The sequence below is a fragment of the Acinetobacter brisouisimilis genome, from assembly GCF_000368265.1.
Classification (GTDB): Bacteria; Pseudomonadota; Gammaproteobacteria; order Pseudomonadales; family Moraxellaceae; genus Acinetobacter.
Window position 1 is genome coordinate 56,841 of the sequence record NZ_KB851219.1, and the last position, 57,671, is coordinate 114,511.

Annotated in this window: 61 protein-coding genes (1 of these 61 only partly in view); 37 read left to right on the plus strand and 24 right to left on the minus strand. The window is 42.1% G+C overall.

Annotated elements, in window-relative coordinates:
• The 4 genes from F975_RS03940 to F975_RS03955 form a co-directional block, all read left to right on the plus strand.
• The coding region (locus F975_RS03940; RefSeq protein ID WP_004750584.1) for a multicopper oxidase domain-containing protein at positions 1–831 on the plus strand (831 nt) is incomplete at its 5' end.
• Complete coding sequence (locus tag F975_RS03945; RefSeq protein ID WP_004750586.1) at positions 818–1,594, plus strand: copper resistance protein B; 777 nt, start codon at positions 818–820, stop codon at positions 1,592–1,594. The genes F975_RS03940 and F975_RS03945, both read left to right, overlap by 14 nt.
• Positions 1,595–1,694: 100 nt before the next feature.
• Positions 1,695–2,012 (plus strand): DMT family transporter, encoded by a 318-nt coding sequence (locus F975_RS03950; protein WP_004750589.1) that lies wholly within the window; start codon positions 1,695–1,697, stop codon positions 2,010–2,012.
• 70 nt (positions 2,013–2,082) lie between these two features.
• Complete coding sequence (locus F975_RS03955; RefSeq protein ID WP_004750591.1) at positions 2,083–2,712, plus strand: nuclease-related domain-containing protein; 630 nt, start codon at positions 2,083–2,085, stop codon at positions 2,710–2,712.
• 30 nt (positions 2,713–2,742) lie between these two features.
• On the opposite strand, the gene F975_RS03960 is transcribed toward F975_RS03955, so the two are convergent.
• Complete coding sequence (locus F975_RS03960; protein ID WP_004750594.1) at positions 2,743–3,510, minus strand: hydroxymethylpyrimidine/phosphomethylpyrimidine kinase; 768 nt, start codon at positions 3,508–3,510, stop codon at positions 2,743–2,745.
• Between the two features lie 94 nt (positions 3,511–3,604).
• Here F975_RS03960 and F975_RS03965 point away from each other — a divergent pair, with 94 nt between their 5' ends.
• Both F975_RS03965 and F975_RS03970 read left to right on the plus strand, forming a co-directional pair.
• Positions 3,605–4,252, plus strand: a complete 648-nt coding sequence (locus F975_RS03965; RefSeq protein WP_004750596.1) for an HAD-IA family hydrolase — start codon at positions 3,605–3,607, stop codon at positions 4,250–4,252.
• A gap of 94 nt (positions 4,253–4,346) precedes the next feature.
• Positions 4,347–4,691: a hypothetical protein gene (locus F975_RS03970; RefSeq protein ID WP_004750598.1), complete on the plus strand. Its 345-nt coding sequence runs from the start codon at positions 4,347–4,349 to the stop codon at positions 4,689–4,691.
• Positions 4,692–4,754: 63 nt separating this feature from the next.
• Here the strand turns inward: F975_RS03970 and F975_RS03975 are convergent, their stop codons facing one another.
• Complete coding sequence (locus tag F975_RS03975) at positions 4,755–5,927, minus strand: benzoate/H(+) symporter BenE family transporter (RefSeq protein ID WP_004750600.1); 1,173 nt, start codon at positions 5,925–5,927, stop codon at positions 4,755–4,757.
• A gap of 177 nt (positions 5,928–6,104) precedes the next feature.
• Here F975_RS03975 and F975_RS03980 point away from each other — a divergent pair, with 177 nt between their 5' ends.
• Entirely contained in the window at positions 6,105–6,578 is a 474-nt protein-coding gene (locus tag F975_RS03980) for an Lrp/AsnC family transcriptional regulator (protein ID WP_004750602.1), read from the plus strand.
• A gap of 23 nt (positions 6,579–6,601) precedes the next feature.
• Here the strand turns inward: F975_RS03980 and hemJ are convergent, their stop codons facing one another.
• Positions 6,602–7,054, minus strand: coding sequence for a protoporphyrinogen oxidase HemJ (gene hemJ / locus F975_RS03985; protein WP_004750604.1), 453 nt, complete (start codon positions 7,052–7,054; stop codon positions 6,602–6,604).
• Between the two features lie 11 nt (positions 7,055–7,065).
• Positions 7,066–8,298: a beta-ketoacyl synthase N-terminal-like domain-containing protein gene (locus tag F975_RS03990; protein WP_004750605.1), complete on the minus strand. Its 1,233-nt coding sequence runs from the start codon at positions 8,296–8,298 to the stop codon at positions 7,066–7,068.
• Positions 8,299–8,591: 293 nt separating this feature from the next.
• Here F975_RS03990 and F975_RS03995 point away from each other — a divergent pair, with 293 nt between their 5' ends.
• The 6 genes from F975_RS03995 to rimI all read left to right on the plus strand — a co-directional run bounded on the left by F975_RS03995 (position 8,592) and on the right by rimI (position 15,150).
• The gene (locus F975_RS03995; RefSeq protein ID WP_004750607.1) at positions 8,592–9,839 is read left to right on the plus strand and encodes an EcsC family protein; all 1,248 of its coding nucleotides are present in this window, start codon (positions 8,592–8,594) and stop codon (positions 9,837–9,839) included.
• Between the two features lie 136 nt (positions 9,840–9,975).
• A complete protein-coding gene (rpsL, locus tag F975_RS04000; RefSeq protein ID WP_000246374.1) occupies positions 9,976–10,350 on the plus strand; it encodes a 30S ribosomal protein S12 in 375 nt (124 codons plus the stop codon).
• Between the two features lie 161 nt (positions 10,351–10,511).
• On the plus strand, positions 10,512–10,982 hold the full coding sequence (rpsG, locus tag F975_RS04005; RefSeq protein ID WP_004750610.1) for a 30S ribosomal protein S7: 471 nt from the start codon (positions 10,512–10,514) through the stop codon (positions 10,980–10,982).
• 183 nt (positions 10,983–11,165) lie between these two features.
• Positions 11,166–13,304, plus strand: coding sequence for an elongation factor G (fusA, locus tag F975_RS04010; RefSeq protein WP_004750612.1), 2,139 nt, complete (start codon positions 11,166–11,168; stop codon positions 13,302–13,304).
• A gap of 94 nt (positions 13,305–13,398) precedes the next feature.
• Entirely contained in the window at positions 13,399–14,589 is a 1,191-nt protein-coding gene (tuf, locus tag F975_RS04015; protein ID WP_004749888.1) for an elongation factor Tu, read from the plus strand.
• Positions 14,590–14,688: 99 nt separating this feature from the next.
• Positions 14,689–15,150 (plus strand): ribosomal protein S18-alanine N-acetyltransferase, encoded by a 462-nt coding sequence (rimI, locus tag F975_RS04020; RefSeq protein WP_004750614.1) that lies wholly within the window; start codon positions 14,689–14,691, stop codon positions 15,148–15,150.
• On the opposite strand, the gene F975_RS04025 is transcribed toward rimI, so the two are convergent.
• From F975_RS04025 to trxB, 3 genes are all read right to left on the minus strand, one after another.
• Complete coding sequence (locus F975_RS04025; RefSeq protein ID WP_004750615.1) at positions 15,143–15,955, minus strand: arginyltransferase; 813 nt, start codon at positions 15,953–15,955, stop codon at positions 15,143–15,145. The two genes, rimI and F975_RS04025, sit on opposite strands and share 8 nt — an antisense overlap.
• Before the next feature lie 24 nt (positions 15,956–15,979).
• The gene (aat, locus tag F975_RS04030) at positions 15,980–16,720 is read right to left on the minus strand and encodes a leucyl/phenylalanyl-tRNA--protein transferase (RefSeq protein ID WP_034425722.1); all 741 of its coding nucleotides are present in this window, start codon (positions 16,718–16,720) and stop codon (positions 15,980–15,982) included.
• An 86-nt stretch (positions 16,721–16,806) separates the two neighbouring features.
• Entirely contained in the window at positions 16,807–17,757 is a 951-nt protein-coding gene (trxB, locus tag F975_RS04035; protein WP_004750618.1) for a thioredoxin-disulfide reductase, read from the minus strand.
• Positions 17,758–18,004: 247 nt separating this feature from the next.
• Here trxB and F975_RS04040 point away from each other — a divergent pair, with 247 nt between their 5' ends.
• On the plus strand, positions 18,005–20,908 hold the full coding sequence (locus tag F975_RS04040) for a DNA translocase FtsK (protein WP_004750621.1): 2,904 nt from the start codon (positions 18,005–18,007) through the stop codon (positions 20,906–20,908).
• Positions 20,909–20,947: 39 nt separating this feature from the next.
• On the opposite strand, the gene ppk2 is transcribed toward F975_RS04040, so the two are convergent.
• Positions 20,948–21,886 carry a polyphosphate kinase 2 gene (gene ppk2 / locus F975_RS04045; RefSeq protein WP_004750623.1) on the minus strand — a complete coding sequence of 313 codons (939 nt, stop codon included), beginning with the start codon at positions 21,884–21,886 and terminating at the stop codon, positions 20,948–20,950.
• Between the two features lie 149 nt (positions 21,887–22,035).
• Between ppk2 and F975_RS04050 the strand changes: the two genes are divergently transcribed.
• The gene (locus F975_RS04050; RefSeq protein ID WP_004750626.1) at positions 22,036–22,659 is read left to right on the plus strand and encodes a LysE family transporter; all 624 of its coding nucleotides are present in this window, start codon (positions 22,036–22,038) and stop codon (positions 22,657–22,659) included.
• A 3-nt stretch (positions 22,660–22,662) separates the two neighbouring features.
• On the opposite strand, the gene F975_RS04055 is transcribed toward F975_RS04050, so the two are convergent.
• Entirely contained in the window at positions 22,663–24,090 is a 1,428-nt protein-coding gene (locus F975_RS04055; RefSeq protein WP_004750628.1) for an aminotransferase-like domain-containing protein, read from the minus strand.
• Positions 24,091–24,185: 95 nt separating this feature from the next.
• Here F975_RS04055 and F975_RS04060 point away from each other — a divergent pair, with 95 nt between their 5' ends.
• A complete protein-coding gene (locus F975_RS04060) occupies positions 24,186–24,503 on the plus strand; it encodes a hypothetical protein (RefSeq protein ID WP_004750631.1) in 318 nt (105 codons plus the stop codon).
• Between the two features lie 29 nt (positions 24,504–24,532).
• Here the strand turns inward: F975_RS04060 and F975_RS04065 are convergent, their stop codons facing one another.
• The 6 genes from F975_RS04065 to yihG form a co-directional block, all read right to left on the minus strand.
• Positions 24,533–24,820 (minus strand): PA4642 family protein, encoded by a 288-nt coding sequence (locus F975_RS04065; RefSeq protein ID WP_004750632.1) that lies wholly within the window; start codon positions 24,818–24,820, stop codon positions 24,533–24,535.
• Positions 24,821–24,942: 122 nt separating this feature from the next.
• Positions 24,943–25,215, minus strand: a complete 273-nt coding sequence (minE, locus tag F975_RS04070; RefSeq protein ID WP_004750634.1) for a cell division topological specificity factor MinE — start codon at positions 25,213–25,215, stop codon at positions 24,943–24,945.
• A 2-nt stretch (positions 25,216–25,217) separates the two neighbouring features.
• Positions 25,218–26,030: a septum site-determining protein MinD gene (minD, locus tag F975_RS04075; protein WP_004750636.1), complete on the minus strand. Its 813-nt coding sequence runs from the start codon at positions 26,028–26,030 to the stop codon at positions 25,218–25,220.
• A 72-nt stretch (positions 26,031–26,102) separates the two neighbouring features.
• Entirely contained in the window at positions 26,103–26,816 is a 714-nt protein-coding gene (minC, locus tag F975_RS04080; RefSeq protein WP_004750639.1) for a septum site-determining protein MinC, read from the minus strand.
• Between the two features lie 151 nt (positions 26,817–26,967).
• Positions 26,968–28,008 carry a hypothetical protein gene (locus F975_RS04085; RefSeq protein WP_004750641.1) on the minus strand — a complete coding sequence of 347 codons (1,041 nt, stop codon included), beginning with the start codon at positions 28,006–28,008 and terminating at the stop codon, positions 26,968–26,970.
• Positions 28,009–28,024: 16 nt separating this feature from the next.
• On the minus strand, positions 28,025–28,942 hold the full coding sequence (gene yihG / locus F975_RS04090) for a 1-acylglycerol-3-phosphate O-acyltransferase, YihG family (RefSeq protein ID WP_004750643.1): 918 nt from the start codon (positions 28,940–28,942) through the stop codon (positions 28,025–28,027).
• Between the two features lie 238 nt (positions 28,943–29,180).
• Here yihG and F975_RS04095 point away from each other — a divergent pair, with 238 nt between their 5' ends.
• On the plus strand, positions 29,181–29,858 hold the full coding sequence (locus F975_RS04095; protein WP_004750645.1) for a YiaD family glycine zipper/OmpA-like lipoprotein: 678 nt from the start codon (positions 29,181–29,183) through the stop codon (positions 29,856–29,858).
• A gap of 59 nt (positions 29,859–29,917) precedes the next feature.
• On the opposite strand, the gene F975_RS04100 is transcribed toward F975_RS04095, so the two are convergent.
• The gene (locus tag F975_RS04100) at positions 29,918–30,271 is read right to left on the minus strand and encodes a hypothetical protein (protein ID WP_004750646.1); all 354 of its coding nucleotides are present in this window, start codon (positions 30,269–30,271) and stop codon (positions 29,918–29,920) included.
• 661 nt (positions 30,272–30,932) lie between these two features.
• Between F975_RS04100 and ndhC the strand changes: the two genes are divergently transcribed.
• The 15 genes from ndhC (at position 30,933) to F975_RS04175 (ending at position 47,193) form a co-directional block, all read left to right on the plus strand.
• A complete protein-coding gene (gene ndhC, locus F975_RS04105; RefSeq protein ID WP_004750648.1) occupies positions 30,933–31,469 on the plus strand; it encodes an NADH-quinone oxidoreductase subunit A in 537 nt (178 codons plus the stop codon).
• Positions 31,470–31,475: 6 nt separating this feature from the next.
• Positions 31,476–32,153, plus strand: a complete 678-nt coding sequence (locus F975_RS04110) for a NuoB/complex I 20 kDa subunit family protein (RefSeq protein ID WP_004750650.1) — start codon at positions 31,476–31,478, stop codon at positions 32,151–32,153.
• 87 nt (positions 32,154–32,240) lie between these two features.
• Positions 32,241–34,031: an NADH-quinone oxidoreductase subunit C/D gene (gene nuoC / locus F975_RS04115; protein WP_004750652.1), complete on the plus strand. Its 1,791-nt coding sequence runs from the start codon at positions 32,241–32,243 to the stop codon at positions 34,029–34,031.
• Between the two features lie 13 nt (positions 34,032–34,044).
• Positions 34,045–34,554: an NADH-quinone oxidoreductase subunit NuoE gene (gene nuoE, locus F975_RS04120; RefSeq protein ID WP_004750654.1), complete on the plus strand. Its 510-nt coding sequence runs from the start codon at positions 34,045–34,047 to the stop codon at positions 34,552–34,554.
• Entirely contained in the window at positions 34,551–35,882 is a 1,332-nt protein-coding gene (gene nuoF / locus F975_RS04125; RefSeq protein ID WP_004750657.1) for an NADH-quinone oxidoreductase subunit NuoF, read from the plus strand. The genes nuoE and nuoF overlap by 4 nt, the downstream gene beginning before the upstream one ends.
• A gap of 11 nt (positions 35,883–35,893) precedes the next feature.
• Positions 35,894–38,578: an NADH-quinone oxidoreductase subunit NuoG gene (nuoG, locus tag F975_RS04130; RefSeq protein ID WP_004750658.1), complete on the plus strand. Its 2,685-nt coding sequence runs from the start codon at positions 35,894–35,896 to the stop codon at positions 38,576–38,578.
• 2 nt (positions 38,579–38,580) lie between these two features.
• On the plus strand, positions 38,581–39,597 hold the full coding sequence (nuoH, locus tag F975_RS04135) for an NADH-quinone oxidoreductase subunit NuoH (protein ID WP_004750660.1): 1,017 nt from the start codon (positions 38,581–38,583) through the stop codon (positions 39,595–39,597).
• 18 nt (positions 39,598–39,615) lie between these two features.
• Positions 39,616–40,158: an NADH-quinone oxidoreductase subunit NuoI gene (gene nuoI, locus F975_RS04140; RefSeq protein ID WP_004750662.1), complete on the plus strand. Its 543-nt coding sequence runs from the start codon at positions 39,616–39,618 to the stop codon at positions 40,156–40,158.
• On the plus strand, positions 40,158–40,673 hold the full coding sequence (gene nuoJ, locus F975_RS04145; protein WP_171063155.1) for an NADH-quinone oxidoreductase subunit J: 516 nt from the start codon (positions 40,158–40,160) through the stop codon (positions 40,671–40,673). The genes nuoI and nuoJ overlap by 1 nt, the downstream gene beginning before the upstream one ends.
• The gene (gene nuoK, locus F975_RS04150; protein ID WP_004750668.1) at positions 40,673–40,981 is read left to right on the plus strand and encodes an NADH-quinone oxidoreductase subunit NuoK; all 309 of its coding nucleotides are present in this window, start codon (positions 40,673–40,675) and stop codon (positions 40,979–40,981) included. The genes nuoJ and nuoK overlap by 1 nt, the downstream gene beginning before the upstream one ends.
• Entirely contained in the window at positions 40,978–42,873 is a 1,896-nt protein-coding gene (nuoL, locus tag F975_RS04155; protein ID WP_004750670.1) for an NADH-quinone oxidoreductase subunit L, read from the plus strand. Before nuoK ends, nuoL begins: the two co-directional genes overlap by 4 nt.
• A gap of 1 nt (position 42,874) precedes the next feature.
• Positions 42,875–44,476 carry an NADH-quinone oxidoreductase subunit M gene (gene nuoM / locus F975_RS04160; protein ID WP_004750671.1) on the plus strand — a complete coding sequence of 534 codons (1,602 nt, stop codon included), beginning with the start codon at positions 42,875–42,877 and terminating at the stop codon, positions 44,474–44,476.
• 3 nt (positions 44,477–44,479) lie between these two features.
• Positions 44,480–45,976 (plus strand): NADH-quinone oxidoreductase subunit NuoN, encoded by a 1,497-nt coding sequence (gene nuoN / locus F975_RS04165; protein WP_004750673.1) that lies wholly within the window; start codon positions 44,480–44,482, stop codon positions 45,974–45,976.
• Positions 45,977–46,076: 100 nt separating this feature from the next.
• Positions 46,077–46,712: a uracil phosphoribosyltransferase gene (gene upp, locus F975_RS04170; RefSeq protein WP_004750674.1), complete on the plus strand. Its 636-nt coding sequence runs from the start codon at positions 46,077–46,079 to the stop codon at positions 46,710–46,712.
• Between the two features lie 64 nt (positions 46,713–46,776).
• Positions 46,777–47,193, plus strand: coding sequence for an excalibur calcium-binding domain-containing protein (locus tag F975_RS04175; RefSeq protein WP_004750677.1), 417 nt, complete (start codon positions 46,777–46,779; stop codon positions 47,191–47,193).
• A gap of 8 nt (positions 47,194–47,201) precedes the next feature.
• Here F975_RS04175 and gigC read toward each other — a convergent pair whose 3' ends face one another.
• On the minus strand, positions 47,202–48,086 hold the full coding sequence (gene gigC / locus F975_RS04180; RefSeq protein WP_004750679.1) for a LysR family transcriptional regulator GigC: 885 nt from the start codon (positions 48,084–48,086) through the stop codon (positions 47,202–47,204).
• Positions 48,087–48,169: 83 nt separating this feature from the next.
• On the opposite strand from gigC, the gene F975_RS04185 reads away from it, so the two are divergent.
• Positions 48,170–48,931, plus strand: a complete 762-nt coding sequence (locus F975_RS04185) for a ferredoxin--NADP reductase (RefSeq protein ID WP_004750681.1) — start codon at positions 48,170–48,172, stop codon at positions 48,929–48,931.
• Positions 48,932–48,959: 28 nt separating this feature from the next.
• Here F975_RS04185 and F975_RS04190 read toward each other — a convergent pair whose 3' ends face one another.
• Positions 48,960–49,382, minus strand: a complete 423-nt coding sequence (locus tag F975_RS04190) for a hypothetical protein (RefSeq protein WP_004750683.1) — start codon at positions 49,380–49,382, stop codon at positions 48,960–48,962.
• A gap of 163 nt (positions 49,383–49,545) precedes the next feature.
• Here F975_RS04190 and F975_RS04195 point away from each other — a divergent pair, with 163 nt between their 5' ends.
• Entirely contained in the window at positions 49,546–49,737 is a 192-nt protein-coding gene (locus F975_RS04195) for a hypothetical protein (protein ID WP_004750684.1), read from the plus strand.
• Positions 49,738–49,775: 38 nt separating this feature from the next.
• Here the strand turns inward: F975_RS04195 and F975_RS04200 are convergent, their stop codons facing one another.
• From F975_RS04200 to F975_RS04220, 5 genes are read right to left on the minus strand one after another with little or no spacing between them, the layout of a single operon-like run.
• Complete coding sequence (locus tag F975_RS04200; RefSeq protein ID WP_004750686.1) at positions 49,776–50,975, minus strand: BaiN/RdsA family NAD(P)/FAD-dependent oxidoreductase; 1,200 nt, start codon at positions 50,973–50,975, stop codon at positions 49,776–49,778.
• 29 nt (positions 50,976–51,004) lie between these two features.
• On the minus strand, positions 51,005–51,904 hold the full coding sequence (locus F975_RS04205) for a 1-aminocyclopropane-1-carboxylate deaminase/D-cysteine desulfhydrase (RefSeq protein WP_004750687.1): 900 nt from the start codon (positions 51,902–51,904) through the stop codon (positions 51,005–51,007).
• The gene (locus F975_RS04210; RefSeq protein ID WP_004750689.1) at positions 51,904–53,058 is read right to left on the minus strand and encodes an HlyD family secretion protein; all 1,155 of its coding nucleotides are present in this window, start codon (positions 53,056–53,058) and stop codon (positions 51,904–51,906) included. Before F975_RS04210 ends, F975_RS04205 begins: the two co-directional genes overlap by 1 nt.
• 15 nt (positions 53,059–53,073) lie before the next feature.
• Positions 53,074–54,717 (minus strand): MFS transporter, encoded by a 1,644-nt coding sequence (locus F975_RS04215; protein WP_004750690.1) that lies wholly within the window; start codon positions 54,715–54,717, stop codon positions 53,074–53,076.
• On the minus strand, positions 54,710–55,279 hold the full coding sequence (locus F975_RS04220) for a TetR/AcrR family transcriptional regulator (RefSeq protein ID WP_034425728.1): 570 nt from the start codon (positions 55,277–55,279) through the stop codon (positions 54,710–54,712). The genes F975_RS04215 and F975_RS04220 overlap by 8 nt, the downstream gene beginning before the upstream one ends.
• Before the next feature lie 184 nt (positions 55,280–55,463).
• On the opposite strand from F975_RS04220, the gene F975_RS04225 reads away from it, so the two are divergent.
• The 3 genes from F975_RS04225 (at position 55,464) to F975_RS15805 (ending at position 57,377) form a co-directional block, all read left to right on the plus strand.
• Positions 55,464–56,228, plus strand: a complete 765-nt coding sequence (locus F975_RS04225; RefSeq protein WP_004750694.1) for a class I SAM-dependent methyltransferase — start codon at positions 55,464–55,466, stop codon at positions 56,226–56,228.
• An 89-nt stretch (positions 56,229–56,317) separates the two neighbouring features.
• On the plus strand, positions 56,318–56,899 hold the full coding sequence (locus F975_RS04230) for a LysE family translocator (RefSeq protein WP_155757300.1): 582 nt from the start codon (positions 56,318–56,320) through the stop codon (positions 56,897–56,899).
• A 313-nt stretch (positions 56,900–57,212) separates the two neighbouring features.
• The gene (locus F975_RS15805) at positions 57,213–57,377 is read left to right on the plus strand and encodes an NF038215 family lipoprotein (RefSeq protein WP_004750698.1); all 165 of its coding nucleotides are present in this window, start codon (positions 57,213–57,215) and stop codon (positions 57,375–57,377) included.
• A gap of 58 nt (positions 57,378–57,435) precedes the next feature.
• On the opposite strand, the gene F975_RS04235 is transcribed toward F975_RS15805, so the two are convergent.
• A protein-coding gene (locus F975_RS04235) for an MBL fold metallo-hydrolase (protein ID WP_004750700.1) crosses the window boundary here: on the minus strand, positions 57,436–57,671 show its final stretch. 739 nt of this gene lie beyond the right edge of the window; 236 of the gene's 975 nt are visible here — the last part of the coding sequence; its start codon lies off the right edge, out of view — the gene reads right to left on this strand; its stop codon occupies positions 57,436–57,438.

Below are 57,671 nucleotides of genomic sequence, written 5' to 3' on the forward strand. Positions count from 1 at the left end.
TATCAGAAAATGATGCAGCAAATGAATCATTCTTCAATGCCATCAGAAAACAAAATGTCAGACATGCAAGACATGGATATGTCGAAAATGCAGGGCATGACGCCTGAACAGCATCAGAAAATGATGCAGCAGATGAATCATGCTTCAATGTCTTCAGAGCACAAAATGTCAGATATGCAAGACATGGATATGTCCAAAATACAGGGCATGACTACTGAGCAACACCAACAAATGTCGAAGTCTGACGATCATATGGTTCAAGGTCAGATCGCTCAGCAAATGCCAGTTCCATCCGAAAAAACTGTGGTAGAAGGTTGGGCAAATGCTTCAACTTCTGCGGGTTTAAAAGCCTTAAGTTATGCCGATCTGCGTCCACTGTTCCCGCAAACCGATACCCGACCTGCCCAGCAAGAAATCGTGCTGCACTTGGGAGGCAATATGGAGCGTTATATCTGGACCATGAATGGCAAGAAATTTAATCAGGCAACCCCGATACAGGTGCAATATGGCGAACGCGTCAGACTTACATTTGTCAATGACAGCATGATGGCACACCCAATGCATTTGCATGGCATGTTCGTCCAGCTTGAAAATGGTCAGTCACTTGCCAATTTACCGAACAAACATACAATCATTGTGCCACCTGGACAAAAAATCAGCGTGCTTCTGACCGCCGATGAATTGGGCGAGTGGGCAATTCATTGCCATTTGCTGTACCACATGAGTGCAGGCATGATGAACAAATTGGTTGTGGCAAAAGTGAAACCACAAGACAGACAAATGCTTATGCCAACACCCGCTCAAGGAGGAAATACGCATGCACATCACTAAGTTTTTACCTTCGGTGCTATTAATGGCAGGTTTTGCGGGGCAACCGCTTTGGGCGGCTACAGACATGGATATGATAGCGACGTCTGACCATTCAAGCATGCAAATGCAGCATGAACATGGCAGTCAAATCTACGCCGCAAATTCTTTGGAAAACAAATGGGTCGTTGACCGACATGGTGCAGGTAGCTGGCAATCTGAACTGGAAAGCTGGATCGGTTCAGATGACAACAAACTCTTTATTAAAGCTGATGGCAAGCAAGCTGAATCTGAACAACTCGATGCCAACGTGATGGCCTTGTATAGCCGCAGCATCAGCACCTTTTGGGATGCTCAGGCGGGGCTGCGCTATCGTCAAAACAATAATTTGGTTGCAGATAAACATGCTGTGGATGCTGTGGTTGGTATTCATGGTTTGGCGCCGTATTTTTTTGAAACCCAGGCTTATTTATATGTCGGAGAGCATCAGCATGTCTCAATGTCACTGGAAGCCAGGCGCGACCTGTTCTGGACGCAAAAGCTGATTAGTGAGCCGTTTGTGAAAGCGACCGTGCTGTTGAGAGATGACTCGAAAGCAGCACAAAAAACAGGTTTGAGTCATGCAGAAGTGGGTGTACAAACTCGCTATGAAATTAATAAAACCGTTATGCCATTTTTTGAAGTGGTGTATGAATCTGATCTCGGACAAAAAGCAACAGCATGGCAGCAGCTCACCCCAAATGAGTATGGTGTTGTTTATGCACTCGGGGTATTGTTGAAATTTTAAATCTTTTCGGGATGCTTCTCGCATCCCGTTTTTGGGAGGAACGACCTCCCCCAGACTGGGAAAAATGTCAGGACGACCTGACCGTGCTTTGGGATACAACATGGCGTGGCTAGTATTGGTTTTAGCAGGTTTATTTGAGGTGGTTTGGGCATTCGCCATGAAGAAATCGGACGGTTTTACGCTCTTGGTTCCGAGTACAATCACAATTGTATTCATGTTGCTCAGTTTTGCCTTGCTGTCATGGGCAATGAAAAGCTTACCTTTGGGTACAGCTTATACGGTCTGGACAGGCATTGGGGCAGTGGGTTCTTTTATTGTGGGGATTGTTATTTTACAAGAACCTGTCAATGCGATGAAGATGCTAGCGGCTGTGATGATTGTTGCGGGACTGGTCCTAATGAAAATTGCATCGCCATAAAATTTTATGAGATAAAATTTCTTAAATATAAATATCTGTAATACAATGCGTTTTTTTGTTTGCCGTTGTAATGTTGCTTCTGATTTTATTTTTGATTATTGCCATACTACTGGCTGTCTTTGTATTCAATCCATCTGCCAAAACTAAGGGAAAAAGGGGAGAAAAACGCGTTATTGCTCATGCAGAAAAACATCTTGATGAGAAAAATTATACCATTTTAAATAATTATACTTTTAAAATTAATGAACAGCTGACCACCCAGATTGACCATATTGTCGTGAGTCGTTTTGGGGTATTTGTGATTGAAACTAAAAACTATCAGGGCTGGATTTTTGGCAATGAACATCAGAAGATGTGGACACAAAAACTGTATCAAAAAAGCTATCAATTTCAAAATCCATTACATCAAAACTATCGTCATATCAAAACATTGCAACATCTATTGAGTGATGTAATTGAGCCTGAAGATTTGCATTCAGTAGTGGTTTTTGTGGGAGAAAGCACCTTTAAAACTGTCATGCCAAACAATGTTTTACAAGGTCAGGCATGGATTAACTATGTCAAAAGCTTTCATGAAGAAGTGATGAGTTCCGTCAAAATGAAGCGCATTTGTCAGACATTAGAGAAACAGGCATTGGTGAAATCCCGAAAAACCGATGCTGAACATGTGCGTAACCTGAAAAAATATCACGCGAAATAACCTGACCGATGCAAGGTCAGGCGAATCTTCTTAGAAGCGTTTTGGAATTTTTTGTCCATTTGGCGTTGGGCTTTCAGCTTGCTGTAACACATGAAATAGCCATGTTTCAGCATGATTCACTGCTTGCTGAATATTATCGCCTTGAGCCAAACGTCCTGCAATAAAACTGGCAAGTGAACAGCCCGAACCATGATATTCACCTTCAAGGCGCGCACAAGTGGTTTCCGAAACCAGTTCACCCTCAATATATAAAGCATTACGGATATGCTCAGGCGTATCTTCATGCCCACCTTTGACCAAAACCGCTTTCGCACCCATGTTGAACAATTGGGTCGTAGCTTGTTCAATATCTTCCAGACCTGTTAAAGCGCGTAGTTCCACAGTGTTGGGGGTAATGATGGTTGCCAGTGGAATCAGCTTTACGAATGCTTTGACCAGTGTTGCCTGATCACCCAGTGAACCGCCACTGTTTGCAACCAAAACTGGGTCAAGCACATACAGATAATCTGGATGTTGTTGTAAAAATTCAGCTAACGCTGCAATGTTATCGGTTGTGCCTAACATGCCAGATTTTACACAGCGAATAGGCAAATCTCCCACGACAGCATTGGCTTGTGCGAGTAAAAGTTCTTTTGATGTTGCTTCAAAACCAAACACTTGCTGAGAGTTTTGAATTGTCAACGCAGTACATGCAATTGCTGCATGTGCACCACTTTGACCAATTGCTTCAATATCTGCCTGTAAACCAGCTCCACCAGAAGGGTCAAGACCCGAAAAACATAAAACTGTAGGGCGCACAGTACGATATCCTTCTTATCTAAATTTACGCTAGTATAGGCAAGTTTTATTTAACTTCCGAGTCTTTGATTAGACGAATTGATTAGGTTTCGTTGTGACAGTTGAAAATATTTTATTAGATCTTGATGGGACATTGACCGACCCTAAAATTGGCATTCATACCTGCATTCGTTATGCGATGGAAAAAATGGGGCAACCTCTGGCACCAGAGATCGATCTGGACTGGACTATTGGGCCGCCATTGAAAGCTTCATTTTTTAAGCTGCTCGATACCACTCAGGATGATCTTGCCGAGCATGCACTGGATTACTATCGTGAGCGTTTTTCCAGTATTGGTCTGTATGAAAATGAGCTATATCCACAGGTTCATGACACTTTGGCAGAACTGGTCGAACGTGGTTATAATCTGTATTTGGCAACGGCTAAACCAGAAGTATTTGCTGTGCGTATTTTACAGCATTTTGAATTGATTGATTATTTTACCAAGCCCTATGGTAGTGAGTTGACTGGCGAACGAACCAATAAAGGGGATCTGATTCAATACATTTTGCAGCAGGAACAGTTGCCGCCTGAAAGCTGCATGATGGTGGGTGACCGAGAATACGATATTTTGGGCGCACGCCGAAATGGGATTGATACCATTGCGGTCGAATATGGTTACGGTACGATGCAGGAATTGACTCAGGCAGCACCCAAACTGAAAATTCAGCAGTTTGCAGAGCTTTTGAATTACTTTAATTAATTCATCGAATTTGTTGGGTTTTTGCTAAAACAGATCAAGTCATTGAAAAAATCTGGTTATGCTTACTTAAATCAATAAAAATATTTGGGTTTGTATGCGTTTTTCAGGTTTATTGGCGGTTGGTCTTGCTATGCTGAGCTTGGTGGGTTGTAGTACTTTGCAAGTTGAGCAACAACAAGTATCAGGTAAAGTCCAGATTGCCAAATCTTTATTTGGGCATCAGTGTGGTGATACAGGTATGAGTGTTGATCAGTTGAAAACACAACTGGAAGAGCAAAAAATTCAGGTCTATGCTCAAACTGTGGCTTCAGATGGTCGACTCTATCCGCAAGTCTGTGGTGCACCCGATGGGCGAATTGCAATTTTTACGATTGATCAGAAACAACAAGAACAAGCATTTAATTTAGGTTTTTCGCTATATCAACCTGTTAACAGCTAATCAATTCAAATGAGTACAGCAGAAAAAAGCCAGTGTTTACACTGGCTTTTTATTTTTTGTCAGTTAATGTGCTTTACGATGATTTAAAATAATCGCAACTACAATACCCAGTAACAGTCCCCAAAAAGCCGAGCCAATTCCGAAGAACTGCACCCCTGAGGTACTCATCAGAAAGGTTAAGAGCGCAGGTTCACGGTCTTGCGGCTCTTTAAAAGCTATCACAATGTTATGGCTAATCGTACCCAATAAGGCAATTCCTGCCAGTGTGACAATAAAAATCTTCGGAAATGCCATGAGTAAGCCAGTCAGTGTGGTCGCAAATAGCCCCATCAATATATAGAACAGCCCACAGCTCATTCCTGCAATATAGCGCCGTTTCGGGTCTGGATGGACTTGATCATCCAGACTCACTGCAGCACTAATCGCTGCCAGACAGACTGAGAAAGCTCCAAAGGGTGCAAGTAAAGTTTGCGATACGCCAATCCAGCCGACGAGTGAGTTGGTATGTGGTTGATAACCATAACTCTTGATCATGCCAATTCCAGGTAAAAACTGGGAAGACATATTGATGATAAACAGCGGAAGTGCCAAACCCAAAATGGTTGAAGCTGAAAATTCAGGACTGATCCAAACAGGTTTAGCCAATGACCAAGACAAGTGAGGAAATTGAAATGGCATAAACACTGGGCAGAGCATCATCGCGGCGACCACAGTCAACACGATGCAGTAACGTGGCCAAAGACGTTTGGCAACTAAATAAATTGCCAGTAAAGTCAGAATAAATGCCCAGCTTTGTTCTAGGCTTGCAAACAGTTGAATCCCAAATTTTAAGAGAATCCCTGCTAACATGGCACAGCTCAGGCTCATCGGAATTTTAGACAGCAAACGCTGAAAAACTCCTGAGAAACCCACAAATGCAGTTAGTACACCACAGACAACAAATGCTCCAATCGCTGCAGCTAGGCTGTAATGGCTACCTGTAGCAATAATTAAGGCAATCCCTGGCGTTGACCATGCGGTCGCAACAGGGTAACGGTATTTCCATGATAAGACTAAGCCTGAAACCCCGATGGATAGACCCAATGCCCATAGCCACGAAGAAATTTGTTCTGGGGTTGCTCCTAGCGTTTGAGCACCTTGAATCACCAGAACTGCAGAAACACTAATCCCGATAAGAAACGTAATAAATCCCGCAAATACGGCAGGAACAGAAAAATCTTGAATCAATTTTTGCATAATGAAATCTAGCGACGATTTTAGACGTAAATGTGTCTTAAAGACGTAGCATCAATTTAGCAATTTTTAAAAAGAAGGTGCTTTTTAATTTTTACTCTAAAAATACATAAGATTTTCTATTTTAAATTATTTAGAATAAATTCTTCTCAAAAGAATAAATTTAAGTAAAGAATATTTATGTTAGAAAATCATGATGAATTAAGCGCAATTGATTTGAAAATTATGCGCGCTTTACAACAAGATGGACGTTTAAGTAATGCAGAGTTGGCAAAGCTGATTGGTATCAGCCCATCTTCCTGCTGGAATCATACTCAGCGGCTATTCAAGATCGGGGCAATTTTAGATGTACGCGCGCGGGTTAATCCCAACATGGTACAGCGTGAAACGGTGGTGTTGGTGGGTGTTGTGCTGGATCGTTCAACTCCTGAGAGTTTTTCTGAGTTTGAGTGTGCAGCCAAGCAGTTAAATAACGTCTTGGAATGTTATTTGGTGGCAGGGGAAGTGGACTATTTTCTGAAAATTCGGGTCAAGGATCTAGCAGCATTTAACCGCTTTCACAGTGAAAAAATTATTGCTTTGCCTGGAGTGCGGCAGGTAAGAACATTTTTTGTTTTAAATGAAGTGACCAGTGATGGATTATTATCATTTTAAATTAAAGCAGAAAAAAGCCCCAGTTAAAACTGAGGCTTTACGACCACTAAAATCACCACGGCCAGTAAGATGACCGTTGGCATTTCATTAAAGAAACGCCAAAACTTGTGTGATTTATAGTGGGCATTTTCAATCAATTTTTTGCGGTAATAACCACACACAAAATGGTAAATGACCAGCAATCCAACCAATGCAACTTTGAGATAAAACCAGTGTGCCAGATGATAATGTTGCGTTGCATCGCCCCAAGCCACTAAAAAGTGAGCAGTGATTAGCGTTGCTATCATCGCAGGCCACATAATGCCGCGGTAGAGTTTACGTTCCATGACCTGAAAGCGCTGATGACTAATCGCATCATCACTCATGGCATGGTAAACATAAAGACGTGGTAGGTAGAACAAAGCAGCGAACCAACAAACCACGGCAATAATGTGTAATGCTTTTACCCATAGAAAAGCATCAGAAGGTGCATTCATTTACGATCTCGTTAGGCATTAGCCCATTTCTTGAAGATCAGGCAGGCATTTACACCGCCAAATCCAAAACTGTTACTCATGACAGTATTCAGTTTTGCATCACGTTTTTCAAGTACAAGATCAAAACCTTTTGCGCCTTCATCAAGTTCAGTCACGTTGATGTTTGGTGCAATAAAGTCATTTTGCATCATCAAAACAGAGTAGATTGATTCGTGTACACCCGCGGCACCCAAGCTGTGACCAGTCATTGATTTGGTTGAGCTAAATGCTGGGACATTGCCTTCACCAAAAGCACGTTCCATCGCTTTCAATTCAGTGATGTCGCCTGCTGGAGTCGAAGTACCGTGAGTGTTGATGTAGTCAAGTTTTTCTACGCCGTGTTGTTTAGCTTCATCAAGTGCCATGAGGATACAACGTGTTGCACCTTCACCTGATGGAGCAACCATGTCAGCACCATCACTGTTCGCTGCATAAGCCACGATTTCAGCAATAATGTTGGCACCACGTGCTTGAGCATGTTCAAGTGACTCAAGTACCAAGAAACCGCCACCACCAGCAATGACGAAACCGTCACGGTCTGCTGAGTATGGACGAGATGCTGTTTCTGGAGTGTCATTGTATTTAGAACAAAGTGCACCCATTGCATCAAACAGTAAGCTTTGAGACCAGTGATCTTCTTCACCACCACCTGCAAGAATTAGATCTTGTTTGCCAAGCTGGATCAGATTATATGCATAACCGATGGCATCTGCTGAAGTTGCGCATGCGCTGGCAATTGAGTGAGACACACCTTGTAATTTGAATGCAACACCGACGTTTGCGGTAATCGTGTTGGTCATGTTACGTGGAACGAAGAAAGGACCAACTTTACGTGCGCCTTTAGTGTGAAGCAGTTCAGTCATTTCAACAACAGAAGCTGTTGAACCACCACCACTACCACCAACGATACCGTAACGTGGATTGCCTGCAAGATCTTCAGCTGTTAAGCCTGCGTGTTTCACTGCATCAACCGCAGAGTTGTATGCATACATCGCACATACACCCATAAAGCGTTTTAATTTACGGTCGATGTTGTCGAAATTTTGTTCAGCAGCAGCACTGACGTGGCTTTTAAAGTTAAGATCAGCGTAAGTTTGATTGAAACGAGTACCTGAAACGCCGTTTTTTAATGATTCAGTGACTTGTTCTAGAGTATTACCAATGCATGAGTTGATGCCCATACCAGTGATTACAACACGTCTCATCTATAAGATCCCTTAATATGGTGATGATATTGAGAGCTAGCGCAGACCACATTTATGGACAAAAGCCTGAAATGTAAGCGTTAATGCCTGCACCACTCATGTTTATAATGCTTCTCATCATAACAGAAAGCTTTTTTAAATCTTATGGCAAATCCTATGAGTATTTAGAAATAGAACAGATTATATGCAGAACAGAGTTTACTTAACTAAAAGATACACAAACGAGTTGAGATAAAGTGCTCCTGCTTCTAGTATTTATTAAATATTTAAAGAAAAACAACGAGGAGATGTGAATGCCAAAAGAGGTTAATCAGCATCCACAAAGCAAATTTAATCAGGTTTTTGGAGTGGCTAAAAAGCTCAGCACATCGGGTTTAAAAGTTTTAAATCAGATGAATAGTCAACAACTACAGCGCTCACAAAATCCCTCAAAAGTTGTCAATGAAGCCACGCCAAAACCTGCACTATTGGGTTTTGGTGTTCAAGACCCACAACAGTTAATCCGTGTTTATTTCCCCAATATTTCCAAACAACTTTTTGGCAAGCATTATGATCGAGTCAGTCAGGTCGCTGAATTTCTTTCGCCGATGAGTATGGATGAGATTTCAGAATATTGTTTCCAGAAATTACATATATTTTCAGACAAACTGAGCGCTACACAAAGTATTTTGCAGCAAACGGGGGCAGAATCTCTACATGAGTTGTCGCAAGATATTTCACGTTCAGGTCGGATTAGTCAGGCATTGACTGAACAAAATAAATGGATTGCAGGAGTGCAAGGTGCAATTTCAGGTGCAACGGGGCTGCTTGGGCTTGGAGTAGATATTCCTGCATCGCTGGTACTGGCGCTACGCACGATTTATCAGACAGGGCGGGCACATGGTTTTGAATTAACTGAGCAAGATCATGATGTTGTGCAATATATTTTTCAGCAAATCAATTTGCAGCAGATGCTAGAAAAGCAAAGTGTATTGCTTGGGCTGCGAACATTAGATGGTTTATTGGCAGAAAATGATTTAACTGCTGTACAACATTTGCTCGGTTCAAATAATGATGATGAATGGCTTAAAGAATTATTATTAGATGAAAATCATGAATTTAAATGGCAATGGATGAATACTTTACCTAAAGTCAGCGCCTTACATCACATTACACCCTTGATTGCGGCAAGTGTCAGTGCAATGTATAGCTGGCAATTTATTGAAGATATCGGTCAAAAGGCACAGCACATTTTTTCAGTTTCCCGAGATTATTTACTGCGACATCCTGAGCAAAAAATATCAACACTAGCAGCTTATCATGCTGCGGTTGAGCAATTCAATCAGGCCAAAGAATCTGCACATCAGCTTGAATTTAAAAGTGTTAATTCTGAAGGGACTGAGCTTGCCAAACCTAAACCTCAACGTCGCCCACGTCGTACTCAGTCTCAAACAGTAACAGAAAAACAACCTGAAAAAACGGTTGTAGCAGTGTCCGAATCTAAGCCTAAAAGCAAGCTATCCCGCTCTAAAATAGCCGCAAATCCAGATGATCCTTCATAGTCAGGTCATAAATGCACGGCATACTGTTGTAGTATGCGATGAATATTGACCAATATGGCGTTTTTGCTTACAATTGTTTGCCCTCAAAAAGCGGTACTTTCTTTTTGAGGTTTTTTATTTACGGGAGACTTGCCAGATGGCAACAACAAATCAGTTGATCCGCAAGGGTCGTACTACTTTGGTTGAAAAATCCAAAGTTCCTGCGTTGAAGGCTTGTCCACAACGCCGTGGTGTTTGTACACGTGTTTACACAACTACACCTAAAAAACCTAACTCAGCAATGCGTAAAGTTTGCCGTGTTCGCTTAACTTCTGGTTTTGAAGTTTCTAGCTACATCGGTGGTGAAGGCCATAACCTACAAGAGCACAGTGTTGTTCTTATCCGTGGTGGTCGTGTTAAAGACTTACCAGGTGTACGTTACCATACCGTTCGTGGTTCTTTAGACTGTGCTGGCGTGAAAGATCGTAACCAGTCACGTTCTAAATACGGTGCTAAACGTCCTAAGAAATAATCTTAGTCGTTAAGACCAAAAAAATCCTTTAGCGTTTCGCTTGTTTGAATTCTTCATAGATTTGTAATTCAAGCGACGTATAGTAAGGCCAGCGAAGCGTGCATGACACTTGCACACACTGCTGGATCACCCTGAAGTGTCATATTATTAGGTGTATTAAAATGCCAAGACGTCGCGTAGTCGCTGCTCGTGAAATCCTTCCGGATCCGAAATTCAGTAGCCAAACAATCGCTAAATTCATGAACCACGTTATGCAAGATGGTAAAAAATCAGTTGCAGAAGGTATCGTTTACGGTGCTTTAGAACGTGTTCAAGAAAAAAATAAAGTAGACCCAGTTGAATTCTTTGAAGCTACGCTTGAAAAAGTTCGTCCTATGGTCGAAGTAAAAGCACGCCGTGTGGGTGGTGCTACTTATCAAGTACCTATGGAAGTGCGCCCATCCCGTCGTACTGCCTTGGCTATGCGTTGGTTAGTAGATGCTGCTGCTAAGCGTTCTGAAAAAACTATGGCTTTACGTCTTGCTGGCGAGTTGCTTGATGCAGCTGAAGGCAAAGGTGCTGCGATCAAAAAACGTGAAGACGTGCACCGTATGGCTGAAGCTAACAAAGCCTTCTCTCATTACCGTTTCTAAGCGGTTAAGACAGTCCCTTATCAGGAGAATACTCATGCGTACCGCAGCTCGATTTAACGTGGCTCTCTACCAAAGTGGAGCTTTCGCGGGTATTTAAGTTGCCCAACAGTTTGAGTATTCGTACGCATCAATTTTTATTGGTGCGTCCTGTTTTAAAGATCACATTTAGGAATGTCAGACATCATGGCTCGTCAAACTCCGATTTCTCGTTACCGTAACATCGGTATTTCTGCGCACATTGACGCAGGTAAAACAACTACTACAGAACGTATTTTGTACTACACAGGTGTTTCTCACAAAATTGGTGAGGTACATGATGGTGCAGCTACAATGGACTGGATGGAACAAGAGCAAGAACGTGGTATTACCATTACTTCTGCTGCAACAACTTGTTTCTGGTCTGGTATGGCTAACCAATTCCAACAACACCGTATCAACGTAATTGACACCCCGGGACACGTAGACTTCACAATCGAAGTTGAACGTTCTATGCGTGTTCTTGACGGTGCGTGCATGGTTTACTGTGCGGTAGGTGGTGTACAGCCTCAGTCTGAAACTGTATGGCGTCAAGCAAACAAATACCAAGTACCTCGTTTGGCATTCGTGAACAAGATGGACCGTACTGGTGCAAACTTCTTCCGTGTTGTTGAGCAAATGAAAACTCGCCTTGGCGCGAACCCTGTGCCTATCGTTGTGCCAATCGGTGCAGAAGATACTTTCGCAGGTGTTGTTGACCTGATCGAAATGAAAGCGATCATTTGGGATGAAGCATCTCAAGGTATGAAGTTTGAATACGGCGAGATTCCTGCTGATCTAGTTGAGATTGCTGAAGAATGGCGTGTCAACATGGTTGAAGCAGCGGCTGAAGCTTCTGAAGAGTTGATGGACAAATACCTAGAAGAAGGTGATCTTTCTAAAGAAGACATCATCGCAGGTTTACGTGCACGTACATTGGCTTCTGAAATCCAAGTTATGCTTTGTGGTTCTGCATTCAAAAACAAAGGTGTTCAACGTATGTTGGATGCTGTAATTGAATTCTTGCCATCTCCAACAGAAGTTAAAGCAATCGAAGGTATCCTTGACGATAAAGCTGAAACTAAAGCAACTCGTGAAGCGTCTGACGAAGCTCCGTTCTCTGCACTTGCGTTCAAAATCATGAACGACAAATTCGTAGGTAACTTGACATTCGTACGTGTTTATTCTGGTGTTCTTAAACAAGGCGACCCAGTATATAACCCAGTTAAATCTAAACGTGAACGTATCGGTCGTATCGTGCAAATGCACGCAAACGAACGTCAAGATCTTGACGAAATCCGTGCGGGCGATATCGCTGCGTGTGTAGGTCTTAAAGACGTAACAACTGGTGATACACTGTGTGATGAGAAAAATGTCATTACACTTGAGCGTATGGAATTCCCAGAGCCAGTAATTTCATTGGCTGTTGAACCAAAAACTAAAGCTGACCAAGAAAAAATGTCAATTGCTTTAGGCCGTTTGGCGAAAGAAGATCCATCGTTCCGCGTTCGTACTGACGAAGAATCTGGTCAAACCATTATTGCTGGTATGGGTGAGCTTCACCTTGACATCATCGTTGACCGTATGAAACGTGAATTCGGTGTTGAAGCGAACATTGGTAAACCAATGGTTGCTTACCGTGAAACGATTAAGAAGTCTGTTGAGCAAGAAGGTAAATTTGTTCGTCAAACAGGTGGTAAAGGTAAATTCGGTCATGTATATGTTCGTTTAGAGCCTATGGATGTTGAAGAAGCAGGTAAAGATTACCAATTCGCTGAAGAAGTTGTTGGTGGTACGGTACCTAAAGAATTCTTTGGCGCGGTCGACAAAGGTATTCAAGAACGTATGAAGAATGGTGTCTTGGCTGGTTACCCTGTTGTGGGTATCAAAGCGACATTATTTGACGGTTCTTACCATGATGTCGACTCCGACGAATTATCGTTCAAAATGGCAGGTTCTTATGCCTTCCGTGATGGTTTCATGAAAGCAGATCCAATCTTGCTTGAACCTATCATGAAAGTTGAAGTAGAAACTCCAGAAGACTATATGGGCGATATCATGGGTGACTTAAACCGTCGTCGTGGTATGGTTCAAGGTATGGACGATTTACCTGGTGGTACTAAAGCAATTCGTGCTGAAGTTCCATTGGCTGAGATGTTCGGTTACGCAACTCAAATGCGTTCTATGTCTCAAGGTCGTGCGACTTACTCTATGGAATTTGCTAAATATGCTGAAACTCCACGTAACGTGGCTGAAGGCATTATTTCTAAATTCCAATCTGGCGGTAAAAAAGGTGACGACGAGTAATCTTTCGATTACTATAAGCCCAAACTAATTCTTAGTTAAAAACCAAGTGCTCATGCAGTGACCCTGCATGAGTAGTTTAAAAAGGAAGATCATCATGGCTAAAGCCAAGTTTGAACGTAATAAGCCACACGTAAACGTGGGCACAATTGGTCACGTTGACCATGGTAAAACAACTCTTACTGCTGCAATCGCAACGATCTGTGCGAAAACTTACGGCGGCGAAGCGAAAGATTACTCACAAATCGACTCAGCTCCAGAAGAAAAAGCACGTGGTATTACAATTAATACTTCACACGTAGAATACGATTCTCCAATTCGTCACTACGCGCACGTTGACTGCCCAGGACACGCCGATTATGTTAAAAACATGATTACTGGTGCTGCTCAGATGGATGGTGCGATCCTTGTATGTGCTGCGACTGATGGTCCAATGCCACAAACTCGTGAACACATCCTTCTTTCTCGCCAAGTAGGTGTACCTTACATCATCGTATTCTTGAACAAATGCGACCTTGTAGACGACGAAGAATTACTTGAGTTGGTAGAAATGGAAGTTCGTGAACTTCTTTCTGCCTATAACTTCCCTGGTGATGACACTCCTGTAATCCGTGGTTCTGCTCTTGCAGCACTTAACGGTGAAGCTGGTCCTTATGGCGAGCAATCAGTTCTTGACTTAGTTGCAGCACTTGACTCTTACATTCCAGAACCAGAACGTGCAATCGACAAAGCATTCTTGATGCCAATCGAAGACGTATTCTCAATTTCTGGTCGTGGTACTGTAGTAACAGGCCGTGTTGAGTCTGGTATTGTTAAAGTAGGCGAAGAAGTTGAAATCGTTGGTATTAAAGATACAGTTAAAACAACTGTAACTGGCGTAGAAATGTTCCGTAAACTTCTAGACGAAGGTCGTGCGGGCGAGAACTGTGGTGTTCTTCTACGTGGTACTAAACGTGAAGACGTACAACGTGGTCAAGTACTTGCTAAACCAGGTACAATCAAGCCACACACTAAATTCGACGCAGAAGTATACGTACTTTCTAAAGACGAAGGTGGTCGTCACACTCCATTCCTAAATGGTTACCGTCCACAGTTCTACTTCCGTACAACTGACGTAACTGGTGCAATCCAGTTGAAAGAAGGCGTTGAAATGGTTATGCCTGGTGACAACGTGGAAATGTCAGTAGAATTGATCCACCCAATCGCAATGGACGCTGGCTTACGCTTCGCGATCCGTGAAGGTGGTCGTACTGTAGGTGCTGGTGTTGTTGCGAAAGTAACTGCATAATATCTGAAAAGTAAAAAAACGCTCCTTCGGAGCGTTTTTTTATGCCTGTAGGTTTTATGAGTCGCGTATAATTTAAAAAAATAGATGAGTTTTTCTAGAATGATGCGTTTAATGCAGCCTGCTGATATTGCACAGGTTTATAAAATTGAAGTGGCTGTGCAAAGTCATCCATGGTCAGAAAAGCAGTTTCATGAAGCACTGGAAAACTATCAAGTTACAGTAATTGAGCAGCAAGGCAAGGTTGTCGGTTTTTGTATCTTACAACCAGTGCTGGATGAGGCTAATTTGTTGTTGATGGCAATTGATCCGAAGATGCAAGGGCGGGGGTTAGGGTTTGAGTTATTAAGTTATTCAATTGAGCAATTAAGCAATAACCCTATACAAATTTTTCTTGAAGTGCGTGAAAGTAATGTTGCAGCAATCAAACTGTATGAAAAATCTGGCTTTCATCAGATTGATAGACGCAAAAATTATTATCCGCTTGCTGGTGGTGGACGTGAACATGCGATCATCATGGTGAAAAGTTGCACTGATGATTTCGCAAAGTTATTTTCTATTTAATCACCCGATTCCAGTCTGAAGACAGCGTGGTCATTAAGGATGTGCCTAAACTCTGGATCTCCTGATCGTTGAGCTGTCTATTTAAACGTCGCCATTGCCCATCAATCAGAACCTCAAAAGGAATGTACTGGGATTTGTAATTCATTTTTTTCGAGTGAGGAACCCAATAGCCTAAATAAACATAATCCAGCTCTAATGCTTTGGCATATTCAATCTGTTTTAAAATTGCAAATACCCCAAGAGATCGGCGATGCTCTTCAGGTTCGAAAAAGGTATACACTGCCGATATGCCATCATCGAGCATATCGCATGTTGAAACACACATCAGTTGCTGGTCTTGCCAAAGCTCCAAAAAAAAGCTGTCAGTACAACTATGCATCAGAAATTTATCGAACTGATCAATACTCGCTGGAAACATGTCACCATCATGGTGGCGTAAGTTAATGTAGCGTTCGTACAGGTCGTAATGAATGGATGTTGCGTTTTCCGTACGTACAATGCGTAGGTGCAAATCTTGATTGTGCTTCCATGCCTTTTTTTGGGCACTATTCATAACGAAATCATTCACAGGAATGCGGCAAGATAAGCATTGCCGACATAAATGGCATTCGGGACGATAGACAAAATCACCGCTACGCCGAAAACCTGAACGTGATAGTTCAGACAGCGTTACCACATCAATACGCTGTGCTGGGTCTAAAAATACCATGCGTGCCGATTTGTGATCCAGATAACTACAGTCATGTGGCGGCGTAATATAATATTGTAGTTCATTTAAAGGTGACTTTGGATGGTACGAATTCATATCAGGCGTCCCTCCTGAACATAGCTATTTCTTTAATAATTGTTGATTTACAGCAACCTCTTTAGATGAAAATACACTGTCTTGATAACTTTTCCAATCGATATTAGGTTGTTTTATAACATCTTGTAACGATTTTAGGTAATCTTGGCGAGAAAGTGTGCTCGCGCCTAAGCTGATCAAGTGATCATTGACCAATTGGCAGTCAATCCATGGCAGATTTTGTTCTCGCCCGATCAGCATGAGCACAAAAAAAGCCATTTTTGAAACATCTGTGGCTTGGCTAAACATGGATTCCCCAAAGCAACCATGCCCAATATGGATGCCATATAATCCACCTACAAGTTTTTCTTGATCTGCCCAGACTTCAATACTGTAACCATAGCCTAACTCAAACAGTTGGCAGTAACTTTGAATAATATCCTCACTAATCCATGTTTCATTGGCATATTGGCGAGGTAAGGAGCAACGTCGAATCACTTGTTCAAAAGCCTGATTGATGGTGATCTTATAATCGTGTTTTTTCATATTACGCAATAAGGATTTGCTTGGATGATAGTCTTGCGGTCGAATAATGCAGCGGGGTTCAGGGCTCCACCAGCAAATTGGATCATCTTCATTAAACCAGGGAAATAATCCATGGCTATAGGCTTCATATAGTGTTGATGGGTTAAGGTCAGCCCCAATACAAATCAAGCCATGACCATCGGGGTCTTGTTCACAAGGACTCGGGAAAATGTATTTTGAAGCTGGAAGTTGCTGTTGCATATTGTATTCATGAGTCTTAAAGGTGCTTAAAAACACTGACATAAAAAAAGCCGTATGACTACGGCTTTTTAATTAATCAGTTAAGATTAAGCCAAGTTATCAAGATATTTTTCAGCATCTAGGGCTGCCATACAACCTGAACCCGCCGAGGTAATCGCTTGGCGATAAACGCTGTCTGCAACATCACCCGCAGCAAATACACCTTCAACAGAAGTTGCAGTTGCATTGCCTGCTGTGCCACTTTGGACTTGAATATAACCATTACGAAGCTGTAACTGACCTTCAAACATCGTGGTATTTGGCTTGTGACCAATGGCAATGAACAACCCTTGAATGTCGATTTGCTGAGTTGAATCATCTTGGGTTGATTTTAGGCGTACACCTGTCACACCTGTTTTGTCACCCAACACTTCATCGACTTGGTGATTCCAGATAATTGAAATTTTACCGTCTTTTTCTTTTTCAAAAAGATGGTCTTGCAAGATTTTTTCTGAACGTACGCTGTCACGGCGGTGAACCAAAGTCACGTGTGCTGCAATATTCGATAAGTAAAGTGCTTCTTCAACTGCCGTGTTACCGCCACCAACTACCATCACATGCTGGTTTTTATAGAAGAAACCGTCACAGGTTGCACAAGCGCTTACGCCTTGACCCATAAATTTTTGTTCAGATTCAAGACCCAAGTATTGCGCTGTTGCACCTGTTGCCAAAATTAAAGCATCACAGGTGTATTCTTCCATGTCGCCTTTGAGAACAAATGGGCGTACATTCAAGTCCACTTCATTGATATGGTCATACACAATTTCTGTACCGAAACGCTCAGCATGTGCCTGCATACGCTCCATTAGTACAGGACCTGTCAGACCTTCAGGGTCGCCTGGCCAGTTGTCAACTTCTGTCGTTGTTGTTAGTTGCCCACCAAGCTGTAAGCCTGCAATCAAGGTCGGTTTTAAGTTTGCACGTGCTGCATAGACCGCAGCACTATAACCAGCAGGACCAGAACCTAAAATAATTAATCGCGAATGGCGAGCTGTCATTGCGGATTTCCTTTTATAATTAAAAACTGAAAAAATTATACGTGAAAGTGCTGTTATTGTGTGTTCGATCAATGTCGATAATATTGATCATCTAAATCGATTTGAGCTATATAGAAGACTACAAACATGCTGTATTACATTGCATCTTTTTTTGCTAAACAAGTGCATAATACAGATATTTATGAATTGAAAAAAAGTTTATTGCTGATTTTCAACTGGCTATGATTTTTCTGATACAGGACAGTATATGACCGCGGTGTCGAGTGCTTATGCACAGCGCTTACTCATTACATTATTTTTGGTCTCATTTGGGATTTATCTGTTTTTAGCGACAGTCACATACACACCATTTGATCCAGGCTGGATGCACATCTCAAGCGACACCCAACAAGTATCAAATGCCAGTGGAGTAGCAGGGGCGTGGATTGCTGATTTGCTTTTTGGTTTTTTAGGCTGGGCAAGTTTATTGTTGCCTGTCTTCCTGTTTATGGAAGCTATACAAGTATGGTGGCCATATAGCTTTCTAAATCGCCCTTTTCGTTATGCTGCCCAGTTTTTCCTCATGCTGACCACAGCCAGTTTACTGTATCTGTTTTGGCAAGTTTCAAGTGATGCACTGGATAATGCTTCGGGCGGAATTATTGGCTACGAACTGGGATCGAGCCTATCAGAATTGTTAACCCTTTATGGTGCAAGTGCTTTCCTGATAATTTTATGGAGTCTGTTGTTTACTTTTGCTTTTGGCGTGCGCTGGAATCGAACATGGGCGACATTAAAAGCAACACCGAAATATCTGGAAGATTTGTTTTATCGTAATGTGCCTGAAAGTGAAGCAGATTATGATTTAACCACCAACTCGCCACAGCCAACGATAAAAAAAACCACGGTTGCACAAGCACCTTCAGCAGAACAAAAAATAGAAGCCCAGCCGATCATGACAGCTCAACATCTGATGGCAGATCCTGTTGCAGAGCGATTGTTAGATGATTTGGCAAGTAAAGACCAACGAGCAGAAAAAGCAAATATTCCTGTGCTGAATGATGCTGAGTTTGAAAAAACATTGCAAAAGGCACATCAGTTGACCAAACAGCAAGATCGTATTGTGCCAACAGGTGAGGTTTGGCGTGCTTTAGAGCTTTATAAAAATGATGAACAACGGCAAGAAATAAATGCATTACTGCAAGCTGCCGAAGAAACTCATGATACACAGCAATACGTTCAGCAGCAGATTACGCACTCGAATGTGCCAGTTGACTTGCATGAAAAAATAGATTGGAAAGATGATCTGGCATTTGATGAGCTTGTTAAAACCAGTCTAACTAATGATGTGGTAGAAACGCCTGCATCAGTTGATACGACGGTACAACATTTACTTAAGCATGATGAGATTGCCGATATTGAAAAGCTTTTAGCAATGGATACAGATATACCTGTACAACCACCACGTCGGGCAGAAAGCTATGCACAGTCATCGGCATTTGTAAAAGCTGAAATTAAAACCACACTTGAAACACAGCCTAATTTATCAAAGGAAGAGTTTATTGAGGCATGGCATGAAACAGCAGGCAAGCCTCAGCCTGAAGATGACTTTGATTTTGATGCACCTCTAACTGATGCAGCAGGTCGTCCATTGTCTCGTGCTATGCAGGTTGCAGAAAAGCGCAAAAACCTTTCACCATTACCAAGTGAAGATTTGCTTGATCGGGTTGATCCAAATAAAAAAATTAATTTTACGGCTGAGCAGCTGGAACGTCTGTCCGAACTTCTGGAAATTAAATTACAAGAGTTTAATGTCAAAGCAAAAGTGATTGAAGCACAACCAGGCCCAGTAGTCACCCGATTCGAGCTAGATTTGGCACCTGGTGTCAAAGCCTCCAAAGTCACCAATATTTCACGAGATTTGGCACGTTCTATGTCAATGGCTTCGGTTCGCGTGGTTGAGGTGATTCCAGGTAAACCCTATATTGGGATCGAGGTTCCAAATAGCGCACGAGAAATGGTGCGTTTAATTGAGCTTTTGGAAACACCTGCTTACCGTGATCCAAATAACTTGATCAGTATGGCAATGGGTAAAGATATTTCAGGGAATCCTGTTTTGACTGACCTTGCCAAAGCACCGCATATGTTGGTTGCAGGTACAACAGGTTCAGGTAAATCAGTCGCGGTCAACTCGATGATTTTGTCGATGCTGCTGAAATATAAACCTGAACAGTTACGCTTTATATTGATTGACCCTAAGCAGTTAGAATTGGCCAATTATAATGATATTCCGCATTTATTGACGCCTGTAGTGACCGATATGAAAGATGCGGTCAGTGCCTTGAATTGGTGTGTCAACGAAATGGAACGTCGTTATAAGCTGATGTCATTCCTCAAAATTCGTAAAATTACTGATTATAACCGTAAGGTTGAAGAAGCTTTGGAGCGTGGGGAAGACCTGATTGATCCAACTTGGAAGCCAAGCGACTCAGCCACACAAGAGCGCGCACCACGTTTGCAACCTTTACCTATGATTGTCATTGTGGCAGATGAATTTGCCGATATGATTATGCAAGTGGGTAAAAAAGCGGAAGAAATGATTACTCGTCTGGCACAAAAATCACGTGCTGCGGGTATCCACTTACTGCTTGCAACACAGCGCCCATCTGTAGATGTAATTACAGGTCTGATTAAGGCGAACATTCCAACCCGTGTTGCATTACGCGTGAACTCTAAAATTGACTCACGTACCATTTTAGATGCAGGTGGTGCAGAAGACTTGCTGGGTCACGGTGATATGCTGTTTCTTGGTCCAGGTAAAATTGAACCTGAACGTGTACATGGCGCGTTTATTAGCGATGATGAAGTCAACCGTATTTGTGACGCATGGCGTGAGCGTGCTTCACCCAACTATGTTGATGAAATCTTGACGCCATATGATGAAGAATCAACGAGTCGTGGTTTTGAAGAAGGTGATGCGAGTCCTGACCGCGACGTTTTGTATGATCAGGCAGTTGCATTTGTACTGGAAACACGTAAGGCATCGACTTCATCTTTACAGCGTAAATTTAGTCTGGGCTATAATCGCGCAGCTAGACTGATTGATACCATGGAAGAAAATGGGATTGTCAGCTCAATGGGTGCAAATGGTAAACGAGATATTCTCGTTTAGATTTAAAAAAACCTAACCGTCATGGTTAGGTTTTTTTGATTACTCATCAGATGTACTTAAAATGTGCTCTTGAAATTGAGGATTTGGAACAAGCACAATTTGCTCATCCACTTTGCGGGTCAGTTTCTGATTTTTATCTGGATAATCCAGTTTGGATAAAAAGTAACGAATACAATTTAAACGTGCGCGTTTTTTATCATCAGATTTGATGATTGTCCAAGGTGCATCACCTGTATGCGTATGAAAAAACATATGGTTTTTGGCTTGGGTATAATCCTCCCAACGATCTAAAGACTGGATGTCGATTGGAGAGAGTTTCCAGTGTTTCAGTGGATCATCGCGGCGTGAAATAAAGCGGCGTAACTGTTCTTCACGACTGACAGAAAACCAAAATTTAAACAGATGAATGCCACTGTTAACGAGCATACGTTCAAGTTCAGGGGTTTGGCGCATGAATTGCAAATACTCTTGTGGTTCACAAAACCCCATGACTCGTTCCACACCTGCACGGTTATACCAAGAGCGGTCAAAAAATACCATCTCACCTTTACTCGGAAATTGCTCGATATAGCGCTGGAAATACCATTGCCCACTTTCGGTTGGAGTAGGTTTTTCTAGGGCAACCACGCGTGCTCCGCGCGGATTTAAATGTTCCATGAAACGCTTGATCGTGCCGCCTTTGCCTGCGGCATCTCGACCTTCAAACAAACAAACAATACGTTGCCCCGTATCTTTGACCCAAGACTGAACTTTGAGTAGTTCAATCTGTAGCAATTTCTTCTCTGCTTCATAGGCTTTACGAGAGAGTCGAGTCCGATATGGGTAACTTACTGGTAACTCAGCTGAACTGGAATCTTCCGAAGTTACCTTCCCCTGATAGTCCAAAACTGTTTTAGAAAAAACAGGTAAATCTTTAATTAATTCCTGCTCAGCCGTGGAGACGTCTTCGCTTGGTTGTAGTTGATGGGGTGAACTCATATTTCTCTAAACTCTATTTTTGTTTGTTGTCGCAAAACACGATATTGTAACCAGTGTAGCACCAATGCCCTTGGCACACACTGCATTTAAATATGACACAATGCAGTGTAATATTCATGTTTTGCTTATTCAGTTAATTGGAGATCTGCATGTTTGCTGCCTTTGCAATGCTGATATTTATTCACTTCTGTGCCTTGATTACGCCTGGACCAGATTTCTTTTTAGTATCACAAACAGCAATCAGCCGTTCTCATAAAGAAGCAGTAGCTGTTGTTGTAGGTATCACGGTTGGCGTTATGTTTTGGTCGTTACTGGCATTAATGGGTTTAAACATGCTGTTTGAAAAAATGGCATGGCTGAAGCATGTGTTGCTGGTTTGTGGCGGATTATATTTATGTTGGTTGGGCGTTCAAATGTTACGTTCGGCATTTTCTAAACAACAGACAACAACCATTTCCCCAAGCGTGCAAGTATCTAAAAGTATGTTGAGCTGCTTTATGAAAGGCATGCTAACTAATTTGTCCAACCCGAAAGCAGTGATTTATTTTGGGAGCGTTTTCTCATTATTTTTGACCAACCCTGCGCTAGAGCATTTACATGCTGTTCTGTTTTTGGTGATTAGTGCAGAAACGGCCATTTGGTTCTTGTTTGTCACTTTTGTATTTTCATTACCAGCTTGTAAAGCAGTTTACCAGCGTTCGGTAAAATGGATTGATGGTATCTCTGGCGGTATTTTTACGCTATTTGGTGCATTCTTAATCACCAATAAATAATTCTTATCCATCCTCAGCTTGCTGCCTGATCCATGTCGCAAGCTGTTGTAAGGCTGCCTGAATAGGGGGTGTCAAAGGATGACCTGCATTAATCCGAATATAGTCATGATATTTATTGTCTTCCCCAAAAATACCGCCAGGGACAATACTGATACTCTGATTTAATGCAAATTGATAGAGTGCAAAAGCGCTTAAATGCTGAGGCAGCTTCATCCATAATGCATAACCGCCTTGAGGCATATTTAGCAATAACATCTGTGGAGTAAAAAGTTGTTGTAAATACTGTAGGTACTGCTGTACCTGTTCCCATAAGCAGGGGCGTAACTGATTGAGATGACGGCGATAACCACCACTAAAAATAAAATCAGCCAAACCAAGTTGTAGTGGTGTATTCACAATAATATTGTGTGCGAGTAGCTTGGGCTTTAAATGCTGCAAGGTTTTAGGTAGACATAACCAGCCAATCCGATATGCACTGGATAAACTTTTCGACACTGAACCTACCCAAATAACATAATCTGCCTGATCCCAATGTTTAATAGGTAACGGACGCTGCAAGTCATATCCACATTCACCATAAATATCATCTTCGATGATGAAACACTGATATTTTGCAGCCAGTGCTGCAATCTGTGCTTTTTCCTGATGCGTCAGGCAGTACCCTAGAGGATTCTGATAATTGGCTGTTAAAAGGCATGCTTTGGCTTGCCCTGTTTGTAGAACCTGTTCGAGGCGTTGTAAATCAATACCTTGAGCATGCGATGGAATTTCAATGACTTTACGATTTAAGCTAGCAAGTAACAGTAATTGTCCGTTAAATGTAGGTGTCGGTAGAATAATGCTGTCACCAATCTCAGTAAGAGATTGAATAATGAGCATAAGAGCAGCCATACAGCCATTGGTGATAAAAATATCATCGTAAGCGACATGAATGGCATCTTCTGCCCAGTGTTGCAGCAATGCTTTGCGTAAACGCGGGTGTCCTTGCCGATCACAATATAAAAAATCTTCAGGGTGGCTATGCTTAAGACTTCTTTGAATCGAACGCCGTAGGCCTTCAATTGGAATGAGTGGGCTACCCAGTTGAATTGCACCAAGGTGAATCATTTGTGCTTGACTGGAGGCTTCCTGAATCTGGTTATGCAGATCAAAACTGGAAACTTCTCGGCTGACTGAGGGGAAATCAATATAGTCATGCTGCTTGGTATTTGCAGTTATTTTAGGTGCTTGTACAAAAAAACCAGACTTGGGTTTGACATAGACATGTCCCTGCGCTTCTAGTAGCTCATAACACGCTTGAGCAGTTGTCAGGCTGATATTTTGTTGCTTGGCAAAGTTGCGTAGCGAGGGTAGTTTACAATGCGGAGTAAGTTCACCCGCCAGAATTTTATGTCGAAGCTGACTGGCAATATTCTGATAACGAAATTGCATATCTGTACTGCTTTTTTAGAAAAAAGTGTATCTGTATACCTTAACAGAATCTTCCTATGATTGACCAATATTTGATTGGTTATGGGGGAGGATTTATGAAAAATCTAATCGCTGTCTTGATATGCCTAAGCCTGTTTGGCTGTACTCAATTTAAGCAGGAAAATTTTGCGACCTGTCAAAGGTTGGCAGAGGGTTATCTTAATACTCAGGCTGTAGAAGCTTATCATCTAGTGACGACTCAACAGGGAAAGCAGGGTATACGGTTATATTATCGATTGCAGCAAAGCTATAAGATTACTCAGACAGAACCTAAAATCTTTGAGTGTATTGAAAAACCACAAGGAACATGGCTGCAATTGCTACAAAATGGTGAGGCAAGCACCGTGCTGGTTTTACCTCGTGCAATAAAATAGCCTGCACAGAGCAGGCTAAATATCGACAGTTAAGCAAATTTTGCCAGAACGTTAAGAAATTCAGTCGAATGGCGAGGGAACTGTGCAATCACATCGTGAATACGCTGACCTTGAGGGTTGGTTGCATTGACATCGCGGCCATCAGCAGTAAATTGAGTCAGTAGGCGCTCGAAATCATGTGGACGCATGTGTTTATAGGCATTATAAAGTACATGAAAGTCCGCGCTGTTTCCTTCAGGAGGTAAATGATTCAAGTAGGCAAACACACGCTCATCTGACCATTCTTCATTGAAAGTTGCTGGCTGTGATAATGCCATAGCTCACTCCTCGACATTGAAAATAAAAGGCAAAATATTTTGCGACTGGATAAAGCTTTAGTTTGCTTATCCAGCCGCATATTTTGCCTTGAATTATTATATTTAGCTAATCAGAATTGAAATTAATGATCTTCAGGTAAATTGATATTCATCTCAAGCATTTCAATATTGGCTTCTGAACGTACTTGCATTTGGATATGCTGTTCATCAACGCCGCGAACATAGCGGCTGACCACTTGCATAATCTCTTTTTTCATCTGATCAATTTTGTCTTGACTCAAGCGACGACCTAAGCCTTGTTCAGAAGCAACAATAACCTTTAAACGGTCTTTTGCCATCTGTGCGCTTGGGGTTTTATCGTCACTACCAAATAATTTGCTCCAAAATCCTGCCATGATTATGCTCCAAACAAACGTGCCAGCCAGCCTTTAGGTTTTACCGTAATATGACGATACGGACGATCTTCTCCAAGAAAGCGGGCAACTAAATCATCATAAGCTTGCCCAGCATACGACTCTGTATACAAAATGACAGGTTTACCTTCGTTGGATGCTTGCAATACGCTTGGACATTCAGGAATTACGCCCAGCGTTGGAATACGCAAAATATCTTTAGAAATATCATCAATCGTCAGCATTTCCTGACGATCGGCACGTTCAGGGTTAAAGCGAGTAATACATAAATGTTTACGGATACGACCTTCATTGTGCTCAACTTTTTTAGTTTTGCTATCGAGCATACCAATAATACGGTCAGAGTCGCGTACTGAGGAAATTTCCGGGTTAGTCACAATGATGGCTTCATCGGCATGATACATTGCCAAAATTGCACCACGTTCAATACCTGCAGGAGAGTCACAGACAATATAGTCAAATTCCTGAGCAAGTTCATTCATCACACGCTCAACACCATCATCGGTAAGAGCATCTTTGTCACGGGTCTGTGATGCAGGTAAAATATAAAGATTTTCAATGTCTTTATCGCGAATTAATGCTTGTTGTAGACGAGCTTCATGATTGATGACATTAACAAAGTCATAAACAACACGGCGTTCACAGCCCATAATAAGGTCTAAGTTACGTAAACCGACATCAAAATCGATGACTACAGTTTTGTGACCACGTAAGGCTAAGCCTGTTGCAAATGATGCGCTTGTTGTAGTTTTACCTACACCACCTTTGCCTGATGTTACGACAACAATTTTGGCCACCGAATCCACTCCTGTTATGGTCATTTGCAATTAAAATAAAATGTTCAATGGTTAAGTAAGACGAATCATACCTTAGATTTCTAGCGCTTCGAACTCAAGTTCATGCTCATCATTTAAATAAATGTGTACCGCTTTTTTCGCAACATGCGCGGGAATGTCGTCTGCGACACAATAAGTCCCCGCAATCGAGACCAATTCGGCATTTAAGCACTGACAAAAAATACGTGCTGTCGGGTCACCGCTCGCACCAGCAATAATGCGTCCTTGTGTTGTACCATAAATATAAATATTGCCAGAAGTAATCACTTCTGAACCACTATTCATACTGGCATTTAAGATCACATCGCCATGCTCTTGGATTAAGCACTGTCCCGTACGCAACATTTCATTATGATATGAAGTCACATGGTTTACAGCGTTTGATTTTTGTTTACTGTTGTCGCTATTTTGATCTTTATCATCCTTTTGTTCAATCACTTGTTCGTGTGTTGGCTTGATTCTTTGTAAAGGACGATCTGCAGGAAGAACAGGGAACTGGATACTACGAGCTTCATCACCAAGTAACCCATCAATAACGGCCATTGGTTGTAAATCGAGACTAATCAGTATTTGAATTAATTCGATTAGCTCTTGTTCGACGGTACTGTCTAAAATGACCGCTGCGCCGTGAGAACCAGTGTCTTCGAGCATTTGAGTGAGTTGTTGGCGAATAGCATCATGATCATTTGTATCGAAGGTTAATCGGGTAAAATTAACCATTCTGCCGGTAATGCGTATATCAGCCATGATATTTCCTTAGAGGCTTTTGACCAAATAAGTAATAAGTCAAAGTATGTTGTAAATAGCTCAAATCCTAGATCAATTTGCTGTAATTCTCTAGCACCAGCAAGAAAAAATCATGAATATTTGTCGGGAAAAATCAGGCATGTTCATTTTGTTATTTATTTTGATCGGCAGCGATCAAGATATTTTGCCATTGCTTGATTTTGACCTGTTTGCGAATTGCAGCCAAACTTTCATAAACAGCAGATTCAACCAATTGCTCAAGCTGTGCATTATTGAGATCTACCTCACTAATTTTGTCTGCAATCTGCTGATATGGGGTATTGGATGTAGGACTTTGAGGCTGTGCCCAAGGTTCAATGAGCCCTTGGGTAATATTTTCACCTAGGCGTTTTCCGATACTTTGAATCTGTTCTTCTAAACGACTGCCAATAATCGGGAATAAGCGTAATAACTGGTGTAGTTCAGGTGTTTCAATCACAGCTTTTTCAACAACTTGACCAACATGCTGTGCTAAATCTTGTTGTTGACGTTGAAGTTCTGTTGCAATATTTTCCCTTAACAGATCAGCCACCATTTGTGCAAACATTTCGCGGTGGCGGTCAACCAGCTCATGAATAATTTTCTTATGCGTGGAACTGGTGTCAAGTTCATAGCGAATACCGTCAATGACCGTAATCACAACCCGATCCGATAATTCTTCCATAACCACTTGATAATAAAATTTTGCAGTTTTACGCCATCCCTCAGGAATAACTTCATAACCCAATTCATGCAAACGATAGGCAATAATCCCTACGCGAAACAAACGCAAAAAACGTAACAGGGGAATAATCGCAAGAACTTCATACCAGTGAATAAATGGAAAGAAAAACCAGCGTTGATGATGGCGTTGTGTAATTGCCAGAAACCAGCGTATTGTGAATTCAAATACAAGAAAGCAAATAAACCAGCCTTCTGTTTTATTTACCCAAGGATGTAATGCACTTTTATAAAAATTCAGTAGATGAGTAATATGCAAATGTTCAGTGAACCAATTCGAAAAGTTACTCATCAGGATGGCATTTGTGCCAAGGCAAAATAAATTAAAGACGATAATAAACATCATGAAAATGTCATAACCCAAATAGATTTTCCACTGTAAGGAGTTATGGTCAATCGCTTGGAAGCTCGGAACTTTTCTTGAATTTTGCATGATGCCTTGTCTTTATTTAAACGGAATACTTGGCTTTAATGTCGCTAATTAACTGATCTTTTTCTTTCCAGATTTGTGCTAGCCACTGGTGGAATTTGGCGCGATATTCGCGATCATCTTCATAGCTGCCCGCTAAAACCCATGCTGGAATGTCAATTTTACGTAAATGTATGGCAATACGAGGTACTTCACCAAGCCAGAACTCACTATAATCTGGAATACCATCAGGATAGACAATGGTCATATCCACCAAGGCATCAACCTGATTTCCCAAAATATTTAGCGCTAATGCCAGACCACCAGCTTTAGGTTTAAGTAAATGTTGATAAGGTGATTTCTGCTGAGCATGTTTTTCAGGCGTAAAACGTGTACCTTCGACATAATTGAGCAATGTGAATGGTTGACTGAGCAGTTGTTCACAAGATTTGCGCGCTTCTAAAATGTCACGATGTTTTAGCTCTGGGTTTTTAGCAATCTCGGATTTGCTATGACGCTTCATCATTGGAAAACCCAAAATTTTAAATGCCTGCCCCACAAAAGGAATAAAAATCAGTTCCCATTTGGTAAAAAAACGCGTCAATGGCATACGGGTTAAACCGAAATACTGATTAACTGTGGTATCGACCCAGCTTTGATGGTTACAGAGCATGAGATAACGCCCTTGCAAGTTCAGGTCGAGATCCTCATCGATATGAATATCCCATTGGGTATTTGGCAAAACATGATCAATCAGCCAATTGTTTACACTTAACCAGCTATTGGTAATCTGAATATTGGTCTCATCCACCTTGCGTGATTGTTTAAACAGTTTGGTGAGTCCCAAGGCTAAAACAGGAGGGCCATGTAAAAATGTGCTCCCTGTAATGACAGAACCAACAGTCATGCCGCGTGTAATTTTTTTGAATAAACTTTGTTTGGCTCGATGAGATGTCATAAAAATTCCTAGCCTAAATCTCGCATAGTAAAGATAACGATCGACCTAGAGAGAGTCAAAATAAATCTTTCAAATTGTATCTACTCTGTAGAAAATAAGGAGAGCTTATGCTTAAACTGGTATGAATACTGTTGTTTTGTTAAAAAACCCTCGTTTTTTAACAAAAAATCAGTATTTTACGAAAGTATATTCTTTCATAATTTTTTACATGTAAATAAACACAACAAGGAGGCATGCGATGCGTGCATTGGTTATTTCTACAGTCATCGGGGCTTTGGCATTGTCAGGTTGTCAAAGTATGAACACTGGTACGAATTCTGGTGCTACAGGTAGTAGTGGTGGCTTCCGTGATTATCAAAAAACTGCGATTGGTGCAGGTTTAGGGGCACTTGCAGGTTATGGCTTATCACGAGCTGGTGCGAATTCAAGTGCACAAAATAACCGTGCTGCTGCGATTGGTGCCATTCTTGGTGCTGCAGGTGGTTTGTATCTTGATAAAAAAGAGCAAAAACTTCGCCAGCAAATGGCAGGTACAGGGGTTGAAGTGAACCGTAATCCAGACGGTTCGGTTGGTTTGGTGATGCCAGGTAACATCACTTTTGATACCAATTCTTATAATATCAAACCAAACTTCTATTCAACTCTAAATAAAGTTTCACAAACTTTGACTGAAGATAACAAGAGTGCGATTTTAGTCACAGGTTATACTGACAACACAGGCAATGATTCAATTAATATTCCGTTGTCTAATAACCGCGCGAATGCTGTCGCTCAATATTTGATTAGCCAAGGTGTTCCATCAAGCCGTGTGAATTCAGAAGGGCATGGTGCATCTAACCCGATTGCATCAAATAGTACAGCGAGTGGTCGTGAACAAAACCGCCGTGTTGAAATCAGTATTTATGAAGCAAAATAACTCAATATTTTGCACGTAGTTTAAAAAACCACCTTAGGGTGGTTTTTTTATTCGGTGATTTATTCATATAGTGTTGTATCAGGAATAATTAACGGTTTGCCTTGTAGCAGTTCGGAAATTGCCTGAGCATTCAGATCAAGAGTCAAGTTTAATTGTTCATGATCAATCTGATAAAACTCAATAAGTCTTTGATCGCCAGATAATGTTTCAACTTTATATTCATCGGCGATATTGAGTATGCCTTCCAAATTGATACTTGTTGCAGCAAGATCATTCTGAAACAAGTGCTGCAATTGATCAAAAGGGATTTTGAGCTGGGTGTTTGGATGAACAGGTAGGTGATTTTCAATAAAGTGCACCAGTAATTGCGCAAACATGAAATAATTTGGTTTATGTGAGATGTCTAAGCTCATTGTTGAATCCTTATATTTGATTTAATTGATATTTCTATGTGTTTTTTTATTTATATAGCATAGTTTTCCAAATTTGTGTTGTAACCGTAAGCGTTCTCATACAATTTTTGTAGAAGATGTCTAGGGTCTATTTTTAGAATGTTGCGTCATGATAAATTTTTTATAAATGTTGCATGGTGCGTTAATATGAGAAATCATGTTGAATGATGATTTTTCTCAAATGGAGTGCATACATAAAAAACATTTAAAGAATTTGTTGTAAGGTTGTAATAAATTAAAGTGTAGATCATGACTTTATAATAGAGAATTATTCTTGTTTTCTATAAAATTTAGTAAAAATTTTGGAGTATTTTGCTAGAGAAAAAAGCCAATTTTTTGTAAAAAATGGCATGAAAAATACAATAATTGAAAAAAAAGTGACTTTTTAAAAAGATAATAGTATTAATCGATAAGTATGGATTACCACACTTTTAGTCGTCTTTTTGCGTAAAAACCACACAGAGTATTATGCCAAAGGCTAGAGATAACAAGAGAGATTAGCCTAGCAACGTAAATCATAAATCAGGTACAATTGAAGTGTTTAATTTTGTGTTTGGTGTATTTTTAGGCCAATACATACATCCTTTTTGTTAAAATTAGGCCTGCCAGGAGTTATCCCCGCATGAGTGCCATTACTCCATACGATTGGGCAACGATTGCCTTCGTGATCGGCGTTACATTCCTTTGCGTCTTTATGCTTACAGTTCCGTTACTCCTAGGAGGTAAGTCATGGGGTCGTTCAAAACAAGAGCAGTTTGAGTCAGGTATTGTTGGTGCTGGTGGTGCCCGCATTCGCCTGTCTGCAAAATTTTATCTTGTCGCTATCTTCTTTGTCATTTTTGATATCGAAGCACTTTATCTTTATGCATGGTCTGGTGCTGTGCGTGAAGTAGGCTGGTTGGGTTTTTCAACTGCAACCGTCTTTATTATCGATTTGTTGATTGGTCTTGTTTATGCGCTTTCTGTAGGTGCGTTGAACTGGTCACCATTTGACCGTCGTAAAGCGGCAGGCATATTACCAAAAATTGGCTCTCCAAATATGGATATCGCAGAGATCACGCGTTTTAATTCAATTGATGAGTTGGTTAAAGACCCTACGGGTCATGTTCCGGCTCAATCTCGAGTCAAAAAGACCACAGCAACTTCTGACAAGGAGTAATACGGGATGAAATATACCTTAACCCGTGCCAATCCACAGGCTGACCAGTATCCCCTTCAAGAGCGTCAAATTGTCACAGATCCTCTTCAGGAAGAAGTCAATAAAAACGTATTTATGACTCGTTTGGAAGACGTGATGCACAATGTGGTCAACTGGGGGCGTAAAAACTCTGTTTGGCCATTTAACTTTGGTACATCTTGCTGCTACGTCGAGTATGCGACTACCTTAACAGGTGTGCATGACTTGTCACGTTTCGGTGCCGAAGTTATTCGTGCTTCACCACGTCAGGCTGACTTGATGATTGTGGCTGGGACTTGCTTTGTAAAAATGGCGCCTGTTATTCAACGTTTGTATGAACAAATGCTTGAACCTAAATGGGTGATTTCTATGGGTGCCTGTGCCAACTCTGGCGGTATGTACGATATTTATTCGGTTGTACAAGGTGTCGATAAAATCATTCCTGTAGATGTTTATATTCCAGGTTGCCCACCACGTCCAGAGGCATTAATCCAAGCATTAATGCTCTTGCAAGACCAAATTCAGCTAGAGCGCCGTCCATTATCTGCGGTGATTGGTGATGATCTTAAGCCTGTGTATAAGCCAAAGATGATGCCAGAACGTGACCGTAAAAATGCAGAACGTATTGCAGTGAAAAACTTACGCTCTATGGATGAGATTAAATAATTTTAACGATGGACTGTTCATCACCCACTTATGGGTGATTTGTCGTTAGGGTTAAAAAGAATTTGTATTAAAAAGGAAGCCAAGCCAATGGCTGAAACTGAAATTGCTATGCCAGAAGAATCGACTCAAATTGATTCGCGCCCAGCATTTGCAATTGTAGAAGAGCTGAAAACCAAATTCGGTGAAAACTTCTACGTGCAACCGACTTGTGAAGATTTTCCAACGGTCTGGGTTGAGCGTGCACGTGTGCAAGAAGTCTTAATGTTCTTGCGTACCGTGTCACGCCCATACGTGATGCTTTTTGACCTGTCTGCTGTTGATGAACGTTTGCGTCAACATCGTGAAGGGTTGCCAGCATCAGATTTCACAGTGTTCTATCATTTGCTATCGCTAGAGCGTAATGCCGATATTCGTGTAAAAGTCGCTTTAAACGAGAGTGATCTGAATATTCCAACCGCAACCAACATTTGGCCAAATGCTAACTGGTACGAACGTGAAGTTTATGACATGTTCGGTGTCAAGTTTGACGGTCATCCAATGTTGCGTCGTATCTTGTTGCCAACCTATTGGGAAGGGCATCCGCTACGTAAAGAATATTCTGCACGTGCAACGGAATATACGCCTTATATGCAAAACAAGGCGAAACAAGATTTCGAACAAGAACACTTACGTTTTGTTCCCGAAGATTGGGGACTGAAACGTGGTAACAAGGACGAGGACTTCATGTTCTTGAACTTGGGTCCTAACCATCCATCTGCGCATGGTGCATTCCGTGTGATCTTGCAGCTCGATGGTGAAGAAGTTAAAGACTGTGTTCCTGATATCGGTTATCACCACCGTGGTGTGGAAAAGATGGCTGAACGTCAAACATGGCACTCATTTATTCCTTACACTGACCGTGTAGACTACTTGGGTGGTTGTGCGCAAAACATGCCTTATGTCATGGGTGTGGAGCAGCTTGCAGGCATTAAAGTGCCTGATCGTGCACAGTGTATCCGTGTAATGATGTCGGAATTATTCCGTATCAATAACCACTTGCTTTACATCGGTACAGCAATTCAGGATACGGGTGGTATGACACCAGTATTCTATATGTTTGCTGACCGTCAAAAAATTTATGATGCGATTGAAGCCATCACTGGTTTCCGTATGCACCCAGCTTGGTTCCGTATCGGCGGTACTGCACACGACCTTCCAAACAACTGGCAACATCTGATTCGTGAAATTCTGGACTGGATGCCTAAGCGTTTGGATGAATACCATAAAGCAGCGTTAAAGAACTCTGTGTTTATTGGTCGTACCCGTAATGTTGCTCAGTACGATGCGAAATCTGCATTGGCTTGGGGTGTGACAGGTACAGGTCTACGTGCGACAGGGATTGACTTTGACGTTCGTAAATACCGCCCATATAGCGGTTATGAAAATTACGACTTTGAAGTGCCTGTTGAATACGAAGGCGATGCTTATGCACGTGTGATGGTTCACTTCCATGAAATTCGTGAATCATTGAAAATCGTGAAGCAATGTTTAGACAACATGCCATCTGGTCCATACAAAGCGGATCATCCACTGGCTGTTCCACCACCGAAAGACAAGACATTACAAGACATTGAAACCTTGATTACGCACTTCTTGAGCGTTTCTTGGGGTCCTGTCATGCCAGCTGGTGAGGCATCTGTAATGGCAGAAGTGGTGAAAGGTGCAAGTAACTATTACTTGACCTCTGACAAGGCAACCATGAGTTATCGTACGCGTATTCGTACACCAACATTTACTCACCTACAGCAAATTCCTTCGGTGATTAATGGCAGTTTGGTGTCTGACTTGATCATTTACTTGGCAACCATTGACGTGGTTATGGCCGATGTGGATCGCTAAGGGGTAACGCATTATGATGATTTTGACTGATAAAAAGCCACGTGTAAATGTTGAAGGGATTTTGACTGCGGACGAAATTCATGAGATTGAACATCACATTGATCATTATCCATACCCACGTGCAGCATCACTTGATGCTTTGAAGTGTGTACAACGCCGTAATGGCTGGGTAGATGATGCACAATTAAATGCGATTGCGCAGCTCCTCACGATCAGTGTTGCCGATTTAGAAGGTGTAGCAACATTCTATAACCGTATCTATCGCCAACCTGTAGGTCGCCACGTCATTTTACTCTGTGATTCAATCGCGTGTTTCTTGATGGGCGCTGAAACCTTGGCTGAAGCATTTCAGCGTGAATTAGGTATTCAGTTTGGACAAACAACGGCAGATAACCGTTTCACTTTATTGCCGATTTGCTGTTTGGGCAACTGCGATAAAGGTCCAACCTTGATGATTGATGAAGATACTCATGGATTGGTTGAAGTGACTTCAATCAAACAGTTATTGGAGAAGTATGTATGAATACTGAACCAAAACCAATTTATGGCGACGGTAACCCAGAAACGCATCCACTGACTTGGCGCTTAAGCAAACAAGAACATGTGCGTAATGCGGATGATTACGAAGCGCTAGAAGGTTATGCGGGCTTTAAAAAAGCGATTACCATGCCACCGAAAGATGTGCTGGAAGTCATTAAAGCTGCAACCGTAAAAGGGCGTGGTGGTGCAGGTTTCCCAGCAGGGATTAAATGGTCATTGATGGCACCAAATGATGGTGGTCCTCGTTACCTAATCTGTAATGCCGATGAGATGGAACCAGGTACGTTTAAAGACCGTCTGTTGATGGAAAGACTTCCTCATCAGTTGATCGAAGGTATGCTGATTGCAGCATATACCTTAGAAGCGACCCAAGGTTATATCTTTATTCGTGGTGAATACATCGAAGCTGCGCAGTACCTGAACGAAGCCTTAGAACAAGTTCGTGCTAAAGGTTATTTGGGTGACAACATTCTAGATACAGGTTGGAATTTCGAGCTGTATGTGCACACTGGTGCAGGACGTTATATCTGTGGTGAAGAAACTGCATTGATTAACTCTTTAGAAGGTCGCCGTGCTAACCCACGTACCAAACCACCATTCCCACAAGTTGCAGGGGCTTGGGGTCGTCCAACGATTGTCAACAACGTTGAGACCTACAATAACTTGCCAGCAATTCTGCTACGTGGTCCAGAATGGTATATCGGTTTGTCAGCAGGAAAATCGAAAGATCCTGGTACGAAAATCTACGGTGCATCGGGTAAAGTCAAGTTCCCTGGTCTTTGGGAGTTGCCATTTGGCACAACCGCACGAGAAGTGATCGAAGATCATGCTGGTGGTATGCGTGATGGTCTTAAACTCAAGGCATGGTTGCCAGGCGGCGCGTCTACAGACTTCTTGGCTGCTGAACACATTGATCTTCCAATGGATGCTGAAAGCATCATGAAAGCAGGTTCACGTTTAGGAACTTGTTTGCTCATGGTGGTAGATGAAACGCAGTGTATGGTTTCAGCAACACGTAACCTAGAAGAGTTCTTTGCACGTGAATCATGTGGCTGGTGTACACCTTGCCGTGATGGCTTGCCTTGGGCAGTGAAAGCGCTTAAAGCACTTGAAAACGGTGAAGGGAAGATGGAAGACATTCAACATCTTCAGGAACTGACCCGTAAGTTGTGGATTGGCAAAACTTTCTGTGCTCACGCACCTGGTGCGATGGAGCCATTAATGGGCGCACTCAAACATTTCCGTAGCGAGTTTGAAGCAAAAGTGACAGATCGTCCTGTAGCTCAAACTAGCAACGTAGCACAAGCTTAAGGAACTCGACTATGGCTACAATTCATGTCGATGGAAAACAGTACGAAGTTAATGGGTCAGAGAACTTGCTGCAAGCATGTTTATCTCTGGGAATTGATATCCCATATTTTTGCTGGCACCCATCCTTAGGTTCTGTTGGTTCTTGCCGTCAATGTGCTGTCACTCAGTATGCAAACCCTGAGGATACACGCGGACGTCTTGTGATGTCTTGTATGACGCCTGCTTCCGACAATACCTATATTTCAATCGAAGACAAAGAAGCGGTAAGTTTCCGTGAGTCCGTGGTTGAATTCTTGATGACAAACCACCCACATGACTGTCCAGTCTGTGAAGAAGGTGGTCATTGTCATTTACAAGATATGACAGTGATGACAGGACATGACCGTCGTCGTTACCGTTTCACCAAGCGTACACACCACAACCAAGAACTGGGTTCATTTATTGCACATGAAATGAACCGTTGTATCGCGTGTTATCGTTGTGTTCGTTACTATAAAGACTACGCAGGTGGTACGGATTTTGGCGTATATGCCAATGCATCACGTGTGTACTTTGGTCGTCCAGAATCAGGTGTTTTAGAGTCTGAGTTCTCTGGTAACTTGACTGAAGTGTGTCCAACAGGTGTATTTACCGATAAAACTCACTCAGAGCGTTATAACCGTAAGTGGGACATGCAGTATGCGCCAAGCGTATGCCAAGGTTGTTCTTCAGGCTGTAACATTTCTCCAGGCGAGCGCTATGGTGAATTACGTCGTATAGAAAACCGTTTCAACGGTGATGTGAACCAATACTTCTTATGTGACAAAGGTCGTTTCGGCACAGGTTATGTCAACCGTGCAGATCGTCCACGTCAGCCACAATTGCGTAATCAAGCTGAAGTGACAACTGTTTCAGTTGATCAGGCACTTGATGCTGTGATTGCTAAATTACAAGGCAAAAAAGTCTTGGGTATCGGTTCTCCACGTGCAAGCCTTGAATCTAACTATGCGCTACGTGAATTGGTGGGTTCAGACAATTATTCAACAGGGATGACGCAAAAAGAGCAGTCATTGGTTGAACTTGCTGCATCAATCATGCAAACCGAAGGTATCTATAACCCAACTTTACGTGAAGTTGAAAGTTATGATGCGGTACTCATTTTGGGTGAAGATCTAACTCAAACTGCACCACGTATGGCATTGTCTGTTCGCCAAGCTGCGAAAAACAAAGCTAAACAAATGGCAGCAGATCGTCGTACACCAGACTGGTTAGCTGAACCTGTTGCACGTATTGGTCAAGATGAGAAATCTCCGATTTATATCTTGGCAGCGACACAAACGCGTTTAGCTGATGTAGCGACAGGTGAAGTGGTTGCTTCTCCAAATGACATCGCACGTTTAGGTTTTGCAGTTGCAGCAGCAGTCAAAGGTGAAAATGTTCTGGGTCTAGATGATGATACCAAAGCATTTGCGCAAACGATTGCAGATACGTTGAAAGCTGCGAAAAAACCATTGGTGATTGCAGGTACAAGCCTACAAGATCCAGCGATTATGGAAGCAGCAGCTCAGTTGACTCAAAACTTGGGTGCAACAGCAGGTTTAACTTTGGTTGTTCCTGAAGTGAACTCAATGGGTCTGGCACTGTTTGGTGGTTTAAGCCTAGAGCAAGCTTTTGCACAAGACTATGACACTGTTGTTGTGGTTGAGAATGATCTTTTCCGTCGTTTGCCTGCAACTCAAGTTCAAGCTGCGTTTGCTAAAGCACAAGATGTGATTGTGCTTGATCACAGCGAAACTGAAACTGTGAAAGCAGCCAACATTGTATTGTCAGCAGCAAGCTTTGCTGAAGGTGATGGTACAGTGGTCAGCCAAGAAGGTCGTGCGCAACGCTTTTATCAAGTTTATGATCCAAGCTACTACAAACCAGAATACGCGATTAAAGAATCATGGCGCTGGTTGCATGCGATTGAAACGGGCCTACGTGGTAAAGCGATTGACTGGACATTACTCGATGACGTGATTGAATCTGTCGTGAAAAATGTACCAGTACTTGAAGCAATTCAAGATGTTGCACCAGATGCAGGTTATCGTGTTCATGGTTTGAAAATTGCGCGTGAACCACGCCGTTATTCAGGTCGTACAGCATTACGTGCACCGATTTCTGTACATGAACCAAAACAACCTGTTGACGTTGACTCAGCATTAACATTCTCAATGGAAGGTTATGTTGGTCCGCAAAAAGCAGCATCATTGGTTCCATTTGCATGGGCACCAGGTTGGAACTCTCCACAATCTTGGAACAAATACCAAGATGAAGTGGGTGGTCACTTGAAAGGTGGTGACGCAGGCGTTCGTCTATTTGATCGTTTACCAAAACGTCCAGCACGTAGCTATGTTGCTCCTTCTGCGGTTTTGACTAACCCAGACAGCTTCCGTTTGGTTCCAATGCATCATATTTTTGCTTCAGGTGAATTTACCATCAAAACACCTGCAATGCAGTCACGCATTCCAGAAGCAGTTTTTGCTGTTGGTGAACAAGATGCATCTCGTTTAAATCTTCAAGATGGTCAAAAAATTACCGTAAAAGCAGGGGAAACCAGCATTAGCTTACCTGTGCAAGTGATTGAATACTTGCCAACAGGCTATATTGGTTATCCGATTGGTTTAGCGCCAACAGTTTCTTTGGCTGAACCTGTTGCTGTGTCGGTAGGAGTGTAATCATGCACGAAAATTTACGCGCTCTACCTGTATGGGCAACAGATTGGCCAATCGCCTATATGGTTGTGCAAGCAATTTTGATTTTATTGGTCGTTGTGATTTTTGCAGCACTGATGTCTTTTGTTGAACGTCGTCTTTTAGGTTTGTGGCAAGACCGCTACGGTCCAAACCGTGTAGGTCCATTTGGTTCACTACAAATTGTTGCCGACATGCTGAAAATCATGTTCAAAGAAGACTGGACACCAAAGTTTGCAGATAAATTAACATTCCGTTTAGCACCTGCTGTTGCGATGGCAACGGCTGTGCTGTCTTACATGGTGATTCCTGTAAGCCCATTTATGGGTGTAGCAGACATGAGCATCGGGCTATTGTTCTTTATGGCAATGGCAGGTATTGCAGTTTATGCAGTATTGTTCGGTGGTTGGTCTTCTAACAACAAATATGCCTTACTCGGTGCGCTACGTTCTTCTGCACAGACCATTTCTTATGAAGTGTTCTTGGGTATTTCCCTAATGGGTGTGGTTGCAATTGCAGGTTCCTTCAACATGCGTGAGATTGTTGAATCACAACGCGATATGTGGAACATCATTCCTCAGTTTGTTGGTTTCTTGGTGTTTGTGGTTGCCGGTGTTGCGGTGACTCACCGTCATCCATTTGACCAACCTGAAGCAGAGCAAGAATTGTCAGAAGGTTACCATGTTGAATACGGTGGTATGAAATGGGGGATGTTCTTCGTTGCTGAATACATCAACATCATTCTAATTTCATCTTTAATCGTAACGTTATTCTTCGGTGGATGGCTTGCACCATTTAATTTGGATATTCCATTTATTCCAGCAGGTTTCTGGTTCATTATCAAAACTGCTTTCTTTGTCATGATGTTCATCTTGGCACGTGGTGCTTTAATTCGTCCACGTTATGACCAGGTCATGAACTTCGGATGGAAAATCTGCTTGCCATTGGCGTTGGTTAACTTATTGATAACTGGTGCTGTTATTCTATTGAAGCATGCGGCCTAAGACAGCAGGGAGAACATTATGTTTAAAATTCTAGCTGGTGTAGGGTCTGTCGTTCGCTCGTTGTGGATGGTATTTAGCCATGCAACGCGCAAACGCGACACCATTTTATATCCAGAAGTACCCGCCGAGCAGATCGTACCGCCACGTTATCGTGGTCGTATCGTCCTGACACGTGATCCAGATGGCGAAGAGCGCTGTGTTGCCTGTAACTTGTGTGCGGTTGCTTGCCCTGTAGGTTGTATTTCATTACAGAAAGCAGAAAAAGAAGATGGTCGTTGGTATCCGGAATTTTTCCGTATCAACTTTTCACGCTGTATCTTCTGCGGTATGTGTGAAGAAGCATGTCCAACGACTGCAATTCAGTTAACGCCAGACTTTGAGTTGGCTGAATATGTACGTCAAGATCTTGTTTATGAAAAAGAAAACTTACTGATTTCTGGTCCAGGCAAATACCCTGATTACAACTTCTATCGTGTAACAGGTATGGCAATTAACGGTAAAGAAAAAGGACAAGCGCAAAAAGAAAGCGCACCTGTCGATGTACGGAGCTTATTACCATGATGTGGCCATTTTATTTAATGGCTCTTGTGGCCATTGTTTCTACAGTTCGTGTTGTGACTAACTCGAACCCTGTACATGCACTTTTAAACCTTATTATTTCTTTACTTGCTGTTGCAGGCATTTTCATGATCGTGGGTGCGCCGTTTGCAGGCGCACTTGAAGTGATTGTGTATGCTGGCGCAATTATGGTTTTGTTCGTTTTCGTGGTGATGATGTTGAACTTGGGGCAACACACGGTCGAGCAAGAACGTAAATGGTTAACGTCTGATGCTTGGGCTGTACCTGCATTGTTGAGCTTCTTATTGGGCTTGACCTTGGTGTGGATGATCAGCAGTGATTACACACCAGCAGGTGCATTGCTGGGTAAAGCAGTGATTGGACCAAAAGCAGTGGGTCAAGCGTTATTTACCCAATATTTATTGTTGGTTGAAATTGCCGCAATGCTATTGCTCGCAGCACTTGTTGCAGCATTCCATTTAGGTAAACGTGAACCAGGTGAAGAGGAACAAGACTGATGGGTAACATTCCTTTGGAACACGGTTTGATTGTTGCAACCGTTCTTTTTGCACTTGGGTTCTACGGTGTAATGGTGCGTCGCAACTTTCTATTTATATTGATGAGTCTTGAGATCATGATGAACGCTGCTGCATTAGCCTTTGTGCTGGCAGGAAGTGTTTGGGGACAAGCTGACGGTCAGATTATGTTTATCTTAATTTTGACATTGGCAGCTGCCGAGGCTTGTATTGGTCTAGCGATCGTCCTTCAGTTTTATCATCGCTTCCATCATTTGGATGTGGATGCTGCGAGTGAGATGCGCGGATGAGTTATTTATATTTAACAATCTTATTTCCGCTAATCGGCTTTATTTTATTAGCGGTGGGTCGCGATAAACTTTCTGAAAATATTGCTGCGATTATTGGCGTAGGTTCAGTGGGGCTGTCTGCATTATTTGCATTGATTGCGGGGCTAGAGTTTGTCAACAGCGGTTCAACAGCTGTAGTACAACATCTATGGACATGGTTCAGTGTTGGTACATTGGCACCAGAAGTGAGTCTACATCTTGATGGCTTATCATTATTAATGACAGGCATGATCACAGGTGTAGGTTTCCTGATTCACATCTTTGCATCATGGTATATGCGTGGTGAAGATGGCTATGCACGTTTCTTCTCTTACTTCAACCTGTTCGTTGCGAGCATGTTGGTATTGGTTCTTGGCGATAACCTTGCGTTATTGTTCCTTGGCTGGGAAGGTGTAGGTCTTTGCTCATACTTATTGATTGGTTTTTATTATTCAAATCCAGACAATGGTTGGGCTGCGATCAAAGCATTTACCGTTACACGTGTGGGTGACGTTTTCTTATTGATCGCGTTATTCTTGCTTTATCAACAGTTTGGTACTTTGCATATTGCAACGATTGTGGCAAATGCACACCTTGTTCTCGCAGGAAATCACTCACTAGCTATCTGGACAGCATTGATGTTGTTCTTGGGTGCTGCGGGTAAATCTGCACAGATTCCACTACAAACTTGGTTAGCCGATGCGATGGCAGGTCCAACACCTGTTTCTGCATTAATCCATGCTGCGACTATGGTTACCGCAGGTGTGTACTTAACTTGTCGTATGCACACTGTGTTTGAAATGGCACCTGAAGTGATGCAGTTTATTTCTGTAACAGGTGCAATTACCTTGTTGGTGGCTGGTTTTGCAGCATTGGTACAAACCGATATCAAACGTATCTTGGCTTACTCAACCATGAGTCAGTTAGGTTATATGTTTATGGCGGTGGGTGCTGAAGCATACCAGGCTGGTCTGTTCCACATGTTGGCTCACGCATTCTTTAAGGCATTATTATTCTTGTCTTCTGGTGCAGTGATCTTGGCATGTCATCATGAACAAAACATTTTCAAAATGGGTGGCCTTTGGAAAAAGATTCCATTCGTATTTGCATGTTTCGTTGTGGGTGGCGGCGCGTTAGCAGCAATTCCATTCCTAACTGTGGGCTTCTTCTCTAAAGATGCGATCTTGGGTGAAGTTTATGCGCACGGCATGTTGGCAAATCTTCCACTGTATAACAGCTTGTACTGGGTCGGTGTTGCAGGTGCATTCTTAACTTCAATTTATACATTCCGCTTAATCTGGGTTGTATTCTTTGGTGAAGAAAAAACTCATGCGCACGAGATCAAGGGTGTTACGTACTGGGCACCACTATCAATTCTATTGGTACTGTCTACAGGTGTAGGCGCATTACTGAAAGCGCCTGTTGAAAAATTACTGACTTCAGCACGTATTCCAGCATTTGAAGTTCCTGAAAATGTTGAAGTACTGGTTAAAGGTGCAGAGCATACTGCTGTTGGCGTTGCCTTGGTAGGTCTAGTGATTGGTGTAGTGCTATTCGTCTTTGCTTATGGTGCGGTTAAAGCTTTTGCTCAAACCTCATTGGGTGCAGGTATTGCTCACATCTGGCGTAATGCGTTCGGTTTCGATGCTTTATATAACCTCGTTTTCGTACAACCTTATTTACTAATCGCGAAGATTTTAGGTCGTGATCCGATTGATAGTTTGTGGCTTGTATTACCAGCTTTAGTGAAAGGTGGTAACAGTTTCACAAGTTCACGTCAAACTGGATCATTGCGTGAATACGCATCAAGTATGTCACTGGGTATTGTGGTGTTACTGATGATCCTGATCGTTGTTCAGGTAGTGGGGAAATAAAATGGAAAACAATTTAATTTTACCCGCGCTGATTCTGATTCCTTTCATTGCAGGTTTTATATGCTGGTTGGTCGATAAACTCGACCAGCACCTTCCACGTTGGATTGCCCTGATCGGGATGGTGATTACCTTAGGCTTAACTGTAATCTTATGGAGCCATGGTAATTATCACTACGAGTTAGGTTCACAAGCGCCAACTTTCGCAGCACAATTTTATCTACCGTGGATTAGTTCACTGGGGATTAGTATTCACCTTGCTGTAGATGGCTTGTCATTGCTCATGGTCGGTTTGACTGCACTTTTGGGTATTTTGGCAGTGGGCTGTTCTTGGGGTGAAATTCAGAAGAATGTTGGTTTCTTCCATTTAAACTTACTTTGGAGTTTAGGTGGGGTAATCGGTGTATTCCTTGCGATAGACATGTTCCTGTTCTTCTTCTTCTGGGAGATGATGCTGGTACCAATCTATTTCTTGATTGCACTTTGGGGACATGCGGGTTCGAACGGTCGTTCACGCGTTTACGCTGCAACTAAATTCTTCATCTATACGCAAGTTTCAGGCTTGATCATGCTGATTAGTATTCTTGGACTAGTGGTCTGGGGTTATATCATGACCAATGGTGTGATTAACTTTGACTACAACTTCTTGTTGGCTGTTGCAAATCACTTGCCACCAAGTTTTGCGTATGGCTTTATGTTGTGTATGTTTGTAGGTTTTGCAGTAAAACTTCCTGTATTCCCATTACACGGCTGGTTACCAGATGCACATGCTCAAGCGCCTACAGCAGGTTCTGTAGACTTGGCAGGTATCTTGATTAAAACTGCAGCATACGGTTTGCTTCGTTTTGTAATTCCATTCTTCCCAGCAGCGTCAGCACAGTTTGCCGATGTTGCAATCATCTTTGGTTTGATTGGTATTTTCTACGGTGCATGGTGTGCTTATCAACAAACTGACATGAAACGTTTGTTGGCATATAGTTCTATTTCACATATGGGCGTTGTATTACTTGCAATCTATGCAGGCAACATCATCACTTATCAAGGTTTGATGATCATGATGTTGGCACACGGTCTATGTTCTGCTGCATTGTTCATTATGTGTGGTCAGATTTATGAACGTTTACATACACGTGATATGCGCCTGATGGGTGGTATGCGTGGTCAATTCCGTTATTTACCATTCTTCTTAATGTTCTTTATTTCAGCATTAGTGGGTATTCCTGGTTTAGGTAACTTTATTGGTGAATTCCTGATCATGATGGGTGCATTTGGTAAGTATCCAACATTCACGATCATTGCTGCGATCAGCTTGGTATTTGCTGGTCTTTATGGCTTGATTTTGATTCATCGTTCATTGTTTGGTACTCCAAACGAAGAGCAAAAACAGCATTATGCAAACCCACTGAAAGATTTGTCAGCACGTGAGATTGCGATTCTAATGATCTGTGTGATTGGTCTAGTGTGGCTTGGTATCTACCCACAATCCTTCCTTGATGTGTCTCATTCAAGTATGCAGTGGTTAGCGAATAGCTATATTCCTGTTCATAATGGTGTAGATTTGATGCAACAAGCAGTCAGCCAACTTGATAATGTGGAGATCCAATAAGTCATGAACTTCACAATCCAATTTTCAGATCTTATGCCACTTGCTCCAGTCATGATTGTCTCTTTGACAATCGTGCTGGTCATGATCTTAACGGCGATCAAACGTAATCATAATCTGATTGCAACAGCATCCGTTATTGGTTTGAACTTGGCAGCATTCAATATCATTTTGCAAATGATGAATGGGCAGTTCAGACCTGCCAATGTGATGAACATGTTTATGGTTGATCCATTTACCATGCTTTATCAATTACTGATTCTGGTTTCTGCCTTGGCATGCTGTACTTTGTCGCATGCCTATATTGAAAGCTATAAAGGCAACCGTGAAGAGTTGTACTTGCTGTTATTGTCTTCTGTTGCTGGGGCAATGTTGATGGTGGCAAGCTCTCACTATGCATCATTCTTCATTAGCTTGGAGTTGATGTCAGTTCCTGTATATGGTCTTTTGGCATATACGCATGAACGTGAGAAGTCTTTAGAAGCAGGAATGAAATATCTGGTGTTATCAGCAACGGCTTCTGCGATGTTGTTGATGGGTATGGCATATATTTATGCGTATACAGGCACATTATCATTCTATACAGGCTTTGCATCATTGCTGCAAATGGTGAAAATGGGCAACCCAATGGTGATTTTGGGCCTTGGTCTGATCATTTTCGCAATTGCGTTCAAACTATCGTTAGCACCATTCCACAAATGGACGCCAGATGTTTATCAAGGTGCACCAGCGCCATTGGCAACCTTTTTGGCAACTGCTGCGAAAGTTGCAACCATTGGTTTGTTTGTCCGCTATTTACTTGCAGCGGGCGCGTTGATTCCATCAATCAGCCTGATCATCAGCATTATTGCGGTACTCTCAATTATTGTGGGTAACTTGCTTGCAGTACGTCAGGTCAACCTCAAGCGTGTTCTTGCGTATTCATCTATTGCACATTTCGGTTATTTGCTTGTGGCTTTGGTCAGCAAAAACTACTTCAGCCTCGACAGTGTAAATATGTATGTGATTGCTTACGTATTAACAACCATTGGTGCGTTTGGTGTCGTGACTCTCATGTCTAGCCCATACAACAACACCGATGAAGCTGAAAGCGTTGCAGACTATCGTGGTTTGTTCTGGCGTCGTCCTGTTTTGACTGGGACTTTGACAGTGATGTTATTGTCGTTGGCAGGTATTCCGTTGACAGCAGGCTTTATCGGTAAGTTCATGGTGATTAAAGCTGCAGTTGATGCAGGTCACTGGTTCTTGGCTGCCATGATTATTGTGGGTAGTGGTATCGGTTTATACTATTACTTACGTGTTATGGTTGTGATGTACCTTACACCACCAGAAACGCCACGTATTGACGCTGAAAAACATTGGGGTCAAAAAGTGGGTGGAATCATGGTGCTTGGTGCAGCAGCATTGGTACTGTTGATCGGTGTTTATCCAGATCCTGTACTTAAAATTTCTGCAATGTCACAAGTTTTAGCGCCAATTCAACAAATATTGTTCAACCACTAATTTTAGCGGTCTAAAAAAGCCCTCATCAATGAGGGCTTTTTTATTTCTGATCGAAACGCGATATACTAGGCGCAACTTAAATCTGTCAGGTGTTCTCCCCGTGCCTATTCAAGAAATTCGTCACCCATTGATTCGCCACAAACTAGGCTTGTTGCGTCGTGCCGATATTAGTACCAAAAACTTTCGTGAACTTGCGCAAGAAGTAACCATGTTGCTGACTTATGAAGCAACTAAAGATTTAGCTGTGGTTGATCATGAAATTCAAGGTTGGGCAGGTGAGGTGACTACACAGCGCATCGCAGGTAAGAAAATTACCATTGTTCCAATTTTACGAGCAGGGATCGGGATGCTGGATGGTGTGCTCAATTTGATTCCAAGTGCTAAAGTCAGTGTTCTGGGGCTTGAGCGTGACGAAGAAACTTTACAAGCTCGAACTTACTACAAAAAATTGGTTCCAGATGTAGCCAATCGTATTGCCATGATTATTGATCCGATGCTGGCAACGGGTAGCTCATTAATCGCAGCAATTGATGTACTCAAACAAAGTGGCTGTAAAGATATCCGTGTAATGGTACTGGTTGCAGCACCAGAAGGTATTGCCAAAGTGGAAGCCTTACACCCTGATGTCCGTATTTTTACAGCATCGATTGATGATGGGCTGAATGACCATGGTTACATTGTTCCAGGTCTTGGTGATGCTGGTGATAAAATTTTCGGTAGTGTACAAAAAGACTAATGTCAATTTAAAAAAATACCTGTTAAATCTCTAAATAACAGGTATTTTTTATGAGACAAGAATGATGAAGAAAGCAGCGATGTTTTTATTTGTCGTTGTTGTATTGGCTGGTATCGGGATTTATATCACTTACTTAAGACTACAACAGCATGAGCAAATGCGTGGACAATATACGCAACAATTGATTCAAGAACAAAAACAGTTGATTGATGAGCAACGGAAAAAACTAGGGCATGTACCAGATCAATTGCCTGAACAAAAAACACAAGTGAATGTTGCACCAAGTATTGTGAGTCGACCTGCACCAGCACAAAAGCCGATGTTTAAATGTGATGGACGCCAATACTGCTCACAAATGCGTTCGCTTGCAGAAGCGCGGTGGTTTATACACAATTGCCCAAACACCAAAATGGATGGTAACCGTGACGGAGAGCCTTGTGAAAGTGATTCCCGCCGCAACACTGATCCAAATTGGCAATAAAATGAAAATTAGTCTTTTTCTTCACAAAAATGCATAAAGGCTTTAAGTCCAGGCCCTTGATATTTCTGGCGATGTACGAGCATATAGAGTGGGCGTTTTAGCTCCCAAAATGGCGTATCTAAAATAACCAGTTGTCCAGAATTGAGCATTGGGAGTAATGCGAGTCTAGAAATACACGAAATACCCAAACCGCCTGAGATAATTTTTAAAATGGCTTCATTATGTCCGAGTGTCAGGCGGATATTGGCATCTGCTAAATGATTTAAAATGGCTGTATCAAAAACCTCGCGTGTGCCTGAACCTTCTTCACGCAAAATCCATTCTACATCAGCAAAATCTTGAGGTGTTAAAGGACGGTTTAGCTGTGCTAAGGGATGGCTTGGAGCACAACATACTGCCAGTTCATCATCTCGCCAATGGATGCTTTGTAATTGTGGAATATGGCAAGAACCTTCAATCAGCGCTAGATCAAGCTGGAATTGATTGACAGCTTCAATCATCTGGCGAGTATTACCGACTTGTAATTGCAAGTGGGCTTGAGGCTGTAATTGTAGAAAACCTGCCATTAAATCTGGCATTAAATAATCACTAATGGTAAGTGTTGCACCAAGGCGTAAATCAATACTTTGTAATTCACCTTTGGCGACTTGTTCAAATGCTTCACAGCGCCCTAAAATTTCGAGTGCCTGTGGCAATAAAAAACGCCCAAGGTCATTGAGTTGGAGGCGTTTTCCTAAGCGATCAAATAATGGCGCACCTAATCCATCCTCTAAATCGGCCAATGCCATACTGGCCGCACTTTGAGTCAGCTTGACAGCATCACTGGCTTTGGTCACAGTCCCTTCTTGGGCTACGGCTACAAAAACAGCCAATTGGCGTAAGGTCATGCGCATAGTTGAAGCCTTAAATGAGTAAAAATATCAATATTTGCCTCGCCATGCTAACATGAGCCGACGAATTCTTGCACCTTGAAATCATGACATCTGAGAAATTTACTGTAGAAAAAGTCTTATCTATTCAACGTTGGGCCGATAATTTATTCAGCTTTAGCATGACACGACCAGCTCACTTTAAATTCACCGCAGGGCAGTTTGCACGCATTGGTTTACAGGTCGATGGTGAACTCATCGTGCGAGCATATTCTGTAGTTTCATCGCCTTATGATGAAACCTTGGAGTTTTTTTCGATTGTTGTGCCTGATGGTGCTTTTACTTCACGTCTAAAAGACTTACAAGTGGGTGATGAGCTGTATCTGGAAAAAATTCCCTATGGATTCTTAACTTTGGCACGCTATCAGCAACCGTTACCACATGATTTATGGTTACTGGCAACCGGTACAGGCTTGGCACCATTTTTGTCGATGTTACAGGATTTTGAGACATGGCAAAATTATCAAAAAATCAATCTGGTTTATAGTGTGCGTACACAGGCAGAACTGGCATACGTTGAGCGTATTCAGGAAATTGCTGCGACCTTCGGCGAAGGGCATACAGGGTTTCAATTTGTTCCGATTATTACGCGTGATCCACAGGCAATATTGCACCAGCGTTTGCCCGTTTTAATTGAAAATGGACAATTAGAAGCTGTAATTGGACAGCAATTTAACCCAGAAACGAGTCATATTATGCTCTGTGGTAACCCACAAATGGTTGAAGATACCAAAGAAGCCTTAAAGCAGCGTGGCTTGAGCATGAATCGTCGTGGTGAAGGCAATATTGCTGTAGAGAATTATTGGTAAAAATGAGTCTGGATATGTTTGTCGCAGCTTAATGCACAAACATATCCATAAAGGTGCGGATTTCACTAATTGCAGTTTCAACATCGGAACTGAGCCAAGTCGGTTCAAAAAAACCTGCATAATATTCGAGCCGATCTTGTGGCACGACCAAGCGAATAGGGCATTCTTCATCGACTAAACGCCAAGGAATAATGAGAACATCCTGATCGAGAAATGCTTCGATATTACGTAAATCGATCACTATTGCACTGATAAAGTCAGGAAATGGCATGACAGAAAATTCTTCTGTACGGCGACGAAAATATTCCAAATCACCCCACTTGAGCACATAGCTTGGCTTGCTAAACTCAATCACGCCGATCAGATGCTGATCTCGCGTATAATGTAAATAACATTGATGCGTCACATCAGTGTCGAGTTCAAGGGACGTGGATTGCAGGCTATACGACATAATCGTGGTGCATTGAAAAAGTGGCACATAGTATAGCCTATTTTTAGGCTACAGCAGATAAACAATGTATACGTGATGATAATGCTTCTTCACACAACACAACATAAACTTGATGTAGTATGAAAAATAGTCGAATTGACGTGATAGAAAGGAGGAGATGACTATGTTACGCCATCTAAGTCGGTCACTTCATGAGATGTATGTAAAAGAAAATAAACGTCTCGTGCGTTTTATGTTTGCCATGATTGTTTTATTTTATGTAGCAGTTGTGGCTTACATGTTCAGTTACAGCAGCCCAAGTGCCAAAGATGCTTATACAGGGCATCCTCAAGCGACGAAAATTGTGAAAAATTAAGCATATATACTGCTGAAGGAATGGAATTCCTTCGGCAGTTACACATATTCTGCTGCAGCAGCGGCAGATGACCATGCCCACTGAAAATTGTATCCGCCTAAGTGTCCCGTTACATCCAGCACTTCGCCTAAAAAGAATAAACCTTTCTGCTTTTTACTTTCCATGGTTTTAGATGAAACCTCATCGGTATCAACCCCACCTAAAGTCACTTCTGCTGTGCGGTAGCCTTCAGTACCCGATGGCTTGACCTGAAAGTTTTGTAGTTGAGTCGCAATATTTTCCAGTTTTTGATCGCTGAATTGACCGATTGCAGTTTCACTGTCTGCTTGCCAAATCAGTTGTTGCAGTTCAGCGATGACGGATTTTGCTGCAAGCTCATTTAGTAACGTGCGTAATAAACTTTTTGGTTGGCTCAGTTTTTTCTGTTTTAGCCATGCACAAAGATCATGAGTTGGGAAAAAGTTGATCTGAAAACTTTCACCAACCTGCCAGTAGTTAGACAGTTGTAATGAGCTTGGCCCGCTCAAACCACGATGAGTAAAGAGTAATGCTTCGGTAAAAGCCGCATCCGCATTGCTTAAAGTTGCTTCTAAAGCATTGCCACTTAAACGACTTGTGACTTCTTTAAATTGATCGGAAAAAGTAAAAGGAACCAGACCTGCGCGAGTTGGATAAACTCGATGCCCGAATTGTTGTGCCAGTTTATAGCCAAAATCTGAGCCGCCGAGTGTGGGAATAGACAAACCACCTGTTGCGACCACAACCGATTCAGTCTGATAGCTTTGAGTGGAGGTTTTAACGCTAAACTGATGTTCTGCAAGCACTTGGACTTGGGTAACTTCTGCTGAAGTTTGAATCTCAACCAAATCTGTTTTGCTACATTCAGCAAGCAACATATTTAAAATATCTTTGGCGCCGTTTAACGTAAACAGTTGCCCATGCTTGCGTTCTTCGTAGGCAATCCCATATTCACAGACCAGGCCAATAAAATCCCATTGGTTATAACGTGAAAGTGCCGATTTTACGAAATGCGTGTTATGACAAAGATAATTTTCAGGCTCGACATCCAGATTGGTGAAGTTACATTTTCCTCCACCAGACATCAGGATTTTTTTGCCGACTTTATTGGCTTTTTCCAGTACTAATACAGAGCGTCCGCGTTTGGCTGCACATGCTGCCAACATCAAGCCTGATGCACCTGCGCCTAATACGATGACATCATACTGTAGAGCAGCCATGTGATTCTCCGAATGCTAAAAACCGCGCATTATACTGAAATTTTGGGCATGTCGCCTAACTCTTGTGCACGTCCTTGTAAACCACCTGTGTGAATGGCGAGAATTCGTGTACCTGACTGAAAAAAGCCTTGTTCGATCAGGTCAAAAATTCCCATGAGCATTTTGCCTGTATACACCTGTTCGAGTGGAATCTGATAAGTCTGCTCAAAGCTTCGAATAAATTGCATCAGTTCAGGTGATGTTTTGGCATAACCACCACAGCAGTAAGTATCCAAAATTTTCCAGTTGCTTTTGTCGGTAAATTGCTTCACCTCTTGTGTCAGAAATTCACCTTTAAGCGTAGAAAAACCGAGTAACTGATGGCGTGAATCACTGGCTTGGATTAAACCTGATAGTGTGCCGCCAGTACCAACTGCACAGCAGAACACATCATAATGATTTAAATCTTCCGAAGTTAGAATTTCCTGACAGCCTTGAATGGCAAGGTCATTGGTTCCTCCTTCAGGAATCAGATAACTGTCGGGAAATTGTGATTGTAACTGCTGTAAAAAGTCTGGCTCATGACGTTGTTGATAAGCTTGTCGTGAAATAAATTCAAGCTGCATCCCCATCTCGCGTGCAGTTTGCAAGGTTGGGTTGAGTGGGCGCTGTGCCATTTCTTCGCCCCGAATGATGCCAATGCTTTGTAAACCAAGCATCTGAGCAGCATATGCCGTTGCTGCAATATGATTGGAATATGCGCCTCCGAAAGTCAGTACAGCGGTTTTGCCTTGTTGCTGTGCCTGTTGCAGGTTGTATTTGAGTTTATAAAACTTATTGCCTGAAATCTGGGGATGAACCAAATCCAGCCGTTTCAGATCAAGCTGAATATCATTGCGTTGTATCAAGGTTTCTACGGGAATTTGAGGCGACTGGGCTTGAATCTGCATTAGCGTGTGCCTGTTCCTTGTGTTGAAGTATCAACCGAGCTAATGACCGACATGCCTGGTCTGAGGCGCGCCAATTCAGGTTGATTTGGGTCAATTGCAATTTTTACCGCAATACGCTGCACCACTTTGGTAAAGTTGCCTGTCGCATTATCAGTTTTTAAAACACTAAACTCAGAGCCTGCAGCAGGAGAGATTTCCTCGACCCGTCCTGTAAATTTTTTGTGCTTTAAGGCATCGACGGTAAACGAGGCTTTTTGCCCAATCTGCATATTGGCAATCTGAGTTTCCTTAAAGTTGGCAACCACCCAAGTGGTTTGGGGAATGAGATACAGTAATTGCGAACCTGCCGCAACGTATTGTCCTACGCGTGGAGAAACCTCGCCCAGTTGTCCATCCATAGGGGCAGTGATGATGCTGTAATCTTTGGTGGTATTGGCTTGATCGAGTTGTGCCGCTGCATTTTTAACTTGTGCCTGTAAGCCTACGGTAGAAACTTGTGCAGTTTTTAAAGCTTCTTCGGCGACTTTGACGTTAGCTTTGGCTTCATTGAGTAAGGCCAGATTGTTGGCAACATTGGCTCGACTTTGATCCAGATCTGTTTTGGAAACAGCACCTGTATTACCTAAAGCCTGATAACGATACAGTTGTTGTAAGGAGAGCTGATATTGTGCTTCGATCTGAGCAACTTTAGCTTGCGCTGCTGCAATATCGGCTTGACGTTGGGCAATCGTTTGCTTTTGATTGTTAAAGTTATTTGCAGCCTGCTCGACACTGGATTGGGCTTGTGACACTTTTTGATTATAAGTTGTCGGGTCAATCCGAATCAGAATTTGCCCTTTTTTGACATGATCAAAGTCACTGACTAAAACATCCTGAATATAGCCATTGATTTGAGAAGATAAAACCGTGGTTTTACCTTTAATATAACTGTTGTCTGTCTGCTGGATTGGGGTATTGAATGGACCAATCTGCCATGCCCACATAATCACACTAATCCCAACCAATAGCACAAAGAACATCAGGATCAAGGTTGATTTTTTGGTTTCGATCAACTTGCTGACCCGAGGCACTGCCTTTAAATGCGGTTGTTGCTGTGCTGTTGATGTGGCTTCTTGTTCAGCTGGGCGATCATCGGTTTTTGGCTGTTCACTCATAGCATTTCTCTAAAATTAAGAGGATTGAGGTTGGCGGCGGGCATTGTAGTGTGTCGATGCAATATTGCCGAAGCCCCAAACCATTAAAATTACGGCAAAAATGCCATTTAAATAAATCACATCGTTATAGGCTCGCACCTGTGCTTCACGGGTAGTGACTTGTGACAAGCTGGATACAGCCTGTGCCTGATTTTTACTGCTATCGGTAATATAAGCGGCATACTTGCCTTGATACTGGCTGAGACGCTGCGTCACGTTAGGGTCTGTCGCTTCCAGTGCATTGTTAATGGTGACTTGATAAACTTGAGTACGTTCTTTTTGATAGGTTGAAAAAAACGAAGATCCCACCAGTCCACCAAAACTTTGGGTCGCTGAAAACAGCACCAAATAGGTCACAACATGGCCTGCACCCTGTTGCAAGGCGCGACCAAAACCGACCAGCAACAATGGGCCAATAAACAGCCCACCTGCAAAGGCCACTAAAAACTGACTATGATAAAAATTGGCGGGTCGTACATCACTGGTGAGATGAAAATCCAGACCACAAGCAATTAAGACCAGAAATTCGGCAAAGACCAATTGCAAGACAATCCGTTCGCGGGTAAAGGTCAAGGCACTGAAAATGGCGCCTGCCAACATGCCAAAAAAAATCACTGTGTAGAGGCTGACAAACTGGTCAGGCCCCATACCGACTGTTTTTAAAAAGTTAACGGCTGCATAAGTTTGCTCTGACATAAGTAGACGCAGGGCGAATGCCGCAAGAATAAAACGTAGGGTTGGCCAAGTGCCTAACCAGCGCGTCATAATCAGTGGGTTAGTGCGCTGATGCTCATAGAAAAAACCCAAAACCAGCAAAGTAAAACCGCAAATCAGCACATAGGCAATCCACGGTGAGTCAAACCACCAGCGTAGCGGCCCTTGTACCAGAACTGCACATAAACAGGCAAAGCCTGGGGCAAGTAAGGCAAAAGTCAGGAAATCGCCTTTTTCAAATACTGCTATACGTAAGCTACGCGGCAGCTTGAGTGAGACCACCATGGCAAAACAGCAAATGCTCAGGCCAAGCTCAAAGGTATACAGCACAGTCCAGTTGTTGACGTTCACCAGAAGTGGAGAAATAATCCATGCTAGCGGTACGCCCAATTGCCCAATACCAATTCCCAGATACAGTCCTTTAATGCGATGTTCTTTGCTAAAGCCTTGCATGATGTAATACATGCCCAGAGAACTAAGGGGAGCAGCCGCCAAGCCACTAATAAAGCGGGCAAATAGTGCAGATTGATAGTTATTTACCAAAATATGCATGATCATGACCGCAATAAATACCAACAAGCCAATTTCACTAAATAAGCGCAGTCCATACTGCTGGCGGGCTTTAAACAAAATCAGGTTGGAACTGATATTTGCCATAACATACGCAGCAGGCAGCCATGCTCCTTCAATAGGCGTTAAACCGTATTCACCTTGTAGTTGAGGTAAATTGGCGCTAATAAAGCCGTTACTCAGTCCTGCGGAAAGCGCAATAAATATGCCGATAAAAAAATATAAATAGCGTTTGCCACGTGGGTGCTCAATTGAAGGGGGAGAGCCAGGCAAGACAGGACGTTCGTCGGCTGTCCAGTCGGGCGGTGTCTCCAGATAACGCGGCTGTTTATCCATAACGTGCCTCGCGTGATACCTGAATCCCTGTCAGTAATAGTTCAATGGCACGTTTGGCAAGGCGTATTTGTTCTTGTTCGGTATGCCCACGAAACGATGCGGTTAAAATTGAAATAATAGTACGGTAATCTTCAAAAGTCAGATCTGGACGACAAACCTTTGCAGCAATTGCCTGATCAATCAGCGGTTGAATAATTTGCTGATGTTGCTGGATGAGTTCTTGTAGCTGTGCCTCATTGGCATCAAGGACACGCCAGTATTCTTTGAGTGCAGATAAGTGCGGCAGATTGTTTATATGACTGTAAATCAATAAAAACAAGCCATCTTCAAACTGTCCATAATATTTGGCACGTGTTTCTAGATTTTCAATCGACTGTTGCAACAAGGCATAAATCAAGTGTTTGCGGTCAGCAAAATTACGATAAAATGTGGCACGCCCAACCCCTGCATAATCAATAATCATCTGTAAAGGCACATGAATGCCATGTGCTTTAATCATTTCTGCTGCAGCATTTAAAAGCTCTTCACGGTTTTGTGCCGCACGTTGTAAGTGTTTACTCATGATTGCCAAGTCATTCAAAATCTGTTGGTATTTTACGGACAAATTTGTCCGTTTGTATTGGAATAGGTGTTTATAGTTTTGTAAATTAATAACTTTATTTTATATATATGCTTATAAATCATCATTATTTATTTTATGAAATCTTCTTTATGCTGTGTTTTATAGATATGAGGAGTAATAAAAAATGAATACACAACACCAAGTCAATCAACATCAATACCAAGATAAATCAAATGCTTATTTGAACAGTAGTGTACATGCTCAAGGTGCAGAATTTGTAAAAATGCAGCAATGTGTGCAGCAGCATCAATTCAAGCATATATTGGATTTGGGCTGTGGGGCGGGGCATGTCAGTTATCAGGTCGCACCATATACCGAGCAGGTCATTGCTTATGATGTGACATCAGAAATGGTGGAATTGGTTTGCCAACAAGCAAAAGAGAAGGGCTTAAGCCAAATTCAGGGGCAACAGGGTGCAGCCGAGAAATTGCCTTTTGCAGATCAGTCTTTCGATTGCATTATTAGTCGCTATTCAGCACATCACTGGCAGCATGTCGGGCAAGCTATGCAGGAAATTTATAGGGTTTTACAACCACACGGCAAAGTGATTTTTGTGGATATTTTGGGAAATGGTCAGCCTGCTTTAGACACCTTTTTGCAAACGATTGAAATGATTCGTGACCCAAGTCATGTGCGAAATTACAACTCGCAAGAATGGATGCAATTTGCTGAATATGCGGGTTTTCAGGTTGAGCAAGTAGAAAAACAAGTATTGCATTTGGACTTTGACAGTTGGGTCAGCCGCATGCAAACTCTAGCAAGTGGCGTTGAAACGATTCGGAGCTTGCAAGGCAAAGTTTCTGACGCCGTTATGCAACATTTCCAGATTCAGGCAGATGGTTCATTTCAAAGCGATGTGATGTATTTAGTATTGGGAAAAACAGCTTAAGTTCTGCTAAAATATCCGCCTTTGTTGGCCAGTAAATAGGTACTGTCGTGAATAGTTTGTGGGCGCTTTTTCCGATTGCCATCGCATTAATGTTAGGCGCGATTAGCCCTGGTCCAACGTTTATTTATGTGGCAAAAAACTCCATTGCCATTTCACGTAAGCATGGCTTATTTACTGCTTTGGGCACTGGAACAGGTGCGGCACTATTTGGTTTGCTTGCGGTCATGGGCTTGCAAGCAATTTTACTCGCCGTCCCATCCGCATATTTGATTTTAAAAGTGTGTGGTGGTCTGTATTTGCTATGGCTCGCATTTAAAATTATTCGCCATGCCAAAGAGCCAATCCATACAGAGCAAGATACAGCACCAAAAATGAGCTATGCCCAAGCCTATCGTTTAGGGCTGATCACACAGTTAAGTAATCCGAAAATTGCGATTGTCCTCGCCAGTATTTTTACCGCTTTACTGCCAAAAGAAATCCCAAGTTATTACTATGTGGTTTTGCCGATACTGTGCTTTTTTATTGATGCAGGTTGGTATTCGCTGGTCGCTATGGTGCTTTCGGCTGAAGTACCGCGTAAAGTGTATTTAAAATCCAAAGCGATTTTTGATCGTGTAGCAGGCGGCGTGATGACTTTGCTTGGACTGAAACTGATTTTTGGTATGAAATAATCTAAAGAATTTTAAAAAAGCCTATTGTTCATCAATAGGCTTTTTTTATGCCTGATCATCTTGGGTTGGCAATAATAAATTTGTTTTCAGAGAGTAAGGTGGAAGTATCTATCACCTCCTCAAGATAAGATGAAAAACTTTATGAAGAATAATAAGTTCTTCTTAAAGATATTTAAGATTAAAAATAAGCTGATATTTTTATTGCTGATTTTGCCATCTTGGGATAAGTTTCTTCACAAATTGAAATATATTTTTTTATACATTCTGCAAATAAAGTGCTAATTTAAAATAAAACAACAAAGAGGATATGCTCATGAAGACAATATCCATACTCTGCGTAGCGATGAGTTTATTTATGCTTACAGGATGTGAGCTAAAACAGCCGATCAAAACTCAGCCTAATTACTATGCACGAAGCATTGCAGGTACTCCTGTGTATCAGCAAGACTATCAGTTAAGTGCAGCCAACAAACCGTAAATATATTTGCCCAGTCCTGAAATAAGTATCAACCTATTTCAGGACTCAGAGATTTGTCTTAATCTTTAAAATGTACGGGAATCCACTGATAACTTTTCCCATCAGCAGAATAAATATGTCCAATTCCAGGGAAAGGCAAATGCGGTGCGGCAATCGTTTCTCTATTTTTGGCATATTCAGCAAATTGCTTTAAGCGTGTTGCAACCGCTTGTTTAGGATTAACATCATAGCCAATCGCCGTTGCAGGATGATCGAACTGTATGGTGTGTGAATGCACAATATCACCAATAAAAA

Coding starts and splice junctions, on each gene's coding strand:
- F975_RS04065 (WP_004750632.1), bottom strand. CDS start 24,820: ATGGCATTATCACAGCCAGCAACTTTCAATGAAGAATGGTCAGATGAG.
- ppk2 (WP_004750623.1), bottom strand. CDS start 21,886: ATGAGTTCACCCCATCAACTACAACCAAGCGAAGACGTCTCCACGGCT.
- F975_RS04055 (WP_004750628.1), bottom strand. CDS start 24,090: ATGCAATTTCGTTATCAGAATATTGCCAGTCAGCTTCGACATAAAATT.
- fusA (WP_004750612.1), top strand. CDS start 11,166: ATGGCTCGTCAAACTCCGATTTCTCGTTACCGTAACATCGGTATTTCT.
- nuoG (WP_004750658.1), top strand. CDS start 35,894: ATGGCTACAATTCATGTCGATGGAAAACAGTACGAAGTTAATGGGTCA.
- F975_RS03990 (WP_004750605.1), bottom strand. CDS start 8,298: ATGAGACGTGTTGTAATCACTGGTATGGGCATCAACTCATGCATTGGT.
- aat (WP_034425722.1), bottom strand. CDS start 16,720: ATGCAACAGCAACTTCCAGCTTCAAAATACATTTTCCCGAGTCCTTGT.
- nuoI (WP_004750662.1), top strand. CDS start 39,616: ATGTTTAAAATTCTAGCTGGTGTAGGGTCTGTCGTTCGCTCGTTGTGG.
- F975_RS04110 (WP_004750650.1), top strand. CDS start 31,476: ATGAAATATACCTTAACCCGTGCCAATCCACAGGCTGACCAGTATCCC.
- rpsL (WP_000246374.1), top strand. CDS start 9,976: ATGGCAACAACAAATCAGTTGATCCGCAAGGGTCGTACTACTTTGGTT.
- nuoL (WP_004750670.1), top strand. CDS start 40,978: ATGAGTTATTTATATTTAACAATCTTATTTCCGCTAATCGGCTTTATT.
- F975_RS04195 (WP_004750684.1), top strand. CDS start 49,546: ATGTTACGCCATCTAAGTCGGTCACTTCATGAGATGTATGTAAAAGAA.
- F975_RS03945 (WP_004750586.1), top strand. CDS start 818: ATGCACATCACTAAGTTTTTACCTTCGGTGCTATTAATGGCAGGTTTT.
- F975_RS04050 (WP_004750626.1), top strand. CDS start 22,036: ATGTTTGCTGCCTTTGCAATGCTGATATTTATTCACTTCTGTGCCTTG.
- F975_RS15805 (WP_004750698.1), top strand. CDS start 57,213: ATGAAGACAATATCCATACTCTGCGTAGCGATGAGTTTATTTATGCTT.
- nuoH (WP_004750660.1), top strand. CDS start 38,581: ATGCACGAAAATTTACGCGCTCTACCTGTATGGGCAACAGATTGGCCA.
- yihG (WP_004750643.1), bottom strand. CDS start 28,942: ATGACATCTCATCGAGCCAAACAAAGTTTATTCAAAAAAATTACACGC.
- nuoC (WP_004750652.1), top strand. CDS start 32,241: ATGGCTGAAACTGAAATTGCTATGCCAGAAGAATCGACTCAAATTGAT.
- nuoM (WP_004750671.1), top strand. CDS start 42,875: ATGGAAAACAATTTAATTTTACCCGCGCTGATTCTGATTCCTTTCATT.
- gigC (WP_004750679.1), bottom strand. CDS start 48,086: ATGCGCATGACCTTACGCCAATTGGCTGTTTTTGTAGCCGTAGCCCAA.
- rimI (WP_004750614.1), top strand. CDS start 14,689: ATGATGCGTTTAATGCAGCCTGCTGATATTGCACAGGTTTATAAAATT.
- rpsG (WP_004750610.1), top strand. CDS start 10,512: ATGCCAAGACGTCGCGTAGTCGCTGCTCGTGAAATCCTTCCGGATCCG.
- F975_RS03995 (WP_004750607.1), top strand. CDS start 8,592: ATGCCAAAAGAGGTTAATCAGCATCCACAAAGCAAATTTAATCAGGTT.
- F975_RS04185 (WP_004750681.1), top strand. CDS start 48,170: ATGACATCTGAGAAATTTACTGTAGAAAAAGTCTTATCTATTCAACGT.
- F975_RS04040 (WP_004750621.1), top strand. CDS start 18,005: ATGACCGCGGTGTCGAGTGCTTATGCACAGCGCTTACTCATTACATTA.
- F975_RS03950 (WP_004750589.1), top strand. CDS start 1,695: ATGGCGTGGCTAGTATTGGTTTTAGCAGGTTTATTTGAGGTGGTTTGG.
- tuf (WP_004749888.1), top strand. CDS start 13,399: ATGGCTAAAGCCAAGTTTGAACGTAATAAGCCACACGTAAACGTGGGC.
- nuoE (WP_004750654.1), top strand. CDS start 34,045: ATGATGATTTTGACTGATAAAAAGCCACGTGTAAATGTTGAAGGGATT.
- trxB (WP_004750618.1), bottom strand. CDS start 17,757: ATGACAGCTCGCCATTCGCGATTAATTATTTTAGGTTCTGGTCCTGCT.
- F975_RS04210 (WP_004750689.1), bottom strand. CDS start 53,058: ATGAGTGAACAGCCAAAAACCGATGATCGCCCAGCTGAACAAGAAGCC.
- hemJ (WP_004750604.1), bottom strand. CDS start 7,054: ATGAATGCACCTTCTGATGCTTTTCTATGGGTAAAAGCATTACACATT.
- F975_RS04225 (WP_004750694.1), top strand. CDS start 55,464: ATGAATACACAACACCAAGTCAATCAACATCAATACCAAGATAAATCA.
- F975_RS04025 (WP_004750615.1), bottom strand. CDS start 15,955: ATGAATTCGTACCATCCAAAGTCACCTTTAAATGAACTACAATATTAT.
- F975_RS04220 (WP_034425728.1), bottom strand. CDS start 55,279: ATGAGTAAACACTTACAACGTGCGGCACAAAACCGTGAAGAGCTTTTA.
- F975_RS03955 (WP_004750591.1), top strand. CDS start 2,083: ATGTTGCTTCTGATTTTATTTTTGATTATTGCCATACTACTGGCTGTC.
- F975_RS04060 (WP_004750631.1), top strand. CDS start 24,186: ATGAAAAATCTAATCGCTGTCTTGATATGCCTAAGCCTGTTTGGCTGT.
- F975_RS04190 (WP_004750683.1), bottom strand. CDS start 49,382: ATGTCGTATAGCCTGCAATCCACGTCCCTTGAACTCGACACTGATGTG.
- F975_RS04085 (WP_004750641.1), bottom strand. CDS start 28,008: ATGCAAAATTCAAGAAAAGTTCCGAGCTTCCAAGCGATTGACCATAAC.
- F975_RS03970 (WP_004750598.1), top strand. CDS start 4,347: ATGCGTTTTTCAGGTTTATTGGCGGTTGGTCTTGCTATGCTGAGCTTG.
- nuoK (WP_004750668.1), top strand. CDS start 40,673: ATGGGTAACATTCCTTTGGAACACGGTTTGATTGTTGCAACCGTTCTT.
- F975_RS04215 (WP_004750690.1), bottom strand. CDS start 54,717: ATGGATAAACAGCCGCGTTATCTGGAGACACCGCCCGACTGGACAGCC.
- minE (WP_004750634.1), bottom strand. CDS start 25,215: ATGGCAGGATTTTGGAGCAAATTATTTGGTAGTGACGATAAAACCCCA.
- minC (WP_004750639.1), bottom strand. CDS start 26,816: ATGGCTGATATACGCATTACCGGCAGAATGGTTAATTTTACCCGATTA.
- F975_RS04205 (WP_004750687.1), bottom strand. CDS start 51,904: ATGCAGATTCAAGCCCAGTCGCCTCAAATTCCCGTAGAAACCTTGATA.
- F975_RS04095 (WP_004750645.1), top strand. CDS start 29,181: ATGCGTGCATTGGTTATTTCTACAGTCATCGGGGCTTTGGCATTGTCA.
- F975_RS04100 (WP_004750646.1), bottom strand. CDS start 30,271: ATGAGCTTAGACATCTCACATAAACCAAATTATTTCATGTTTGCGCAA.
- F975_RS03980 (WP_004750602.1), top strand. CDS start 6,105: ATGTTAGAAAATCATGATGAATTAAGCGCAATTGATTTGAAAATTATG.
- nuoN (WP_004750673.1), top strand. CDS start 44,480: ATGAACTTCACAATCCAATTTTCAGATCTTATGCCACTTGCTCCAGTC.
- nuoF (WP_004750657.1), top strand. CDS start 34,551: ATGAATACTGAACCAAAACCAATTTATGGCGACGGTAACCCAGAAACG.
- F975_RS04200 (WP_004750686.1), bottom strand. CDS start 50,975: ATGGCTGCTCTACAGTATGATGTCATCGTATTAGGCGCAGGTGCATCA.
- F975_RS04230 (WP_155757300.1), top strand. CDS start 56,318: ATGTTAGGCGCGATTAGCCCTGGTCCAACGTTTATTTATGTGGCAAAA.
- nuoJ (WP_171063155.1), top strand. CDS start 40,158: ATGTGGCCATTTTATTTAATGGCTCTTGTGGCCATTGTTTCTACAGTT.
- ndhC (WP_004750648.1), top strand. CDS start 30,933: ATGAGTGCCATTACTCCATACGATTGGGCAACGATTGCCTTCGTGATC.
- F975_RS03975 (WP_004750600.1), bottom strand. CDS start 5,927: ATGCAAAAATTGATTCAAGATTTTTCTGTTCCTGCCGTATTTGCGGGA.
- F975_RS04175 (WP_004750677.1), top strand. CDS start 46,777: ATGAAGAAAGCAGCGATGTTTTTATTTGTCGTTGTTGTATTGGCTGGT.